This is a genomic window from Enterobacter cloacae complex sp. IR5428 (assembly GCF_049238585.1).
GTDB classification, from domain to species: Bacteria; Pseudomonadota; Gammaproteobacteria; order Enterobacterales; family Enterobacteriaceae; genus Enterobacter; species Enterobacter intestinihominis.
This window is the reverse complement of sequence record NZ_JBMKHV010000007.1, coordinates 56334-114004: the sequence shown is the minus strand read 5'-3', so window position 1 is coordinate 114004 and position 57671 is coordinate 56334. Positions and strand designations below refer to the sequence as shown.

The following is a 57671-nucleotide window of genomic DNA, read 5'->3' as shown; positions in this document are numbered from 1 at the left end:
TTACGGTGCTGGGCGATCCGCAAACCCGCTATGAAGGGGTGCTGAAAGATATCCTGCCGACGCCGGAGAAGGTCAACGACGCCATCTTCTACTATGCGCGTTTTGAGGTGCCTAACCCGCAGGGCGTGCTGCGTCTGGACATGACCGCTCAGGTGCATATCCAGCTGACCGGCGTGAAAAACGTGCTGACGGTTCCGCTCTCCGCGCTGGGCGAATCCGCCGGGGACAATCGCTACAAGGTGAAAGTGCTGCGCAACGGTGAAACCCGCGAGCGGGAAGTGGTGATTGGCGCACGTAACGACACCGACGTGGTGGTGGTAAAAGGGCTGGAAGAGGGTGAGGAAGTGGTCACCAGCGAAAGCCTGCCTGGAGCCGCGCAATGACGGCGCTGCTTGAGCTGAATGACATTCGTCGCAGCTATCCGTCCGGCGACGGGCCGGTGGAGGTGCTGAAAGGCATCTCCCTGCGCGTTGAAGCCGGTGAAATGGTGGCGATTGTCGGGGCATCGGGCTCGGGTAAATCAACGCTGATGAACATTCTCGGCTGTCTGGATAAGCCTACCAGCGGCACCTATCGCGTGGCCGGGACGGATGTTTCCACCCTGGACGGCGACGCGCTGGCGAAGCTGCGTCGCGAGCATTTTGGCTTTATCTTCCAGCGTTACCATCTGCTTTCACACCTGAGCGCGGCGCAGAATGTGGAAGTGCCAGCGGTGTATGCGGGCGTCGAGCGCAAAAAACGCCTCGAACGCGCGAAGGCGCTGTTAACGCGTCTTGGGCTGGCGGAGCGTGTTGATTATCAGCCTTCGCAGCTTTCCGGCGGTCAGCAGCAACGCGTGAGTATTGCCCGCGCGCTGATGAACGGTGGGCAGGTGATCCTCGCCGATGAGCCAACCGGTGCGCTCGACAGCCATTCCGGTGAAGAGGTGATGGCGATCCTGCATCAGCTTCGCGATCAGGGGCATACGGTGATTATCGTCACCCACGATCCGCAGGTGGCAGCGCAGGCGGAACGCATTATCGAGATCCACGACGGCGAGCTGGTCAGCAACCCGCCGCCACGTCAGTCCAGAGCGGCGGCGGCGAAAGAGGTGCTGCCGGCCGCAACTGGCTGGGGCCAGTTTTCCAGCGGTTTCCGCGAGGCGCTGACCATGGCCTGGCTGGCGATGGCGGCCAACAAAATGCGCACTCTGCTGACCATGCTTGGCATCATTATTGGTATTGCCTCAGTGGTGTCGATTGTGGTGGTGGGCGATGCGGCGAAACAGCTGGTGCTGGCAGATATTCGCGCCATCGGGACTAACACCATCGACGTTTATCCCGGCAAAGATTTTGGCGACGACGAGCCGCAGTATCAGCAGGCGCTGAAGTATGACGATCTGGCGGCTATTCAGAAGCAGCCGTGGGTGAACTCCGCCACGCCTGCCGTCTCGCAAAACCTGCGTCTGCGCTATGGCAACATCGACGTGGCGGCCAGCGCTAACGGCGTCAGCGGAGATTACTTCAACGTCTACGGCATGACCTTCAGCGAAGGGGCGACCTTCAACGCTGAACAGCTGGCGGGCAGGGCGCAGGTGGTGGTGTTAGACGCTAACTCCCGCAGGCAGCTGTTCCCGAATAAGACCAATGTGGTGGGGGAAGTGATCCTCGTAGGCAACATGCCAGCGACGGTGATCGGCGTGGCGGAAGAGAAGCAGTCGATGTTCGGCAGCAGTAAAATCCTGCGCGTCTGGCTGCCGTACACCACCATTTCCGGGCGCATCATGGGGCAGTCCTGGCTTAACTCAATTACCGTTCGAGTGAAGGAGGGCTACGACAGCGGGCTGGCGGAACAGCAGCTGGAGCGGCTGTTAACCCTGCGCCACGGGAAAAAGGATTTCTTCACCTGGAATATGGATGGCCTCTTGAAAACGGCGGAAAAGACCACACGTACTCTTCAGCTGTTCCTGACGCTGGTGGCGGTGATTTCGCTGGTCGTCGGCGGGATAGGGGTGATGAACATTATGCTGGTGTCGGTGACCGAACGTACGCGGGAGATCGGCATCCGCATGGCGGTCGGAGCCAGAGCCAGCGACGTGCTGCAGCAATTTTTGATTGAAGCGGTGCTGGTGTGTCTGGTGGGCGGTGCGATGGGGATTGCGCTCTCGATGATAATCGCCTTTGCGCTCCAGCTCGTCTTACCGGGCTGGGAGATTGGCTTCTCGCCGATGGCGATCCTGACGGCGTTTTTATGTTCCACCTTCACCGGAATTCTGTTCGGCTGGCTACCGGCGCGAAACGCGGCGCGGCTGGATCCGGTGGATGCGCTGGCGCGCGAATAACCCGAAAATAAAAATGCCAGCCGATCGGGCTGGCATTTTGCCTGCAGGGTGTACACAATGAATCAGAGAGCTATGCAACCGCTTCTGCTTCAACGGGGACGATCAGACTGGCATGATTGCCTTTTGGCCCCTGGTGTACATCGAACCGGACGGACTGCCCGGCTTTGAGCGTCCTGTAACCATCCATCTGAATGGTGGAATAGTGAGCGAAGATATCCTCGCCGCCGCCTTCGGGGCAAATGAAGCCAAACCCCTTGGCGTTGTTGAACCACTTAACAGTACCCATTTCCATGCTTCGACATCCTTCGTAAATCTTATAAATTAAGATGGAATGAACCGGTGGTGGAGTGGGGGCTGTTCAAAACCTCGCCAACTCACGCTTGTACAATTTAGAGAAACGGAAGAAGCCGTCAAGCGTTTGGCGCTGGAGTTGGGACAATAATCAACCAAAATTTGAGGCAGTTAACGCTATTGCAACAGTTTGTGACAGACATCGCGGATGACAGTAATAGATGATTGTTATCTAACATCTGAGGTAGATTCAAAGTGGTTATGCATAATGGGTAAGACCAACGATTGGCTGGATTTTGACCAGCTGGCGGAAGATAAAGTGCGCGACGCGCTAAAACCGCCATCTATGTATAAAGTTATGTTAATGAACGATGATTACACGCCGATGGAATTTGTTATTGACGTGCTACAAAAGTTCTTTTCTTATGATGTTGAACGTGCAACGCAACTGATGCTTACCGTTCATTATCGTGGCAAAGCGATCTGCGGCATCTTTACTGCCGAAGTAGCGGAAACCAAAGTAGCGATGGTGAACGACTATGCAAGGGAGAACGAGCATCCGTTGCTGTGTACGCTGGAAAAGGCCTGATAAGGCATAAAATTGGGGGAGGTGCCTATGCTCAATCAAGAACTGGAACTCAGTTTAAACATGGCTTTCGCCAGAGCGCGTGAGCACCGACATGAGTTTATGACCGTCGAGCATTTGCTGCTCGCACTGCTTAGCAACCCATCTGCCCGCGAAGCGCTGGAAGCCTGCTCCGTGGATCTGGTGGCGCTACGTCAGGAACTCGAAGCCTTCATCGAACAAACCACACCGGTGCTGCCAGCCAGTGAAGAAGAGCGCGACACACAGCCGACGCTCAGCTTCCAGCGCGTGCTGCAGCGCGCGGTTTTCCACGTCCAGTCTTCCGGACGTAGCGAAGTGACGGGCGCCAATGTGCTGGTCGCCATCTTCAGTGAGCAGGAGTCCCAGGCGGCCTACCTGCTGCGTAAACACGAAGTCAGCCGGCTCGACGTGGTCAACTTCATCTCTCACGGAACGCGAAAAGACGAGCCTAACCAGGCATCGGATCCCAGCGGACAGATCAACAGCAATGAAGAGCAAGCAGGCGGGGAGGATCGTATGGAAAACTTCACCACCAACCTTAACCAGCTTGCTCGCGTTGGCGGTATCGACCCGCTGATTGGCCGCGACAAAGAGCTGGAGCGTGCCATCCAGGTGCTGTGCCGTCGCCGCAAGAATAACCCGCTGCTGGTGGGGGAATCTGGCGTGGGTAAAACCGCGATTGCCGAAGGTCTGGCCTGGCGCATTGTGCAGGGCGACGTGCCGGAAGTGATTGCCGACTGCACCATCTACTCGCTGGATATCGGCTCGCTGCTGGCGGGCACCAAATACCGCGGTGATTTTGAAAAACGTTTCAAAGCGCTGTTAAAACAGCTGGAGCAGGACACCAACAGCATCCTGTTTATCGATGAGATCCACACTATCATCGGCGCAGGCGCGGCTTCCGGTGGTCAGGTAGATGCCGCCAACCTGATCAAACCGCTGCTCTCCAGCGGCAAGATCCGCGTGATGGGCTCTACGACGTACCAGGAGTTCAGCAACATCTTTGAGAAGGATCGTGCGCTGGCGCGTCGTTTCCAGAAAATCGACGTAACCGAGCCGTCGGTTGACGAAACGGTGCAGATCATCAACGGCCTGAAAACCAAGTATGAAGCGCACCACGACGTGCGTTACACCGCGAAAGCGGTGCGTGCGGCGGTGGAGCTGGCGGTGAAATACATCAACGATCGTCATCTGCCGGATAAAGCGATCGACGTGATTGATGAAGCGGGTGCGCGTGCGCGCCTGATGCCAGCGAGCAAGCGTAAGAAAACCGTGAACGTAGCGGATATCGAGTCCGTGGTGGCCCGTATCGCACGTATCCCTGAGAAGAGCGTCTCTCAGAGCGACCGTGATACGCTGCGCACCCTCGGCAATCGCCTGAAAATGCTGGTCTTTGGTCAGGATAAAGCTATTGATGCCTTAACCGAAGCGATCAAGATGGCCCGTGCTGGCCTGGGGCATGACCACAAGCCTGTCGGTTCCTTCCTGTTCGCCGGCCCGACCGGTGTGGGTAAAACCGAGGTAACGGTGCAGCTCTCCAAAGCGCTGGGCATTGAGCTGTTGCGCTTTGATATGTCCGAGTATATGGAGCGTCACACCGTCAGCCGTTTGATTGGTGCGCCTCCGGGCTACGTGGGCTTTGACCAGGGCGGCCTGCTCACCGACGCGGTGATCAAGCATCCGCACGCGGTCCTGCTGCTCGATGAAATCGAGAAAGCGCACCCGGACGTGTTCAACATCCTGTTGCAGGTGATGGACAACGGGACGCTGACCGATAACAACGGGCGCAAGGCCGATTTCCGCAACGTGGTGCTGGTGATGACCACCAACGCCGGGGTGCGTGAAACCGAGCGCAAATCCATCGGCCTGATCCATCAGGATAACAGCACCGATGCGATGGAGGAGATCAAGAAGATCTTCACGCCGGAGTTCCGTAACCGTCTGGACAACATTATCTGGTTCGATCACCTGTCTACCGAGGTGATTCATCAGGTGGTGGATAAGTTCATCGTCGAGCTGCAGGTTCAGCTGGATCAGAAAGGCGTGTCGCTGGAAGTGAGCCAGGAGGCCCGCAACTGGCTGGCCGAGAAAGGCTACGACCGTGCGATGGGTGCCCGTCCGATGGCGCGCGTGATTCAGGACAACCTGAAGAAACCGCTGGCGAACGAACTGCTGTTTGGATCGCTGGTTGACGGCGGCCAGGTGACCGTGGCGCTGGATCAGGCGAAGAACGAGCTGACGTACGATTTCCAAAGTGCGGCGAAGCACAAGCCGGAAGCGGCTCACTGATTTCTAACGTAGGTCTGAAAACCGGGCAATAGCCCGGTTTTTTTATGCCTGCCTTTCTCCCTCTGCCTGTGGGCTGTTTGCACTGAACAGTCCCCTCGCCCCTTTGGGGAGAGGGCTAGGGTGAGGGGAACAGGCCGCAGTGAAATTTTGCGAGGCGCTTTCCAGTTTCTTTCGAAGTCAGTTGCTGGATAAATCTACAGTAATAAAATGGTGTCGCACCTGCAAAATCGGGTGCCGGGATTGGCGTCCTGAAAGTGTGTGCACAGACAATCTTGCGTGCATAAAGGATTACATATGACTAATATTAATAGCTTCGCCCAGCTCTACACCGAACTCTCCCTCAACCCCGATCTCCCAACCCTGGCCGAGCGCTGCAAGCTGCTCACCGAAATCCTTCTCGACTGCAAATCTCTCCCGCAAACGCAGCCCGTTTGCCGCTGTCTCGGAGCTTATCTGGAAGAGGTAAAATCCGGCCTCACAGAATCCATGCGTGATTTTCAGGTGGTGGAATTTGAGGACGAAGCGGAACAGCCGCGACAAAAAGAGTGGTTGCTGGAAGATACAGAAACGAAATGTGACTACTGCCGGGCGTTAAACCACGTGCTGCTGGTTTCGCATTTTGACCGCGATATGTTGCCACACCTGACGGGACTGTTGCATGACATTACCCACGCGATAGCTGAAGATCTAATCGTACCCATGAACCCGTGCATGACAATACATCTGCCGACACAGCCACACTAAGGCCATAAATAAAAAAGGCCGGGATTGTCCCGACCTTTTAAATATTCATCTGCCATTACAGGCGAAAACAATTAGCGACTACGGAAGACAATGCGGCCTTTGCTCAGGTCGTACGGGGTCAGTTCAACAGTCACTTTGTCGCCCGTCAAAATGCGGATATAGTTTTTGCGCATTTTACCGGAGATGTGCGCAGTTACCACGTGACCGTTTTCCAGTTCTACGCGAAACATGGTATTAGGCAACGTATCAAGTACGGTACCCTGCATTTCAATATTGTCTTCTTTGGCCATCTAATCCTCTGGGGTATCACTACCAAGTTTTGAACCGGCAAGATAATGCCGAAATTCATCAATTAAGTAAAGAATTGCGCGTTTAAAACGCAGCAAAACAATTTCAGCGTATTGCCCAAGCGTCACGGTACAACCGAACGGAAAGCGCATTCGTAAAGGGGATACGACAGGATAAACGTCAGGACGTTATCTGAAGCGAGGGTCCCAAACGGCGGCGGGGCAACAGGCAGAAGCTACTCTGCGGCGTAATTATAACACCCTCATAAAAAATATGCGGAAAACATTTAGGCATTGGGCATAAAGAGCATTCTGGGAACCCAAAAATCGCGCGGAAGAGTCTCCAGTCGGCACTGTTCAAGGTGTTCGATATAGCGTCGGCGGGAAATTTCAACCGCGCCGAGCGAGGCGGTGTGCTCATTCAGCACCTGACAATCCATCAGTTGTCCGCCGCGTTGGGCAAATTCCTGGCTAAAAACCAGCAGCGCGGTTTTCGACGCATTCGTGGCGCGGGAGAACATCGACTCGCCGCAGAACAGCGTGCCCTGCGCCACCCCGTACATCCCCCCAACGAGGTTATCCTCTTTCCATACTTCGATGGAGTGCGCGTAGCCCAGCTCATGAAGCTGGTGGTAGGCGATAATGATATCGCGGGTTATCCAGGTGCCTTCATGACGATCTTCAGCGCAGCCTTCGATTACCTGCCCGAAGGCGTGATTGAGCGTGACGCGATAGGGCGAATTTGCGTGAAAACGTTTCATGCTGCGGCTCAGGTGAAACTGCCCGGGCCACAGCACGGCTCGCGGGTCCGGAGACCACCATAAAATCGGGTCGCCGGGAGAAAACCACGGGAAGATGCCGCGCTGGTAAGCCATTAAGAGACGCGCCGGGCTGAGATCGCCGCCCAAAGCCAGCAATCCGTTAGGTTCACGCAGCGCCCCCTCCGGAGAAGGGAACGCAATATTATGGCGAGAAAGCTGCACCAGGCGCATGACAACAGAACTCCAGTACGCGAGAGAGGACGCTACAAATATAGTCTACAGGCGCTGTTTAAACTGGTAGTAGCGACCCTGTTTTGCCAGCAGCTCTGCGTGATTACCTTGCTCAATTATGTGTCCGTTGTCCATCACAATTATTCGATCGAAATTCACCAGCCCGCGCAGGCGGTGAGTGACCATCAGCACGGTTTTGCCTTTCATCACCTTTGTCAGTAAATCAAGAATTTGACTCTCGGTTGTCGCATCCAGACCTTCTGTCGGTTCATCCAGCAACATCAGCGGCGCATCGTGCAGCAAGGCGCGCGCGATGGCCAGACGACGCAGTTCGCCGCCGGAAAGCTGTCGGCCCCCTTCACCCAGCCAGCTGTTCAACCCGTCGTCCTCAAGCAGCTTGTGCAGCCCAACCTGTTCCAGCATCGCCCGCAGCGTATCGTCAGAGGCGTCCGGTGCCGCCAGAAGAAGATTATCGCGCAGCGTAGCGCTGAACAGGTGCACACGCTGGGGCACGACGCTGACGGTTTTACGCAAGGCCGCTTCGCTATAATCAGACAGCGGAAGGTCGTTAAACCGAATCTCGCCCTGCTGCGGGTCCCAGGCGCGCGTGAGGAGTTGCAGAAGCGTCGATTTGCCACATCCCGTACGGCCAAGGATCGCAATGCGCTGCCCGGCATCAACAGAAAGGCTGATGTCTTCCAGCGCGTTTTGCGCCTGCTTGTCGTAGGTGAAGGTGACGTTGCTGAGCGTCAGCGCGACCTGCTCCGGCACAGCGGTTTGACCCGCGCTGAACTTCACTTCCGGCTCCTGCTCTGCAATATCCGTAATGCGCAGCGCAGAGGCAATCACCTGGCCGAGATGCTGAAAGGCGCCGGTGACCGGGGCTAAGGCTTCGAAGGCTGCCAGGGCACAGAAAACAAACAGCGCAATCAGCGGGCCAGGCTGCGGATTACCGCCCACGCCACCGGAGGCCATCCAGAGCATGGCGATAACGGCAAACCCACCGATTAACATCATCATCGCCTGAGAAAACGCGGTCAGTTCAGACTGGCGACGCTGGGCTTCATGCCAGTTCAATTCCGTATTTTCCATACGGGTGCGGTAGCGCTTGCTGGCACCAAAAATGGTGAGCTCGGCCTGACCCTGCAACCAGGAGGTGAGCTGCTGGCGGTATTCCCCGCGCAGACGCGTCAGGTTTTCCCCGGTGGTTTTACCTGCACGATAAAACAGGGGCGGCAGAATAATCAGCGTCATCAGCATGATGCCGCCGAGCGTCAGTGCGATGGGAACATCCAGGAAACTCAACCCCAGCGTGACCACGACAATCACCACAAACGCGCCCACCATGGGCGAGATGACGCGCAGATAGAGGTGATCCAGCGTATCCACATCCGCAACTACGCGGTTGAGTAATTCGCCCTGCCGAAAACGTGCCAGCCCGGCAGGGGAGAGGGGCAGCAATTTGCTGAACGTATAAATACGCAGGTGTTGCAGCACGCGGAAGGTCGCGTCGTGGCTGACCAGGCGTTCGAAGTAGCGCCCGGCAGTTCGCGTAATCGCCGTGCCGCGCACCCCGGCGGCAGGCAGCATGTAGTTAAAGCTGTATAGCCCGGCAAAGCCTGCGGCCGCAGAAGCGGAGAGGAACCAGCCAGAAAGCGTAAGCAGGCCGATGCTGGCGAGCAGAGTGATAATCGCCAGTACGATCCCGAGCGTCAGCATCCATTTGTGGCGTTTATACAAAGCAAGATAGGGAAGCAGGGCGCGCATCAGATATCCTCCTGACGGTTCGCCAGCAGGGTCGCAAAGGGCCCCTGCGCGGCAACAAGCGCGGCGTAATCGCCTTGCTCAACAATGTGTCCGTTTTCCATCACCCAGATCTGATCCCAGTCGGCAATACCTTCCAGCTGGTGGGTCACCATCAGGGTAGTTTGCTGGCGTGAGGCTGCGTTAAGCGCATCCATCACGCGCTGCTCGCTGTGAGCGTCCAGGCTGGCGGCGGGTTCGTCCAGCAGCATTAACGAACAGGGGTTCAGCAGCGCACGGGCAACCGCGACGCGCTGTGCCTGGCCCACTGACAGCCCGGCAGACTGATCGCCAATGACGGTATCGACACCCTGCGCAAGCAGCGGCAAAAACTCGCTGACCCAGGCGCGGTCGAGAACCGATTGCAGCTCATCGTCACGTGCATCCGGCCTTGCCAGCAGCACATTCTCGCGCAGCGTCGGGGCAGGCAGCTGAGGGTTTTGACCCACCCAGCTTAGCTGTTTACGCCAGGCATCAGGATCGAGCTCGCGCAGCTCCGTTTTGTTGATACGCAGCGATCCGGTGTACGCCATAAAACCTGACAGCGCATTCAACAATGAGCTTTTACCTGAGCCGCTGGTACCCACCAGCACCACACGTTGCCCGGCAGGCAGGGTAAAGTTCAGCGGGCCGGCCAGCACTTTGCCTTCAGGCGACAGAACAGAAAAATCCTGTGCTTCAATGGTCACCGGATCGTTCGTATTCAGCGTCACCTCACCACGCTCCGGATGTGCCAGCGGCGTTTCCATAAAGGTTTTCAGGCTGTCGGCAGCACCCACCGCCTGCGCTTTGGCATGGTAAAAGGTGCCGAGATCGCGAAGCGGCTGGAAAAATTCCGGGGCCAGGATCAGCGCCAGGAACCCGGCGGAAAGCGTGACCGCCGTACCGTAGTGGCCAAAGTCCAGCGCGCCGAGGTATGAGAAGCCAAAGTAAACCGCCACCAGCGCGATCGACAGGGAGGTAAAGAACTCGAGCACGCCGGAAGAAAGGAAGGCCATGCGCAACACTTCCATGGTGCGCTGACGAAAATCCTGCGACGCCAGGCGAATGTTTTCGGTTTCCGCTTCACCACGACCAAAGATCCGCAGGGTTTCCATTCCGCGCAGACGGTCCAGGAAATGACCGCTCAACCGACCCAGCGCAAGGAAGTTGCGACGGTTGGCATCTGCCGCGCCCATGCCGACCATCGCCATAAACAGCGGGATGAGCGGGGCGGTCCCCATCAGGATCAGAGCCGCTACCCAGTTAACAGGGAAGATGGCGATAACAATCATCAGAGGCACAAACACTGCCAGCGCCATCTGTGGAAGATAACGCGCATAGTAATCGTGCATATCGTCGATTTGCTCAAGGATCAGCGTCGCCCAGCTACCGGCCGGTTTGCCCTGGATCCACGCAGGCCCGGCTTCCGAAAGCCGGTCGAGCACTTTGCGGCGGATCTCATAGCGGATGTGCTGGCCGGCATGGAACCCAACCCGCTCGCGCAGCCAGACCACCCACGCACGCAGGACGAAAACCAGCACCAGAACGATAAACGGCAGCAGCAGCGCTTCGCGCGGGATGCTCTCCATGATCATATGATTGAGAATGCGGGCCAGCAGCCATGCCTGGGCAACAATCAACAGACCGCTGATAAATCCCAGAACGCGGGAGATCATCAGCCAGCGGCGGGACAGAACGCTTTGCTGTTTCAGCCAGCGCGTTAACTCTTGTTGACGGGTTTTTTCCATTGCGTACTTTGCAGGTGACGTTATAAGAAATTAGACATCTGCATGTTACACGTGAGCAAAAATAAAGGCGACCAGTGGCCGCCTTTATTTACGTTTGTTACTGACTTGTAAAGATTATTTACCTTGTTCTGCCAGTCCGTCCAGATAGCGTTCTGCGTCCAGCGCGGCCATACAGCCGGTGCCCGCAGAGGTGATCGCCTGACGATAAATATGGTCCATCACGTCGCCAGCCGCGAAGACGCCTGGGATGCTGGTCTGCGTGGCATTGCCGTGAATGCCAGACTGCACTTTGATGTAGCCGTTCTCCAGCTCAAGTTGGCCTTCGAAAATGGCCGTGTTCGGGCTGTGACCGATTGCCACAAACAGGCCTGCCACCTCCAGCGTTTCGACGGTGTCGGTGTTCTGCGTATCACGAATTCGCAGACCTGCCACACCCATCTGATCGCCGGTCACTTCTTCCAGCGTACGGTTGGTATGCAGCACAATGTTGCCGGTCGCCACTTTATCCATCAGGCGTTTGATCAGGATCTTCTCGGCGCGGAAGGTGTCGCGACGGTGGATCAGGTGTACTTCTGAGGCGATGTTCGCCAGATACAACGCTTCTTCCACAGCGGTGTTGCCGCCGCCGATCACCGCAACTTTCTGGTTGCGATAGAAGAAACCGTCGCAGGTCGCGCAGGCTGATACGCCGCGCCCTTTGAATGCTTCTTCAGACGGCAGACCGAGATAACGGGCAGAGGCACCGGTAGCGATGATCAGCGCATCGCAGGTGTATTCACCGCTGTCGCCGGTCAGACGGAACGGACGGTTCTGCAAATCCACTTTATTAATGTGGTCGAACAGGATTTCGGTTTCGAATTTAGCAGCATGCTCGTGCATGCGCTCCATCAGCAGCGGCCCGGTCAGGTCGTTCGGGTCGCCCGGCCAGTTTTCCACTTCCGTGGTGGTGGTCAGCTGACCGCCTTTTTCCATCCCGGTAATCAGTACCGGTTGCAGGTTAGCGCGTGCAGCATAGACCGCTGCGGTATATCCCGCAGGTCCAGAACCAAGGATTAGCAGCTTACTGTGTTTGGTCGTGCCCATGAGATCCCCATTGTTGTTGGCAGGCAATGGGCTGGATTGTAGGGAATTTGTTGCCGTAAAAAAAGAGCACGACAGTTTTGCTTCCGATATATGCAATAGTCACGCCCTATGGATCAGACACGGTCATATCACGTCTGCTACTGAAAATCGCGCGTTTATAAGGCAATAAAATGATGATTAATACCCCCCCGTAATGAATATCCGGCATCTTGTACTAAAAATCGATGTTTTGCTTTGACAATCCCCTGCGCTTTTGCGAAAACATTCAAGGAAGAAAAAAAGACGCATGAACTGCATGTCGAATAGACATGCACGTAAATGCCATTTTTACCGGGTCAGTGAAATCTACGCATGGTGTGGACAGACGCCATACGTGATGTCTGTGACTGCTTTCGGGCAACGGTCTTCTTACCGCAGAACCCGAATCCACATCGCATCTAATACATAACCAGGCGATGTGATGAATAACGGGTGCAGGCTCTGAACAGTGATGTGCACAGGGTCCAGGCAGGAGTAGGGAAGGAATACAGAGAGACAATAATAATGGTAGATAGCAAGAAGCGCCCTGGCAAAGATCTCGACCGTATCGATCGTAACATTCTTAATGAATTGCAAAAGGATGGGCGTATTTCCAACGTCGAGCTTTCAAAACGTGTGGGACTTTCCCCGACGCCGTGCCTTGAGCGTGTGCGTCGACTGGAAAGACAGGGTTTTATTCAGGGCTATACGGCTCTGCTAAACCCGCATTATCTGGATGCCTCACTTCTGGTATTTGTTGAGATTACTCTGAATCGTGGTGCGCCGGATGTGTTTGAGCAATTTAACGCCGCTGTACAAAAACTTGAAGAAATTCAAGAGTGTCATCTGGTTTCCGGTGATTTTGACTACCTGTTAAAAACCCGTGTACCTGATATGTCCGCCTACCGTAAGCTGCTGGGTGAAACCCTGCTGCGTCTGCCAGGCGTGAACGACACCCGTACTTATGTGGTGATGGAAGAGGTCAAACAGAGCAATCGTCTGGTTATTAAGACGCGCTAACACGGAACAGGTGCAAAATCAGTGTAGTTTGATTACACTCCTGTTAATCCATACAGCAACAGTGCCGGGGATACCCGGCGCTGTTGTCCGTTTTAGCACACAGGCAGGACATGCCTGATACCTGGAGAGCCTTTCTTGAGCCAGGAATACACTGAAGACAAAGAAGTCACATTATCTAAGCTAAGCAGCGGACGTCGTCTCCTCGAGGCGTTACTGATTGTTATTGCCCTTTTTGCCGTCTGGCTGATGGCCGCCTTACTCAGTTTCAACCCCTCAGATCCCAGCTGGTCGCAAACCGCATGGCATGAGCCTATTCATAACTTAGGTGGCGTTCCCGGTGCCTGGCTTGCGGACACGCTCTTTTTCATTTTCGGAGTGATGGCTTATACCCTTCCCGTCATCATTATTGGCGGATGCTGGTTTGCCTGGCGTCATCGACAGAACGACGACTACATCGATTATTTTGCCGTTTCGCTGCGCCTGATTGGCGCCCTGGCGCTGATCCTCACCTCCTGTGGGCTGGCGGCGATCAACGCTGATGATATCTGGTACTTCGCCTCCGGCGGGGTGATCGGCAGCCTGTTGAGCTCCGCGCTGCAACCGATGCTTCATAGCAGCGGCGGCACGCTGGCGCTGCTCTGTATCTGGGCGGCGGGCCTGACGCTGTTTACCGGCTGGTCCTGGGTGAGCATTGCTGAGAAGATCGGCAGCTTTATTCTGACGCTGCTGACGTTCGCCAGCAACCGTACCCGTCGTGACGATACGTGGGTCGATGAAGACGAGTATGAAGATGAGTACGAAGAGGAAGACGAGGCGCCTGTACAGCGGCGTGAATCTCGCCGCGCGCGTATTCTGCGCGGTGCTCTGGCGCGCCGCCAGCGCGTCGCTGAAAAATTTGCTAACCCGTTAGGCCGTAAAACGGATGCCGCGCTGTTCTCCGGCAAACGTATGGATGAAGACGAGCAGATTGAGTATCGCGGTGCGGCCGTCGACCCTGATGACGTACTGTTCTCTGGCCATCGAGCCACGCCGGGAGAGTATGACGAATACGATCCGCTGCTGAATGGCCACTCCGTGACTGAACCGGTAGCCGCTGCTGCTGCCGCAACGACGGCTGCGCAGGCCCATGTTGCGCCTGTTGAAGCCGTGATGCCGTCCTCGCCTGTTCCGGCACCGGAGTCCGCGATCCAGCAACCGCAGGTAGACTGGCAGACTGCGCCAGGCGTCCATACGCCTGAACCGACCATTGCACCTGAGCCTGAAAGTTATATTCCTGTGCAGCAGGAACAGTGGCAGCAAACGTATCAGCCGCCTGAGCCTGCCAGCGTGCCGCAACAACCGTATCAGGCTTATACGCCCGAACCCGCTGTACCTGAACAGCCATACGTTGCACCGGTGTCTGAACCCGAAGTGGTGGAGGAAGCGAAGCCATCCCGTCCGCCATTATACTATTTTGAAGAAGTGGAAGAGCGCCGCGCCCGTGAGCGCGAGCAGCTTGCCGCCTGGTATCAGCCCGTGCCCGAGCCGGTACAGGAGCCCATTGCAAAAGCGCCTACTGTAAGCGTTCCACCTGTAGAACCTACGTCAGCCGTCGCGTCGGGTGCTGAAGCCGTGAAGCAGGCAACGGCAGCCGCTGCCGCGTCCGCTCCGCTATTCAGCCCGGCAACCGACAGCGCCCCGCGTCCTCAGGTGAAAGAGGGCATTGGTCCACAGCTGCCGCGCCCTAACCGCGTGCGCGTACCGACTCGCCGGGAGCTGGCCTCTTATGGCATTAAACTGCCTTCCCAGCGTATGGCTGAAGAAAAAGCCCGTGAGTCCGAGTACGAAGATGATGCCGACGAACTGCATCAGGATGAGCTTGCGCGTCAGTTTGCTGCCCAGCAGAATCAGCGTTACGGCGAAGAGTATCAGCATGACGTGCCTTCACAGCATCACGTGCCTTCACAGCAGGACGACGATGATGCGGCCGAAGCGGAGCTGGCGCGCCAGTTTGCAGCAACGCAGCAGCAGCGTTATTCCGGTGAGCAACCTTCGGGGGCAAACCCGTTCTCGCTGTCGGATTTCGAATTCTCACCAATGAAAGATCTGGTGGATGATGGCCCAAGCGAACCGCTGTTCACGCCGAGCGTAATGCCGGAAGCGGAGCCGGTGCGTCAGCCGCCTGCACCACAGGCTTACGTGCAGCCGCAACAGCCGGCGCCGCAGGCGTATGCGCAGCCGCAGACACCTTCTCCACCGCCTCAGCCACAGTTCCAGCAGCCAGCACCACAGCCGCAGGAGAGCCTGATTCACCCGCTGCTGATGCGTAACGGAGACAGCCGACCGCTGCAACGACCAAGTACGCCGCTGCCGTCGCTGGATCTGTTAACGCCACCGCCAGCGGAAGTCGAGCCGGTGGATACCTTTGCCCTTGAGCAGATGGCCCGTCTGGTGGAAGCGCGTCTGGCTGACTTCCGCATTAAAGCGGACGTGGTGAACTACTCACCGGGCCCGGTGATCACCCGTTTCGAACTGAACCTGGCACCGGGCGTAAAAGCGGCGCGTATTTCTAACCTCTCCCGCGACCTGGCGCGTTCTCTGTCCACCGTGGCGGTACGCGTGGTGGAAGTGATCCCAGGCAAGCCTTACGTTGGCCTTGAGCTGCCAAACAAGAAACGCCAGACCGTTTATCTGCGTGAAGTTCTGGACAACACCAAATTCCGCGACAACCCGTCTCCGCTGACCGTGGTGTTGGGTAAAGATATCGCAGGCGATCCGGTGGTTGCCGATCTCGCGAAGATGCCGCACCTGCTGGTTGCGGGTACAACAGGCTCGGGTAAATCGGTCGGGGTGAACGCCATGATCCTCAGTATGCTCTACAAAGCGCAGCCTGAAGACGTGCGTTTCATCATGATCGACCCAAAAATGCTCGAACTGTCCGTCTACGAAGGCATTCCGCACCTGTTAACGGAAGTGGTTACCGACATGAAGGACGCCGCCAACGCATTACGCTGGAGCGTCAATGAAATGGAGCGTCGCTACAAGCTGATGTCGGCGCTGGGCGTGCGTAACCTGGCCGGTTATAACGAGAAAATCGCCGAGGCGGCGCGTATGGGCCGTCCGATTCCGGACCCATACTGGAAGCCGGGTGACAGCATGGATGCCCAGCATCCGGTGCTGGAAAAACTGCCTTACATCGTGGTGCTGGTGGATGAATTTGCCGACCTGATGATGACCGTTGGCAAGAAAGTGGAAGAGCTGATTGCGCGTCTGGCACAGAAAGCGCGTGCGGCGGGCATCCACCTGGTACTGGCAACGCAGCGTCCGTCCGTGGATGTAATCACCGGTCTTATTAAGGCAAACATCCCGACCCGTATCGCGTTTACCGTGTCGAGTAAAATTGACTCCCGTACTATCCTTGACCAGGGCGGAGCAGAGTCGCTGCTGGGGATGGGTGATATGCTCTATTCCGGGCCGAACTCCACCTCGCCGGTGCGTGTTCACGGTGCGTTTGTTCGCGACCAGGAAGTGCACGCGGTTGTGCAGGACTGGAAAGCGCGCGGGCGACCGCAATATGTTGACGGCATCACCTCTGACAGCGAAAACGAAGGTGGCGGCGGTGGTTTTGACGGCGGCGAAGAGCTGGATCCGTTATTCGACCAGGCGGTTAATTTCGTCACCGAAAAACGCAAAGCGTCCATCTCCGGCGTGCAGCGCCAGTTCCGTATCGGTTACAACCGCGCGGCGCGTATCATTGAGCAGATGGAAGCCCAGGGCATCGTGAGCGAACAGGGGCACAACGGTAACCGTGAGGTGCTGGCGCCACCGCCTTTTGAGTAATCTTCAGCGATTGCAAAGAAGGGTAAATCAGCAAAAATTAAGCATATTCTTCTGTCGCCTGCCTTCGGGCAGGTACAGAATAGAAACGGAACCCCCATATCGGGAAGACGTATTTTAAGGAATAACAATGAAAAAAATCGCCATCGCCTGTGCATTACTCTCCAGTTTTGTTGCCAGCAGCGTCTGGGCTGATGCAGCCAGCGACCTTAAAAGCCGACTGGATAAAGTGAGCAGTTTCCACGCCAGCTTCACGCAAAAAGTGACTGACGGCAGCGGCAACGCGGTGCAGGAAGGCCAGGGAGATTTGTGGGTAAAACGCCCAAATCTGTTCAACTGGCACATGACCCAGCCGGATGAAAGCGTTCTGGTGTCTGACGGTAAAACCCTGTGGTTCTACAATCCGTTTGTTGAGCAGGCGACCGCCACCTGGCTCAAAGACGCGACCAGCAATACGCCGTTTATGCTCATTGCCCGTAACCAGTCCAGCGACTGGCAGCATTACAACATCAAACAAAACGGTGATGAGTTCGTCCTGACGCCAAAAGGCAGCAACGGTAATCTGAAGCAGTTCACCATTAACGTGAGCAGCAACGGTACCATCAATCAGTTCGGCGCGGTTGAGCAGGACGATCAGCGCAGCAGCTATCAGTTGAAGTCTCAGCAAAACGGCGCCATTGATGCATCGAAATTCACCTTTACCCCGCCGCAGGGCGTAACGGTGGACGACCAACGCAATAAGTAAGAGGCATGAGTGAGCAACCTGTCGCTCGATTTTTCAGATAATGCGTTTCAACCTCTGGCCGCCCGTATGCGGCCAGAAAATTTAGCGCAGTACATCGGTCAGCAACATCTGCTGGCTGCGGGGAAACCCTTGCCGCGCGCTATTGAGGCGGGGCATCTGCACTCCATGATCCTCTGGGGGCCACCCGGCACCGGAAAAACCACGCTCGCTGAAGTGATCGCCCGCTATGCCAACGCGGACGTTGAGCGCATCTCGGCGGTCACGTCGGGGGTGAAAGAGATCCGCGAGGCGATCGAGCGGGCGCGACAAAACCGCAATGCCGGACGTCGCACCATTCTGTTTGTCGACGAAGTTCACCGCTTCAACAAGAGCCAGCAGGACGCCTTTCTGCCGCATATTGAAGACGGTACGATTTTCTTTATCGGCGCCACCACGGAAAACCCGTCGTTTGAACTGAATTCTGCTCTGCTCTCCCGGGCGCGCGTGTATCTGCTTAAATCGCTTACCACGGAAGATATCGAAAAAGTTCTGACGCAGGCGATGGAGGACAACGCGCGTGGTTACGGCGGACAGGATATCGTTCTGCCGGACGAGACGCGTCTTGCTATCGCCGAACTGGTTAACGGTGATGCCCGTCGTGCGTTGAACACGCTCGAAATGATGGCCGATATGGCCGAAGTGGACGATGCGGGCAAGCGCGTATTAAAGCCTGAACTGCTCACCGAAATTGCCGGTGAGCGCAGCGCGCGCTTCGATAATAAAGGCGATCGTTTTTACGACCTCATCTCTGCTTTACATAAGTCCGTGCGCGGCAGCGCTCCGGATGCGGCGCTCTACTGGTATGCGCGTATCATCACCGCCGGTGGCGATCCGTTATATGTCGCGCGTCGCTGCCTGGCGATTGCGTCAGAAGATGTCGGTAATGCCGATCCACGCGCCATGCAGGTCGCTATTTCCGCCTGGGACTGCTTTACCCGCGTCGGGCCTGCGGAGGGCGAGCGTGCCATTGCGCAGGCGATTGTGTATCTGGCTTGCGCACCGAAAAGTAACGCGGTGTATACCGCCTTCAAAGCGGCGATGTCGGATGCACGTGAACGTCCGGACTACGATGTGCCGGTTCATCTGCGCAATGCGCCAACCAAATTGATGAAAGAGATGGGTTACGGGCAGGAGTATCGCTACGCCCATGACGAACCCAACGCCTACGCCGCCGGCGAGGAGTATTTCCCGCAGGAGATGGCACAAACCCGCTATTATCACCCCACAAACAGAGGTCTTGAGGGTAAGATTGGCGAAAAGCTCGCCTGGCTTGCCGGACAGGATCAAAATAGCCCTATAAAACGCTACCGTTAGTTCAATCGTTGCGGTAATGTTGGCAATATATCTCTGTGGCCGCAGGCTGTGGTCACTTTTTCCTCTTTTAATTCGATAAGCACAGGATAAGCATGCTCGATCCCAATCTGCTGCGTAATGAGCCAGACGCAGTCGCTGAAAAACTGGCACGCCGGGGCTTTAAGCTGGATGTAGATAAGCTGCGCGCTCTTGAAGAGCGTCGTAAAGTTTTGCAGGTACAAACAGAAAATCTGCAGGCAGAGCGTAATTCTCGATCGAAATCCATTGGCCAGGCGAAAGCGCGCGGGGAAGATATTGAGCCATTACGCCTGGAAGTGAACAAACTGGGTGAAGAGCTGGATCAGGCGAAAGCTGAACTGGACGTTCTTCAGGCTGAAATTCGTGATATCGCTCTGGCGATCCCGAACATTCCTGACGACAGCGTCCCTGTCGGCAAAGACGAAAACGACAACGTTGAAGTGAAACGCTGGGGTACGCCTCGCGAGTTTGACTTCGAGGTGCGCGATCACGTGACGCTGGGCGAAATGCACGCGGGCCTGGACTTTGCGGCTGCGGTTAAGCTGACCGGTTCTCGCTTCGTGGTAATGAAAGGTCAGATTGCTCACCTGCATCGCGCGCTGGCGCAATTTATGCTGGATCTGCACACCGAGCAGCATGGCTACAGCGAAACCTACGTTCCGTATCTGGTTAACCACGATACGCTGTACGGTACAGGCCAGCTGCCGAAATTTGCCGGCGATCTGTTCCATACCCGTCCGCTGGACGAAGAAGCTGACAGCAGCAACTACGCGCTGATCCCAACCGCGGAAGTGCCGCTGACCAACCTCGTGCGTGATGAGATCATCGACGAAGACGATCTGCCAATCAAACTGACTGCGCACTCTCCATGTTTCCGTTCTGAAGCCGGTTCTTACGGTCGTGATACGCGCGGTCTGATCCGTATGCACCAGTTCGATAAAGTTGAGATGGTGCAGATCGTTCGTCCGGAAGAGTCTATGGACGCGCTGGAAGAGATGACAGGTCACGCAGAGAAAGTGCTGGAGCTGCTGGGGCTGCCATACCGCCGTATGGCGCTGTGCACCGGTGACATGGGCTTCGGCGCCTGCAAAACCTTCGACCTCGAAGTCTGGGTGCCTGCGCAAAACACCTACCGTGAAATCTCCTCTTGCTCTAACGTCTGGGATTTCCAGGCGCGTCGTATGCAGGCGCGTTGCCGCAGCAAGTCCGACAAGAAGACCCGTCTGGTTCATACCCTGAACGGTTCTGGTCTGGCGGTTGGCCGTACGCTGGTTGCCGTGCTGGAGAACTACCAGCAGGCAGATGGTCGTATTGAGATCCCTGAGGTGCTGCGTCCTTACATGAAAGGCCAGCAGTTCATCGGCTAATATTTTGCTGCAAAACAAAAAAGCGCCTCAGGGCGCTTTTTTTATATCTTTGATTTGATACGACGCAATATTCCCTCCCTCTAAAGTAGTAATACTCCTCCGAACGAAAGTTAGCATAAAACACCTGTAACGAAGGAATTCGTTATATATAAAACTACATAGCGGTATGCGCCGCCTCTCTTTTCTTTGTGAGCAACCAAAGTGAGTCTTTATGAAAATCAAAGCGCCTGAAGCGTTAATGGCTGCCGAGGTCACTCGCCGTGGGTTGATGAAAACCACGGCAATAGGTGGTCTGGCGGTTGCCAGCAGCGCCTTTACGCTTCCTTTTACCCGTCTGGCGTCGGCGGCTCTGTCTCCCGCTTCAGCCCCGGAAAAAGTGGTGTGGAGTGCCTGTACCGTTAACTGTGGTAGCCGTTGTCCCCTGCGTATGCATGTTGTGGACGGTGAAATCAAATACGTTGAAACCGACAATACCGGCGATGATAACTACGAAGGGTTACACCAGGTTCGTGCCTGTCTGCGTGGCCGCTCAATGCGCCGTCGCGTTTATAACCCGGATCGTCTGAAATATCCGATGAAGCGTGTCGGTAAGCGTGGGGAAGGGAAGTTCGAGCGCATTAGCTGGGACGAAGCCTACGATATTATCGCGACCAACATGCAGCGCCTGATCAAAGAATACGGCAACGAATCCATCTACCTGAACTATGGCACCGGGACGCTGGGCGGCACCATGACCCGCTCCTGGCCGCCGGGTAAAACGCTGGTAGCGCGCCTGATGAACTGCTGCGGCGGCTATCTCAACCATTATGGCGACTACTCTTCCGCACAGATTGCCGCGGGCCTGAACTACACCTATGGCGGCTGGGCAGACGGTAACAGCCCGTCGGATATAGAAAACAGCAAGCTGGTGGTGTTGTTCGGCAACAACCCGGGCGAAACGCGTATGAGCGGCGGTGGGGTAACCTATTATCTTGAGCAGGCGCGCGCCAAATCCAACGCACGTATGATCATCGTCGATCCGCGCTACACCGATACCGGCGCGGGGCGAGAAGACGAGTGGATCCCTATCCGCCCTGGTACCGATGCGGCGCTGGTCAATGCGCTGGCGTATGTGATGATCACTGAAAACCTCGTCGATCAGCCGTTCCTTGATAAATACTGCGTCGGCTATGACGAGAAGACGCTGCCAGCCAGCGCACCGGCTAACGGGCATTACAAAGCGTATATTCTTGGTCAGGGCAGCGACGGGGTAGCGAAAACCCCTGAGTGGGCATCCACCATCACCGGCATTCCAGTCGAACGTATTGTTCAGCTGGCCCGTGAAATTGGTTCAGCAAAACCGGCTTATATCAGCCAGGGCTGGGGACCGCAGCGTCACGCGAACGGCGAAATTGCCACCCGCGCTATTTCTATGCTCTCGATTCTGACTGGCAACGTCGGCATTCACGGCGGTAATAGCGGGGCGCGTGAAGGCTCGTATGAAGTACCGTTTGAACGTATGCCAACGCTGGATAACCCGGTTCAGACCAGCATCTCCATGTTTATGTGGACGGACGCGATCGAGCGCGGCCCGGAAATGACCGCGCTACGCGACGGTGTTCGGGGCAAAGATAAGCTGGATGTGCCGATCAAAATGATCTGGAACTATGCCGGTAACTGCCTGATCAACCAGCACTCAGAGATCAACCGCACCCACGAAATCTTGCAGGACGACAAGAAGTGCGAAATGATTGTGGTGATCGACTGCCACATGACCTCATCGGCGAAGTATGCCGATATTCTGCTCCCAGACTGCACCGCCTCTGAGCAGATGGATTTCGCGCTGGACGCCTCCTGCGGCAACATGTCCTATGTGATCTTCACAGACCAGGCCATCAAACCGCGCTTCGAGTGCAAAACTATCTATGAGATGACGTCCGAGCTGGCGAAACGCCTTGGCGTTGAGCAGCAGTTCACAGAGGGGCGTACTCAGGAAGAGTGGATGCGCCATCTGCACGAGCTCTCACGCAAAGCCATTCCAGACCTGCCGGACTTCGATACCTTCCGCAAGCAGGGCATGTACAAGCAGCGCGATCCGGAAGGGCATCACGTGGCGTATAAAGCCTTCCGCGACGATCCGCAGGCCAATCCGCTGACCACGCCGTCGGGCAAAATCGAGATCTACTCCGAAGAGCTGGCAAAAATTGCCGCAACGTGGGAATTGCCGGAAGGGGACGTTATCGATCCGCTACCGATCTATACGCCTGGCTTCGAAAACTACAACGATCCGCTGACGGAGAAATTCCCACTTCAGTTAACCGGTTTCCACTACAAAGCGCGTGTTCACTCCACCTACGGCAACGTTGACGTTCTGAAAGCGGCCTGCCGACAGGAGATGTGGATCAACCCGATGGATGCGAAAGCGCGCGGCATCAGTAATGGCGATCGCGTACGTATCTTCAACGGACGTGGCGAAGTGCATATCGAAGCTAAAGTGACTCCGCGCATGATGCCTGGCGTTGTCGCGCTGGGGGAAGGGGCCTGGTATAACCCGGATGCGAACCGTATCGATCAGGCGGGCTGCATCAACGTTCTCACTACGCAGCGTCCATCGCCGCTGGCGAAGGGCAACCCATCCCACACAAACCTCGTTCAGGTTGAAAAGGCGTAAGGAGTAACCGATGACAACCCAGTATGGATTTTTTATTGATTCCAGCCGCTGCACCGGGTGCAAAACCTGCGAGCTGGCCTGCAAGGATTATAAAGACCTGACCCCGGACGTCAGCTTCCGTCGTATTTATGAATACGCGGGCGGCGACTGGCAGGAGGATAACGGCGTCTGGCATCAGAACGTCTTCGCCTATTACCTGTCGATTGCCTGCAACCACTGCGAAGATCCGGCCTGCACCAAGGTCTGCCCGAGCGGGGCAATGCACAAGCGCGACGACGGTTTTGTGGTGGTGGACGAGGATGTCTGCATTGGCTGTCGCTACTGCCACATGGCCTGCCCGTACGGTGCGCCGCAGTATAACGCGGCTAAAGGCCACATGACCAAGTGCGACGGCTGCCACAGCCGCGTGGCGGACGGCAAAAAGCCCATCTGCGTCGAGTCCTGCCCGCTGCGCGCGCTGGACTTTGGCCCGATTGAAGAGCTGCGTAAAAAACACGGTCAGCTTGCTGCGGTCGCGCCGCTGCCGTCTGCGCACTTCACGAAGCCGAGTATTGTGATTAAACCTAACGCCAACAGCCGTCCGACGGGTGACACCACCGGCTACCTGGCAAACCCGAAGGAGGTGTGAGATGGGAAGTGGATGGCATGAATGGCCGCTTATGATCTTCACGGTCTTTGGGCAGTGTGTGGCAGGCGGGTTTATCGTCCTTGCGCTGGCGCTGTTAAAAGGGAACCTCAATGCTGAACAGCAGCAGCGTTTAGTGTTGAGCATGTTTGGCCTGTGGGTGTTGATGGGGATTGGGTTTATCGCCTCTACGCTGCACCTGGGCTCACCGATGCGCGCGTTTAACTCCCTGAACCGCGTAGGTGCCTCTTCGCTGAGTAACGAGATTGCCAGCGGCGCAATATTCTTTGCAGTTGGCGGGCTGGGGTGGTTACTGGCAGCGCTGAAAAAGCTGCCGTCAGGGTTACGTGCGTTGTGGCTCATCGTCACCATGGTACTGGGCGTTGTCTTCGTCTGGATGATGGTCCGGGTGTACAACACCATTGATACCGTTCCGACCTGGTACAGCGTCTGGACGCCGATGAGCTTCTTCCTGACCATGTTTATTGGCGGGCCGCTGCTGGGTTATCTGCTTCTGCGTGTAGCTGGCATTAATGGTTGGGCGATGCGCCTGCTGCCCGCGGTCTCGCTGCTGGCACTGGTCATCAGTACCGTTGTAGCGCTTATGCAGGGAGCGGAGCTGGCGACGATTCACAGCTCTATCCAACAGGCTTCGGCGCTGGTACCGGATTACGGTTCTCTGATGGCCTGGCGTGTGGTGCTGCTGACGGCGGCGCTGGTGTGCTGGATTGCCCCTCAGCTTAAAGGTTACGCGCCTGCGCTACCGTTGCTGTCACTGGCCTTTATGCTGGTGTTGGCAGGGGAGTTAATTGGTCGCGGCGTATTTTACGGTCTGCATATGACGGTCGGTATGGCTGTCGCCAGCTAAATTTAGATTTTGTTATAAAAAGCCGGGACATAGTGCCCGGCTTTTCTTTTTTCATTCATGAAATTTTTCGACTGATGTTTCGCTGTTAAAATTCCCGGAAATAAATAAAAACAAATAGATAATTAATATTGGTAGCAGGCTTTGCATTAGCAGGATGAGTTTTTTAAATCGACAAGGCGCATATCGTGCGTGACGCCTGAATCGGTGGATTGACTTTGTTTTTGCCAGTGGCATGATGCGCACGAAATCTGAACTTCCTCACGGTTTTTAATCCATGACCACCTATACCCGCCCGGTGCTTTTGTTGCTCTGTGGCCTGCTTTTGCTGACCCTGGCGATCGCGGTGTTGAACACACTCGTCCCGCTATGGCTCGCCCATGAAAACTTACCAACCTGGCAGGTGGGTATGGTTAGCTCGTCCTTTTTTACGGGCAATCTGCTGGGCACCTTATTAACGGGCAGCCTTATTAAGCGCTTTGGTTTTAACCGCAGTTATTATCTGGCGTCACTGATCTTTGCCGTCGGATGCGCCGGTTTAGGACTGATGGTCGGCTTCTGGAGCTGGATGGTCTGGCGCTTTATTGCGGGCGTTGGCTGCGCCATGATCTGGGTGGTGGTTGAAAGTGCGCTGATGTGCAGCGGCACGTCCCGTAATCGCGGGCGTCTGCTGGCGGCTTATATGATGGTTTACTACGTCGGTACCGTTCTGGGACAACTGATGGTCAGCAAATTCCCAACCGACCTGATGAGCGTTCTGCCATGGGTAACAGGGATGGTGCTGGCCGCAATTCTGCCGCTGCTCTTTACCCGTATCGTGAACCAGAGCAGTGAGCATCAGGAGGCCACCCACGTCTGGCCGATGCTGAGACTGCGCCATGCGCGCCTGGGGATTAACGGCTGTATTATTTCCGGGATTGTGCTGGGCTCGCTCTATGGCCTGATGCCGCTCTATCTCAACCATCAGGGCGTCAGTGATTCCGGGATCGGTTTCTGGATGGCGGTGATGGTCAGCGCAGGGATTGTCGGCCAGTGGCCGATTGGCCGCCTGGCGGACCGCTTTGGTCGTCTGCTGGTGCTGCGCGTCCAGGTTTTCGTGGTCATCATGGGCTGTCTCGCCATGCTCAGCAACGCCGCGATGGCGCCTGCGCTGTTCATTCTGGGGGCTGCGGGTTTTACGCTCTATCCGGTCGCGATGGCCTGGGCCTGTGAGAAAGTTGAGCATCACCAGCTGGTGGCGATGAACCAGGCATTGTTGCTGAGTTACACCATCGGCAGTTTACTGGGGCCGACTTTTACCGCTATGCTCATGCAAAATTACTCTGATAATCTGCTGTTTATCATGATCGCCAGCGTATCGTTTATTTATCTGTTAATGTTGCTGCGCAAAGTGGGCGAGCACCCAACGCCAGTGGCACATGCCTGATTAAATAAAAGCCTGTCGATGACAGGCTTTTTTGTCCCTGTCACATATAAGACTTTTACTTATTGTGAGTTTTTACTGCCTGGCGATAATTCAAATGAGTTCTACCACTAAAAGGCAGCAATCATGTCTACTCGTCGTTTTTCCACTACCGCACTTGCCGTAGTGTTGGCTTTAACGTTTGCAACGGCTCCGGCCATGGCTAATCCAGGAAACGGGAATGGCGGTGGTCACGGAAACGGTGGCGGACAAGGTAATAGCGGCAATCATGGTAACGGGAACGCTGGTAACCATGGTAATAAGCACAATACCGGCCAGGATAATCCAGGGAAATCGGATAAGAGCTTTAAAAACAGCAACGATATTGGTCATGATGTTGACGTCCGCGTGAGCTTCGATCATGCCCGCCATCTGGCACTGAATTACGGCTTAACGGGCTACGACTCTCTGCCTCCGGGTATTGCGAAAAACCTGGCGCGCGGTAAGCCACTACCTCCGGGTATTGCGAAGAAAACCGTGCCAGCCGATATGCTGGGTCAGCTTCCTTCTTATCCGGGCTATGAATGGCGCGTGGTGGGTGACGACCTGGTCTTAATTGCGCTGAGTACCGCGATTGTGACTTCCGTGATTAACGGCGTCTTTAAATAGAATATAAAAAGGCCCGGTTTTCACCGGGCCTTTTCGTTAATACATGACCTTGTGGCCATACTGCTCAAGAATACCTTTGACGCGCTCCATCGTCTCTTTTTTCGGCGGCTTCACGCCATCGAGCTTGTACTCTTCACCCATTGCCACCCATTTGTGTTTACCCAGCTCGTGATAGGGCAGGAGTTCAATTTTCTCCACGTTACCCATATCCCGGGTAAATTCGCCCAGACGATGTGCAGAATCATCATCATCTGACCAGCCCGGTACCACCACGTAGCGGATCCAGGTCTTGACGCCTTTGTTGGCAATGTATTTGGCAAATTCCAGCGTACGGTGGTTTGAGACGCCAACCAGATTCTGGTGGATCTCATCGTTCATCTGCTTGAGATCGAGCATCACCAGATCGGTCACTTCAAGCAGTTCATCAATAACCGGATCGTAACGGCGCACAAAGCCGTTGGTGTCGAGGCAGGTATGAATACCTTCTTTATGGCAGGCGCGGAACCAGTCGCGCACAAATTCAGCCTGAAGAATAGCTTCACCGCCGGATGCCGTCACGCCACCACCTGACGCGTTCATGAAGTGGCGATAGGTCACCACCTCTTTCATCAGATCCTCAACGGTGACTTCTTTACCGCCATGGGTGTCCCAGGTGTCACGGTTATGGCAGTACAGGCAGCGCATCAGGCAGCCCTGGAAGAAAGTGATAAAGCGGATCCCCGGGCCATCGACGGTGCCACAGGATTCAAAGGAGTGAATGCGACCAATAATTGACATTGCGGTGATATCTCCGAATTTGGCCCATCCGGGGGCCTATGTAGATGCACAGCTCAAAGGCTATGTCGAGTCTGTTTTGGCTGTTATCCATTAAGTATAGATAGCGGACAAAAGAGACTGATGAAGCGAGGGTGTTAAAAAGGCCCCACTTGCGTGGAGCCTTTATTGTACGCTTTTTAACGCGTGATTTCAGTCAATTCCACTTACATGGACTGAGTGAAAGTACGGGTGATAACGTCCTGCTGCTGTTCTTTCGTCAGGGAGTTAAAACGTACTGCGTAGCCAGATACGCGGATGGTCAGCTGAGGATATTTCTCAGGATGTTCCATCGCGTCGAGCAGCATTTCACGGTTCATCACGTTCACGTTCAGGTGCTGACCACCTTCAATGGACGCTTCGTGGTGGAAGTAACCATCCATCAGACCCGCGAGGTTAGTTTTACGCACTTCGTCGTCTTTACCCAGCGCGTTTGGCACGATAGAGAAGGTGTAAGAGATACCATCTTTCGCGTATGCAAACGGCAGTTTAGCAACGGAGGTCAGAGAGGCAACCGCACCTTTCTGGTCACGACCGTGCATTGGGTTAGCACCTGGGCCGAATGGCGCGCCAGCACGACGACCGTCTGGGGTGTTACCGGTTTTCTTACCATACACAACGTTAGAGGTAATGGTCAGAACAGACTGAGTCGGGATAGCGTTACGATAGGTAGTGAGTTTCTGAATTTTCTTCATGAAACGTTCTACCAGGTCAACCGCCATGTCATCAACGCGAGCGTCGTTGTTACCAAACTGCGGATATTCGCCTTCGATTTCGAAGTCGATAGCCAGACCATCTTCGTCACGAATTGGCTTAACTTTCGCATATTTGATTGCAGACAGGGAGTCAGCCGCAACGGACAGACCTGCGATACCACACGCCATGGTGCGAACGACGTCACGGTCGTGCAGCGCCATCAGAGAGGCTTCGTAGCTGTACTTGTCGTGCATGTAGTGGATGACGTTCAGCGCAGTGACATACTGCTTAGCCAGCCAGTCCATGAAGTGATCCATGCGCTCCATCACTTCGTCGAAGTTCAGAAGGTCGCCTTTGATCGGTTCAGACTTAGGACCAACCTGCATTTTCAGTTTTTCGTCAACGCCGCCGTTGATTGCGTACAGCATGGTTTTCGCCAGGTTTGCACGCGCACCGAAGAACTGCATTTGCTTACCAACAACCATTGGGCTTACGCAGCACGCGATAGCGTAGTCGTCGTTGTTGAAGTCCGGACGCATCAGGTCATCGTTCTCGTATTGCAGAGAAGAGGTGTCGATGGACACTTTAGCGGCGAATTTCTTGAAGTTCAGTGGCAGTTTTTCAGACCACAGAACGGTGATGTTCGGCTCCGGAGAAGGACCCATGGTGTACAGGGTGTTCAGGAAGCGGAAGCTGTTTTTGGTTACCAGCGTACGGCCATCTACGCCCATACCGCCGATAGATTCGGTTGCCCAGATTGGGTCACCAGAGAACAGCTCATCATATTCTGGAGTACGCAGGAAACGAACCATACGCAGTTTCATGACCAGGTGGTCAATCATTTCCTGAGCGTCTTGCTCGGTGATTTTGCCTGCTTTGATATCGCGTTCGATATACGCATCCAGGAAGGTGGATACGCGGCCGAAGGACATTGCTGCACCGTTCTGAGACTTAACCGCGGCCAGGTAGCCGAAGTAGGTCCACTGAATAGCTTCCTGAGCGTTGGTTGCAGGACCAGAGATATCACAGCCGTATTTAGCCGCCATCTCTTTGATCTGACCCAGCGCACGGTGCTGTTCAGCAATCTCTTCACGCAGACGGATAGTCGCTTCCAGGTTTACGCCGTTTTCCAGGTCAGACTGGAGAGAGACGAACTGCGCGTATTTGTCTTTCATCAGGAAGTCGATACCGTACAGCGCAACGCGACGGTAGTCACCGATGATACGGCCACGGCCATAGGCATCTGGCAGACCGGTCAGAACGCCAGATTTACGGCAGTTCAGAATGTCTTTGGTGTAAACATCGAATACACCCTGGTTATGGGTTTTACGGTATTCGGTGAAGATTTTTTTCAGCATTGGGTCCAGCTCGCGGTTATACGCTTTGCAGGAACCTTCAACCATTTTAATGCCACCGAACGGGATGATTGCGCGTTTCAGTGGTGCTTCAGTCTGGAGACCAACGATTTTCTCAAGGGCTTTGTTGATGTAGCCAGCATCGTGAGAAGTGATGGTAGAAGCAACGGAGGTGTCAAAATCAACTGGCGCGTGAGTGCGGTTTTCCAGTTTAACGCCTTCCATTACGCTGTCCCACAGCTTGGTGGTTGCGTCAGTTGCACCAGCCAGGAAGGATTCGTCACCTTCATACGGGGTATAGTTTTTCTGAATGAAGTCACGGACGTTGACTTCATTCTGCCAGTCACCTTTCGTAAAACCTTCCCAGGCTGTGGCTAACTTTTCATTAAGCTCGGACATGTAACACCTACCTTCTTAAGTGGATTTTTTATTTACTGCCTGAGACAACCATTAATGATGATCGCCGCCACGCAGGTAAATGACCCAGTATGTCAACCCAACTAACAGACCCCCACCGATAATGTTCCCGATAGTGACGGGGATCAGGTTATCAGTAATGAAATTCATAATAGTCAGGTGTGAAAAACTTTCCGGGGTTGAACCAACAGCAGTCCAGAACTCCGGGCTTGCAAAGTTGCGGATAACAATCCCCATCGGGATCATGAACATATTCGCAATACTGTGCTCAAAGCCGCTGGCAACAAACATCGCAACCGGCAGAACCATAATCATGGCTTTATCCATCAGGCTACGACCAGAGTAGCTCATCCAGACCGCCAGGCAGACCATCAGGTTTGCAAGGATGCCGAGAGCAACGGCTTCGATAAATGTATGGTGCATTTTGTGGTCGGCGGTTTGCAGGACGTTAAGCCCCCAGCCGCCGTTGGCGGTCATGTACTCGCCAGAAAGCCACATCAACAGAACAAAGAGCAGACAGCCAATCAGGTTGCCAACGTAGACGTTGAGCCAGTTGCGCCCCAGTTGACCCCAGGTAATTCTTCCGCTGGCTTTTGCCACAACAATCAGCACCGTTGAGGTGAAGAGGTCGGCGCCGCAGATGACGCAGAGGATCAGACCCAGTGAGAAGCAAATACCACCAATCAGTTTCGCTATGCCGAAAGGCATCCCGGCAGTGCCGGTGGTGGCTGTGATATAGAAGACGAAAGCGATGGAGATGAACACCCCAGCCGTAATGGCCAGAAAGAACGTCGTCATCGGATGTTTCGTTGCTTTGTAGACACCCGCTTCTTCGGCAACTTTCGCCATCGCAGCGGGGAGTAATAGATCAAAAGGGTTGTCAGCTTTCACACTAACTCTCTCTTTATTAAGTCGGCGACGAGATACTAACAAAGCATTATAGAAGAGAAATTGATATAGATCATATCTCGCCTGGCTTATAGGCCCGCAGTGTGTATGGTTTTACAGCAAAAGCGGAGTAAGTATTTGATTATCCGTATAAAAATAAATTTTAAAAGTTATGAAAAGAGTTGAATTTTTTCCTTCAGCCTCCCGTGGAACAGTTAATTAAAATGGAGTATTTATTAGAATTAGTAACAGTAAAGCCCAGGTAAGCGTTTTTATATTTACCCGTGGTTAACTTAATTATTACAATTAAACGTCATTGCGGAAAAATAAAAAAAAGGGGCAATGAAATTGCCCCGTAATATAGCTCAGGCGATTGAATACGCCTACAGCCATTAATGTTATATGCGCTTATTTTGACCAGTAAGCGGCTTTAGCCTTCTGCAATTTTTCATACGCATTCAGCAGTGACTGATGCGCCGGGAAGGCTTTCAGATCGCTGTCAACCGCTTGCAGGCCATAGAACGGTTCTTCACCGCTCAGCGCAGCGCTGGCAGCTTCAACGGCATCTGCACCGTACATGCGGACGAAGGCGTTCAGATACTGCAATGGCTCGCGGTCGTCTTCCTGAGAAAGCAGGAGCAGCGTTTGCAGGCAACGGTAATAGTTAGTGCGCTCGGCGGAGAAGACGGACTGGTTAAACTCCATCGTCCACTCGGTCCAGGCCAAAGCCTGATCCAGATCGCCGCCCGCCAGCGCCAGCATCGCTTTTAGCTCGCCGATGCGCAGCGTGTACCAGCCGTTATCTTTTCCGGTTGCCAGACCCAGCAGTTCGCGTACGCGGGTGAAATCATCGTGTCCTTCTTCGTCCAGTTGGGCGATCAGGTTCAGATAATCTTCTTTATCCCACTCGCTGCCCGGCAGGGCCAGCAGGGTTTCACGCAGATGCGCGCCCATGCTGTTGTTCGCCAGCCACAGATCTTCTGCCGGATAGATGTCCGACATACCCGGCACAATAATACGGCACGCATAAACGCCGAGGTGTTCATAGTCGGCAATATAGACTTCCTGATCTTCCGCGTTGAAGATCGCCATCAGGGTGGCGAACTCTTCTTCCGTCGTACCGGCAAAGCTCCAGTCCACGAACGGATAGTCTGCGTCCTGTTTGAACATATCCCAGGAGATCAAACCGCTGGAGTCGATGAAGTGCGTTTCGAGGTTGGTGTGCTCGGCGACTTCTTCATCATCAAAGGTTGGCGGGGTGAAGACGTCGAGATCTTTCAGGCTACGACCTTGCAGCAGTTCGGTCACGGTACGCTCCAGCGCCACGCCGAAGTCCGGGTGCGCGCCGAAAGAGGCGAAGCAGGTGCCATTTGCCGGGTTGAACAGTACCACGCAGATAACCGGATATTTGCCGCCCAGAGAGCCGTCATAAGCAAAGATTGGGAAACCTTCCGCTTCCAGTTTGGCGATGGATTCCACCACGCCCGGGTAGCGCGCCAGCACGTCAGCCGGGATCTCCGGCAGGCTGATGGATTCAGCAATAATACGGTTTTTGATGTGACGCTCGAAAACTTCAGACAACCCCTGTACACGCGCTTCGTTACGGGTGTTACCGGCAGACATACCGTTAGACACATACAGATTGCCAACGATGTTCATTGGAATGTAAACGGTCTGCTCGTCAGACTGACGGGTGAACGGCAGGGCGCAGATACCACGATCCTCATTGCCGGATTGCAGGTCGATCAGCATGCTGGCGGTCAGTTCGTTTTCCGGATCGTAGAACGCGCGCAGGCGGGCATCAAGAATGCCTTCCGGCAGTTCGTCGTCTTCGGGTAGCGGGAACCATTTTTCGTTCGGGTAGTGAACGAACGGGCCGTTGGCAATCGTTTCACCCAGCCAGAAGTCGGCGAAGAAATAGTTGGTGGACAGACGCTCAAAATACTCACCCAGCGCAGAGGCCAGTGCCGCTTTTTTGGTCGCGCCTTTGCCGTTGGTGAAGCACAGCGCACAGTCTTTGTCGCGAATATGCACGGACCAGACGTGAGGCACCGGATTCAGCCAGGAGGCTTCTTCGATATTAAAGCCCAGGTCGGTCAGTTTCTGCTGGAAGCGAGCGATGGAATCTTCCAGAGCGGCGTCTTTGCCGGGGATAAACGTTTGAGTCATGGCGTTCACTTTTATCGTACGTAAAGCGCGCAATGATACGGGTTTTGCGTGACGGGTGCTATCTCCGGCGAAAATAAATGGCTGGGCTATGCTTATAAGCAGTAACCTACTGTTAAGGCATAAAAAAATGAAAGCATTTGATCTCCAGCGGATGGCGTTTGATAAAGTCCCACCTGAGTTTTTAGGCGAAGTGGCGTTGCGTAGCCTGTACACCTTTGTACTCGTCTTCCTGTTTCTGAAAATCACCGGACGTCGCGGCGTGCGGCAGATGTCACTGTTTGAAGTGCTGATTATCCTGACGCTGGGTTCGGCGGCAGGGGACGTTGCCTTTTATGACGATGTGCCGATGGTGCCGGTTTTTATCGTCTTCGTGACGCTTGCGCTGCTGTACCGGCTGGTCATGTGGCTGATGTCGAAAAGTGAAAAACTGGAAGATCTGTTCGAAGGAAAACCGGTGGTGATTGTCGAAGATGGTCAACTGGCCTGGGAGAATGTGCAAAGCGCCAATATGACGGAGTTTGAGTTCTTTATGGAGCTACGTATAAGCAGCGTTGAACAACTGGGGCAGGTGCGTCTGGCGATTATGGAAACGAACGGTCAAATCAGCGTTTATTACTATCCTGACGATGAGGTCAAGCCCGGCCTGTGCATACTGCCGGATATGCTTATCGAGCGATACAAAACCGTCCCTGATGCGGGCCAGTATGCCTGCATAAAATGCAGCCACGTGGTGGTCATGCAGGCGGGCGATCATCAATTATGCCCTCGCTGTACAAATCCAGAATGGACGAAGGTTAGCCGGGCTAAACGCATTACCTGACAGCGATATTGTCGGTTTTGCGACAACGGTACGGCAGATTGTTTTGTGTGACGAGGGGCACATTTCTTCGGCCATAAGTTTTAGACATTGCGGCGCGTGTCACTGAATGATAAAACCGATATCCACAGTTATAACTTATGGCTTTTAGCGTGGTGAGGGGAAATGGCTCAAGTCTTTAATTTCAGTTCAGGTCCGGCAATGTTACCGGCAGACGTGCTCAAACAGGCTCAACAGGAGCTGTGTGACTGGAACGGTCTGGGTACGTCGGTGATGGAAGTCAGCCACCGGGGTAAAGCGTTTATTCAGGTGGCGGAAGAGGCAGAAAAGGATTTTCGCGATCTGCTGAACATTCCCTCGAACTACAAAGTATTGTTCTGTCACGGCGGTGGACGCGGTCAGTTTGCGGGTATTCCGCTCAATCTACTGGGCGACAAATCCACCGCTGATTACGTTGATGCCGGCTACTGGGCGGCCAGTGCGGTAAAAGAAGCGCACAAATATTGCACGCCGAACGTTATCGATGCCAAAGTGACCGTTGACGGTATGCGCGCCGTGAAGCCGATGAGTGAGTGGCAGCTTTCTGACAACGCCGCGTATCTTCATTACTGCCCGAACGAAACCATCGACGGTATCGCTATTCACGAAGAGCCAGACTTTGGCGAAAATGTCATTGTGACGGCGGACTTCTCCTCCACCATTCTGTCCACGCCGCTGGACGTCAGCCGCTACGGCGTCATCTACGCGGGTGCCCAGAAAAACATCGGTCCTGCGGGTCTGACTATCGTTATCGTGCGTGAAGACCTGCTGGGGAAAGCCCATAAGTCTTGCCCGTCAATTCTGGATTACACCGTCCTGAACGACAACGATTCCATGTTCAACACTCCACCAACGTTCGCCTGGTACCTCTCCGGCCTGGTCTTCAAATGGCTGAAGCAAAAAGGCGGCGTGGCGCAGATGGACAAGATCAATCAGCAAAAAGCTGAACTGCTGTACGGCGTGATCGACAAGAGCGATTTCTACCGTAACGATGTCGCCAAAACTAACCGTTCGCGCATGAACGTGCCGTTCCAGCTGGCGGACAACAACCTGGATAACGTGTTCCTGGAAGAGTCCTTCGCGGCGGGTCTGCATGCGCTGAAAGGTCACCGTGTGGTAGGCGGTATGCGTGCCTCTATCTATAACGCGATGCCGCTGGAAGGCGTTAAAGCCCTGACTGATTTCATGATCGACTTCGAACGTCGTCACGGTTAATTGGCTGTTTTTCACCCCCGCAGCGTTCCTGCGGGGTTTTTATTATGTTGAGTTGAGAGTTAAGTTTCATGGAATCCCTGACGTTACAACCTATCGCGCGGGTAGATGGCACCATTAATCTGCCTGGTTCAAAAAGTGTCTCGAACCGCGCTCTGCTGCTGGCAGCTCTGGCAAACGGCACCACCGTCCTTTCCAACCTGCTGGACAGCGATGACGTGCGCCATATGCTCAATGCACTGAAAGCGTTGGGCGTTCAGTATGCGCTGTCAGACGATCGTACCCGTTGTGAAGTCACCGGTAACGGCGGCGCATTACATTCCGCTGAAGCGCTGGAGCTTTTCCTGGGTAACGCCGGTACGGCGATGCGTCCTCTGGCCGCTGCGCTGTGTCTTGGGAGCAACGATATTGTGCTGACCGGCGAGCCGCGCATGAAAGAGCGTCCGATCGGCCACCTGGTCGATGCCCTGCGTCAGGGCGGCGCGCAGATTGATTATCTTGAGCAAGAAAATTACCCGCCACTGCGTCTGCGCGGTGGTTTCACTGGCGGTAATGTTGAGGTTGACGGTAGCGTCTCCAGCCAGTTCCTGACGGCACTGCTGATGACCGCACCGCTGGCTCCAAATGATACCGTGATTAGCATTAAAGGCGATCTGGTTTCTAAACCGTACATTGATATCACGCTGCACCTGATGAAAACCTTCGGCGTTGAGGTGGAAAACCAGTCTTATCAGCGCTTCGTGGTGCGCGGGGCACAGCAGTACCAGTCTCCGGGCAACTACCTGGTTGAAGGGGATGCGTCATCCGCGTCCTACTTCCTGGCCGCGGGTGCGATTAAAGGCGGTACGGTAAAAGTGACGGGTATTGGTCGCAACAGCGTGCAGGGCGATATTCGTTTTGCCGACGTGCTGGAAAAAATGGGCGCGGTTGTGACCTGGGGCGATGACTTCATCTCCTGTACGCACGGTGAGCTGAACGCCATCGACATGGACATGAACCATATTCCTGACGCGGCAATGACCATCGCCACCGCTGCGCTGTTTGCGAAAGGCACCACCACGCTGCGTAACATCTATAACTGGCGCGTAAAAGAGACTGACCGCCTGTTCGCAATGGCAACCGAGCTGCGTAAAGTGGGGGCGGTGGTAGAAGAGGGCGAAGACTACATTCGCGTCACGCCGCCGGCAAAACTGCAATTTGCAGAAATTGGCACCTACAACGATCACCGCATGGCGATGTGTTTCTCGCTGGTGGCGCTGTCAGATACGCCAGTCACCATCCTTGACCCGAAGTGCACGGCGAAAACCTTCCCGGACTACTTCGAACAGCTGGCGCGCATTAGCACCCTGGCCTGACGATCGTATGCCGCATCTCCTGATGCGGCATTTCCTTACGCTTTCTGACAGTCATCCTCTTTCATTTCTTCTACACTCTGCTTCAATCATTCCGTAATTTGCACGCAAAGGTAACAGTTGCGCACGTTGGCGCGTATAATGCGCGGCGTTCATGTAAACGGTATGCCTTAATTAAGGAGAAAAAGATGACGGCAATTGCCCCGGTAATCACCATTGATGGGCCAAGTGGCGCAGGGAAAGGTACTCTGTGCAAAGCGATGGCGGAAGCATTGCAATGGCATCTTTTAGATTCGGGAGCAATCTATCGCGTGCTGGCGCTGGCTGCGCTGCATCATCATGTAGATGTTGCGTCTGAAGAAGCGCTGGTACCGCTGGCTGCACATCTGGATGTGCGCTTTGTCTCTACTGATGGCAACCTTGAAGTGATCCTGGAAGGGGAAGATGTCAGCGGTGAAATCCGTACGCAGGAAGTGGCCAATGCGGCCTCTCAGGTGGCGGCTTTCCCACGCGTTCGTGAAGCGCTGTTACGTCGCCAGCGCGGTTTCCGCGAAGCGCCGGGGCTGATCGCCGACGGTCGCGACATGGGAACCGTGGTATTCCCTGATGCGCCAGTGAAAATTTTCCTTGACGCCTCTTCGGAAGAACGTGCTCAACGCCGCATGCTTCAGTTGCAGGAAAAGGGGTTTAGTGTTAACTTTGATCGCCTTTTATCCGAGATAAAAGAGCGCGATGACCGCGATCGTAACCGCGCCGTCGCACCACTTGTTCCCGCGCAAGACGCATTAGTGCTGGATTCAACCAGTTTAACTATTGAGCAAGTGATTGAAAAAGCGCTACAATATGCGCGCCAAAAACTGGCACTCGCGTAATCGCGACCGATTTAGCAGTACCCCCGCTGCAATGGATTGACGGCGGGTATGTGAAACAACCCCATCCGGCACGGAGCCAGGTGGACGTTAATATTAACCTGAAGATTAAACATGACTGAATCTTTTGCTCAACTGTTTGAAGAATCCTTAAAAGAAATCGAAACCCGTCCGGGTTCCATCGTTCGCGGTGTTGTTGTTGCTATCGACAAAGACGTAGTACTGGTTGACGCCGGTCTGAAATCTGAGTCCGCCATCCCGGCTGAGCAGTTCAAAAACGCCCAGGGCGAGCTGGAAATCCAGGTAGGTGACGAAGTTGACGTTGCTCTGGACGCAGTAGAAGACGGCTTCGGCGAAACCCTGCTGTCTCGTGAGAAAGCTAAACGTCACGAAGCATGGATCACGCTGGAAAAAGCTTACGAAGAAGCTGAAACTGTGGTCGGTGTTATCAACGGCAAAGTTAAAGGTGGCTTCACTGTTGAGCTGAATGGTATTCGTGCGTTCCTGCCAGGTTCTCTGGTAGACGTTCGTCCAGTCCGTGACACCCTGCACCTCGAAGGCAAAGAGCTTGAGTTCAAAGTAATCAAGCTGGACCAGAAGCGTAACAACGTTGTTGTTTCCCGTCGTGCCGTTATCGAATCCGAAAACAGCGCAGAACGCGATCAGCTGCTGGAAAACCTGCAGGAAGGCATGGAAGTCAAAGGTATCGTTAAGAACCTCACTGACTACGGCGCATTCGTTGACCTGGGCGGCGTTGATGGCCTGCTGCACATCACCGACATGGCGTGGAAACGCGTTAAGCACCCAAGCGAAATCGTGAACGTGGGCGACGAAATCACTGTTAAAGTGCTGAAGTTCGACCGCGAGCGTACTCGTGTATCCCTCGGCCTGAAACAGCTGGGCGAAGATCCATGGGTAGCTATCGCTAAGCGTTACCCAGAAGGTACTAAACTGACTGGTCGCGTTACCAACCTGACCGACTACGGCTGCTTCGTTGAAATCGAAGAAGGCGTTGAAGGCCTGGTGCACGTTTCCGAAATGGACTGGACCAACAAAAACATCCACCCATCCAAAGTTGTTAACGTTGGTGATGTAGTGGAAGTGATGGTTCTGGATATCGACGAAGAACGTCGTCGTATCTCCCTGGGCCTGAAGCAGTGCAAAAACAACCCATGGCAGCAGTTCGCGGAAACCCACAACAAGGGCGACCGTGTTGAAGGTAAAATCAAGTCTATCACTGACTTCGGTATCTTCATCGGCCTGGACGGCGGCATCGATGGCCTGGTTCACCTGTCTGACATCTCCTGGAACGTTGCAGGCGAAGAAGCAGTTCGTGAATACAAAAAAGGCGACGAAATCGCAGCAGTTGTTCTGCAGGTTGACGCAGAGCGTGAACGTATCTCCCTGGGCGTTAAACAGCTCGCAGAAGATCCGTTCAACAACTGGGTTGCACTGAACAAGAAAGGCGCAATCGTAAACGGTAAAGTGACTGCTGTTGACGCTAAAGGCGCAACCGTAGAACTGGCTGACGGCGTTGAAGGTTACCTGCGCGCTTCCGAAGCTTCACGTGACCGCGTTGAAGATGCAACTCTGGTTCTGAGCGTTGGTGACGACGTTGAAGCTAAGTTCACCGGTGTTGACCGTAAGAACCGTGCAATCAGCCTGTCTGTTCGTGCTAAAGACGAAGCTGATGAGAAAGATGCAATCGCAACTGTGAACAAACAGGAAGATGCAAACTTCTCTAACAACGCAATGGCTGAAGCTTTCAAAGCAGCTAAAGGCGAGTAAGTTCAGGTTCGCACCATCATTTGAGCTGTAACGCATTTACAGCGCGAAGGATGGAGAGCAGACTTGACAGATTGCAGGATTCGTCCTGTAATCAATAACAAAGGGCGGCTACGGCCGCCCTTGTTTAATAAGCTGTTCAGCTAATGGGTTTGAAAGGAACCGGAGGAATCATGACCAAGTCAGAATTGATTGAAAGACTTGCCAGTCAGCAACCGCATATCCCTGCCAAGGCTGTGGAAGATGCCGTTAAAGAGATGCTGGAGCATATGGCTACCACTCTTGCCCAGGGCGAGCGCATTGAAATCCGCGGTTTCGGTAGTTTTTCCCTGCACTATCGTGCACCACGTACCGGGCGTAACCCGAAGACTGGCGATAAAGTGGAGCTGGAAGGAAAGTATGTTCCGCACTTTAAGCCGGGTAAAGAACTGCGCGATCGCGCCAATATTTACGGTAACTGAGTTTAATCATCAGGGTTAAACTGAGTTTAAAGAAAGCACCTTAGGGTGCTTTTTTTGTATCCCGCCCTGCATTTCTGAATACGCGCCGCATTCTCATTTTCTCTTTGCTGTAAACGCTTAAAAACGTTGCAGCGCCCGCTGTAAATCACGCCTTTTCTGTCTGACGACGCATCAGTCCCGCCGCATAATCGCCTGAAACATGGAGGTGAAGATGGGGATCCACGTTATCTGTATGTGCGCCATTCTGGCCATAATCCCGCTCTATTGGTTACCCGTTTTGCCAGATTTGCATATTGTCTGGTTGCTGATTGCCGCAGGAGTTGCGTTATCCGTACAGAAGAGAAAATGGCTCAGGTTTTCAGGACTCGCATTGCTTTTTATGTGCTGGGGGATCCTGGCCGCTCAGGAAAGCGTGTGGCCGATGAACCATTTAACGAAAGCACCGCAGCAGGCCGAGGTGGTCATTACCGCAACGGACGGCGCAACGATGCATCAGGGAAGGATTATCAGCCTCAATGGAGAACGCGTGTGGGCTGCCATGGGCGTGTCACTCTACGGCAACTACCTGCCTCAAAATGTCTGCGTGGGTCAACGCTGGGCAATGACCCTGCGGCTCAGGGCGGTACACGGAGAGCTCAACGATGGCGGCTATGATTCGCAGAAAAACGCCTTTGCCCGACACCAGACGCTGAGCGGACGGTTTACCCATGCGGAGATTGTCGACGCACGCTGTAGCCTGCGTTCGCAATACCTGACATCACTACAGAATACGCTTTCAGCATATCAGTGGGGGCCCGTGATCCTGGGGCTGGGGATGGGGGAGCGGTTGTCGGTCTCGCGGGAGATAAAAAACCTGATGCGTGAGACCGGAACGATGCATCTCATGGCAATCTCGGGATTGCATATTGCGCTGGCCGCTTCTGTCATCTGGTTTCTGGCGCGGGGGATCCAATTTTTCCTGCCGGGCCGCTGGATTATCTGGCAAATCCCCTTGCTGACAGGGCTGATTTTTGCCGCGTTTTACGCATGGCTAACGGGCTTGCAGCCGCCTGCGCTGCGTACGGTTATGGCGCTTGTGGTGCTGGCCGCATTAAAAATGGGCGGTCGTCAGTGGTCGCCCTGGCAGGTATGGCTTACCTGCGTGGCGGCGATCCTGTTTTTCGATCCGCTGGCGGTACTGTCACAAAGCCTGGCGTTATCCGCGTTTGCGGTCGCCGCGCTTATTTTTTGGTATCAGTGGTTGCCTCTCCCGCACTGGCAACGTGGCCGGTGCCTGCGGCCGCTGGTTACGCTGTTGTATTTGCAGGTTGGAATGCTGCTGCTCCTGTTGCCGCTTCAGGTACTGATTTTCCATGGTTTCAGTCTCTCCTCGCTGGTGGCGAATCTGTTTGCTGTTCCTCTGGTAACGTTTATCTCAGTTCCACTGATCCTGCTCGGCATGTTTCTGCATCTGTTTCCGGTGGCGACGCTGGAAAGTATCGTCTGGCTGGCTGCCGATAAGTCTCTGGCAGGACTTTTCTGGCTATTGATGCGTTTACCGAATGGCTGGCAGGACGTGGATGAACGCTGGCAATACCTGACGTTACTGCCGTGGCTGCTGATCATTGGCTGGCGATTCAGGGCCTTCAGCGCAGTACCCGCAGTCTGTCTGGCAGGCAGCGTGGTGATGGCATTTCCCCTCTGGCACAGGATTAAAACTGACAGCTGGTCCCTGCATATGCTGGATGTAGGGCAAGGGCTGGCGATGGTCATTGAGCGTCACGGGAAGGCCATTCTGTATGACACCGGGCTGGCATGGCCCGGTGGGGACAGCGCGCAGCAGCTGATTATCCCCTGGCTACGCTGGCATCATCTGAGGCCGGAAGGGGTGATCCTGAGCCATGAACATCTCGACCACGCGGGGGGACTGGCATCGCTAAAAGCTGCCTGGCCTGCAATGTGGATCAGAAGCCCCTTAGCCTGGGCCGGACATCTTCCATGCTTTCGTGGACAGCGATGGCAGTGGCATGGGTTAACGTTCTCTGTGCATTGGCCACCCGAAAACACCCCGGCGAAAGGTAACAACCGCTCCTGTGTGGTAAAAATCGATGACGGCGAACAGAGCGTTTTACTGACCGGAGATATTGAAGCGCAGGCAGAACTGGCAATGTTGAGCCACCGCTGGCGTCAACTTGCGGCTACACTGATTCAGGTGCCGCACCATGGGAGTAACACGTCATCTTCAACACCGCTGCTACAGCGCGTGGAGGGGCAGGTTTCGCTGGCCTCGATGGCCCGCTATAACGCGTGGCGTTTCCCTTCCATCAAAGTAGTCAGGCGCTATCGAACTGAGGGATATCTCTGGCTTGATACCCCGCAGTCCGGACAGATAACTGTGACGTTTTCGCACCAAAGTCGGCAAATTCGCCGCTTACGTGAACACTATTTACCGCGTTGGTATCATCAGTGGTTTGGCGCGCCCGTAGATAACGGGTAGAATATGCGGCTATTTCAACAAATGCTGGTTTTTTGAATGCATAACGACAAAGATCTCTCCACGTGGCAAACGTTCCGCCGGCTCTGGCCGATGATTGCACCTTTCAAAGCAGGCTTGATCGTGGCGGGCGTAGCGTTAATCCTCAACGCAGCCAGCGATACGTTTATGTTATCGCTTCTCAAACCGTTACTGGATGACGGTTTTGGTAAAACGGATCGTTCAGTGCTGCTATGGATGCCGCTGGTGGTTATTGGGCTGATGATCTTACGCGGAATCTCCAGCTATGTATCCAGCTACTGCATCTCCTGGGTATCCGGTAAAGTGGTGATGACCATGCGCCGTCGGTTATTCAGCCACATGATGGGGATGCCAGTCTCATTCTTTGACAAACAGTCAACCGGTACCCTGCTGTCGCGTATTACCTACGATTCAGAGCAGGTGGCGTCGTCCTCTTCCAGCGCACTGATTACCGTTGTGCGTGAAGGCGCATCCATCATCGGTCTTTTTGCGATGATGTTCTATTACAGCTGGCAACTGTCGCTGATCCTTATTGTGCTGGCGCCGATTGTCTCCATCGCGATCCGCGTGGTATCAAAGCGTTTTCGTAACATCAGTAAAAATATGCAGAATACGATGGGGCAGGTGACTACCAGCGCCGAGCAGATGCTGAAAGGCCATAAGGAAGTGTTGATCTTCGGCGGTCAGGAAGTCGAAACCAAACGCTTTGACAAGGTCAGCAACAGAATGCGCCTGCAAGGGATGAAAATGGTATCGGCCTCGTCGATTTCCGATCCGATCATTCAGCTGATTGCCTCTTTGGCCCTGGCCTTCGTCCTGTATGCAGCAAGCTTCCCGAGCGTCATGGAAACCCTGACTGCGGGTACCATTACCGTGGTGTTCTCATCCATGATTGCGCTGATGCGTCCGCTGAAATCGCTGACTAACGTCAACGCCCAGTTCCAGCGCGGGATGGCAGCCTGTCAGACGCTGTTCAGCATCCTCGATTCCGAACAGGAAAAAGATGAAGGTACACGCGTGATCGAGCGCGCTAAAGGTGACCTGGAATTCCGCAACGTGACCTTTACCTATCCAGGCCGTGAAGTGCCGGCGCTGCGTGATATCAGCCTGTCCATCCCGGCGGGTAAAACCGTTGCACTGGTCGGTCGTTCCGGTTCGGGCAAGTCGACTATTGCCAGCCTGATTACCCGTTTCTACGATATCGACCAGGGCGAAATCCTGCTTGATGGTCACGACCTGCGGGAATATACCCTACAGTCGTTGCGTAACCAGGTCGCGCTGGTTTCGCAGAACGTGCATCTGTTCAACGATACGGTGGCAAACAACATTGCGTATGCCCGTACCGAAGAGTACAGCCGTGAAGAGATCGAGAATGCGGCGCGTATGGCCTATGCGATGGACTTCATTAACAAAATGGATAACGGTCTGGATACGATCATTGGCGAAAACGGGGTGCTGCTCTCCGGTGGTCAGCGTCAACGTATCGCGATTGCCCGAGCGCTGCTGCGCAACAGCCCGATTCTGATCCTCGATGAAGCAACGTCCGCACTGGATACGGAATCTGAACGCGCTATCCAGTCGGCTCTGGATGAATTACAGAAAAACCGTACCTCGCTGGTTATCGCGCACCGTCTGTCGACCATCGAACAGGCTGACGAAATCGTGGTGGTGGAAGACGGCGTTATCGTTGAACGCGGCAGCCATGCGGACCTGCTGGAACAACGTGGTGTATACGCGCAGCTTCATAAAATGCAGTTCGGTCAATGATTGCACGCATCTGGTCGGGTGAATCCCCTCTGTGGGTGCTGCTTCTCCCGCTCTCCTGGCTGTATGGCCTGGTGAGCGGTGCTATTCGTCTGCTTTATCGCCTCGGGATCAAGCGCGCCTGGCGCGCACCGGTACCGGTCGTGGTGGTCGGCAACCTGACGGCGGGTGGAAACGGCAAAACGCCGGTGGTGATCTGGCTGGTAGAACAGCTCCAGAAGCGCGGTATCCGCCCGGGAGTTGTTTCACGCGGTTACGGTGGTAAAGCGGCGCAGTATCCACTGGTGCTGAGCCCAGCTACGACAACCGCTGAAGCCGGTGATGAGCCGGTACTGATTTACCAACGTACTGGCGCGCCGGTTGCGGTATCGCCGATGCGCAGTGATGCCGTAAAGGCACTGCTTGCAGAGCATGGCGTACAAATCATAATTACCGATGATGGTTTGCAGCATTACGCGCTGGCGCGTGACAAAGAGATCGTGGTTATTGACGGCGTGCGGCGTTTTGGCAACGGCTGGTGGCTTCCAGCCGGTCCAATGCGTGAGCGTGCGTCGCGCCTGAAGAGCGTCGATGCCGTGATTGTAAACGGTGGTGAAGCCAGAGCGGGTGAGATCCCGATGCATCTTCGTCCCGGAAAGGCAGTGAATATGCTGACCGGCGAGCGTAAAGACGTCGCGTTACTGGATCATCTGATTGCGATGGCCGGGATTGGTCATCCGCCGCGTTTCTTCGCGACGCTGGAGCAGTGCGGCGCGCGGCTGGAGAAACGGGTACCGCTGGCCGATCACCAGGCGCTGGTTGCCGAAGAGATTGAGAGGCTGGCCGCAACGGGCCAGACGCTGATCATGACGGAAAAAGACGCGGTAAAATGCCGGGCCTTTGCGAAAGAAAACTGGTGGTATCTGCCGGTTGATGCTGAACTCAGCGGCGAACAGCCGGAACATTTGCTCAAGGAACTGCTCGCGTTAGTGCAGTAACTTCTACGCGGTTCCGGTGGCGCTTTGACTGACAGGAAAACGCATGTCTCTACCGCAACTCTCACTTGCAGCCGCACGAAACCTGCATCTTGCCGCCCAGGGGCTTCTGAAAAAGCCCCGCCGCCGCGCGCAGCCAGCGGATATCCTCTCTACCGTGCAACGCATGTCGTTGCTGCAAATCGACACCATTAACATCGTGGCGCGTAGCCCGTATCTGGTCCTGTTTAGCCGCCTGGGAAACTATCCTCCGCAGTGGCTGGATAATGCGCTAAGTCAGGGCGAACTGATGGAATACTGGGCGCATGAAGCCTGTTTTCTCCCGCGCAGCGATTTTGCACTGGTGCGTCACCGAATGCTCGCCCCGGACAAAATGGGCTGGAAATACCGCCAGGAGTGGATGGCGGAACACGCGGATGAAATAGAACAACTGATTGCCCATATTCAGGAAAACGGTCCGGTACGCTCTGCGGATTTTGAACACCCGCGAAAAGGCGCAAGCGGATGGTGGGAGTGGAAACCGCACAAACGCCATCTTGAAGGGCTGTTTACGTCGGGCAAAGTGATGGTGGTCGAGCGCCGCAACTTTCAGCGCGTCTATGACCTCACGCACCGCGTTATGCCTCACTGGGACGATACGCGTGACCTGCTGTCTCAGGACGCAGCCGAAGCCATCATGCTCGGGAACAGCGCCCGCAGCCTGGGCATATTCCGCCCACAGTGGCTGGCGGATTATTATCGCCTGCGTCAGCCGCAGCTAAAACCGCTGCTGGAAACGTGGCAGCGTGAACAGCGCGTGATGCCGGTCTCGGTTGAGTCGTTAGGTGAAATGTGGCTGCATGCGGATTTGTTCCCTCTGCTGGCGCAGGCGCAAGAGGGCAAACTCCAGGCGACCCACAGTGCCGTACTCTCGCCGTTCGACCCCGTTGTCTGGGATAGAAAGCGGGCCGAACAGCTGTTTGATTTCAGCTACCGTCTGGAATGCTACACCCCGGCGCAAAAACGTCAGTACGGTTATTTTGTTTTGCCGTTGCTTCATAAAGGGCAGCTTGTCGGGCGCATGGACGCTAAAATGCACCGTAAAACCGGCACGCTTGAAATTATCGCGCTCTGGCTGGAAGAGGGCATAAAAGTCACGGCTGGCCTGGAAAAAGGGCTAACGTCTGCGCTCAGTGAATTTGCGCGCTGGCAGGGGGCGTATGAAATTGTACTCGGTCGCGTGCCTGCGGGGCTGTTTACGACCTGTCGAGGTGGCTGGGAAACAGGCACTCCCTGAAAAAAGAATGTGGTAAGCTTTAGCAATTACCCATACGGAGGAACTATGGATCACCGTTTACTTGAAATTATTGCCTGCCCGGTGTGCAACGGCAAACTATATTACAGCCAGGATAAACAAGAGCTGATTTGCAAACTGGACAGCCTAGCGTTCCCGCTGCGTGACGGTATTCCGGTCCTGCTGGAAAATGAAGCCCGTTCCCTGGTGGCAGAAGAGATCAAACCATGAGTTTTGTTGTCATTATCCCTGCGCGTTATGCTTCAACGCGCCTGCCAGGTAAACCGCTGGTGGATATCAACGGTAAACCGATGATTGTGCATGTCCTTGAACGGGCACGCGAATCGGGCGCCGGACGCGTCATCGTCGCCACCGATCACCCGGATGTCGCGCGAGCGGTTGAGGCCGCGGGTGGGGAAGTGTGCATGACCCGTGCCGACCACCAGTCAGGCACCGAGCGCCTGGCGGAAGTCGTCGAAAAATGCGGTTTCAGTGACGAGACGGTGATTGTGAACGTGCAGGGCGATGAGCCGATGATCCCGGCGGCTATTATCCGTCAGGTGGCCGACAACCTGGCCCAGCGTAAGGTTGGCATGGCGACCCTTGCGGTGCCGATTCACCACGCTGAAGAGGCGTTCAATCCGAATGCGGTGAAAGTGGTCATGGACGCAGAGGGCTACGCGCTCTATTTCTCCCGCGCCACCATTCCGTGGGATCGCGATCGTTTCGCGCAATCGAAAGAGACGATCGGCGAAACCTTCCTGCGCCACATCGGTATTTACGGCTACCGCGCCGGCTTTATTCGTCGCTATGTCGCCTGGGCACCAAGCCCGCTTGAGCATATCGAAATGCTCGAACAGCTTCGCGTGCTGTGGTACGGCGAGAAAATTCACGTTGCGGTTGCCCAGGAAGTCCCTGGCACCGGCGTGGATACGCCTGAAGATCTCGATCGCGTACGCGTCGAATTGCGTTAATTCGCTGCCATCCCCTCGTTCTGGGGGGATGTTCTCTTCCTTTTCTTTTTCATTATTGATCTCGACCGGGTGACATCCGGGGTTCGCGCGCTCATTATAAAAGCAGTAGTCTTAATGGGGGTAATCTCATATGGAACAGCTGCGTGCTGAACTCAGCCATCTCCTTGGCGAAAAGCTAAGCCGGGTGGAATGCGTGAATGAAAAGGCCGATACCGCACTCTGGTCGTTGTACGACAGTCAGGGAAACCCCATGCCGCTGATGGCCAGAAGTTTTACCTCGCCGGGCGTCGCCAGACAGCTGGCCTGGAAAATGTCGATGCTGGCGCGGGAAGGGACTGTCCGTATGCCGACGGTCTACGGCGTGATGACCCATGAGGAGCATCCCGGCCCGGATGTTCTGCTTATTGAACGTTTACGCGGGGTTTCTGTTGAAGCTCCGACGCGTACACCGGAGCGCTGGGAACAGCTGAAAGATCAGATTGTCGAGGCCCTGCTAGCCTGGCATCGGCAGGACAGCCGGGGTCTTGTTGGCGCGGTAGACAGCACTCAGGAAAACCTGTGGCCGCTATGGTATCGCCAGCGTGTCGAAGTGCTCTGGGGCACGCTGAACCAGTTCAACAACACCGGTTTAACGATGCAGGACAAACGTATTCTGTTCCGCACCCGGGAATGTCTTCCGACGCTGTTTGAGGGTTTTAACGACAACTGCGTGCTGGTTCACGGCAACTTCACGCTGCGCAGTATGCTTAAAGACTCGCGCAGCGATCAGCTTCTGGCAATGGTCGGGCCGGGGATCATGCTCTGGGCGCCGCGCGAGTACGAACTGTTCAGGCTGAGCGAGGGCGGGGCGGCGGAAGATTTGCTCTGGCACTATCTTCAGCGCGCCCCCGTTGCGGAGGCCTTTCTCTGGCGACGCTGGCTCTATCTTCTCTGGGATGAGGTGGCGCAACTGGTCAACACCGGGCGCTTTAATCGAGCCAGTTTCGATCTGGCCGCAAAATCACTCCTGCCCTGGCTTGCCTGACGAACCCTTAAGCCACTGCCACAGGCGGCCAAGCGTCTCGTAACCGACGCGGTCGCTGTGCATCAGCCATACCGGGGACGGGATTATCCGTTCCCACGGGTTGAGCGGGGCGTCAATGGCCAGCTGGTTTGCCGGAGCAGGAAGCGGATGCAGGCCCTGATTCTCAAAGAAAATCATTGCGCGCGGCAGGTGTGAAGCAGAGGTCACCAGCAGGAACGGCACATCACCGATGGCTTGTTTCACCGCAGCAGCTTCTTCTTCGGTATCTTTTGGGCTATCCAGCGTGATGATGGCGGAACGTGGTACGCCAAGCGATTCAGCCACTCTTGCCCCTGCTTCAGCGGTACTTACCGGGTTGGTTTTTGCCGCAGCGCCCGTGAAGATCATCTTCGATCCCGGATTGGCCAGCCACAGGCGGATCCCCTCGTTCAGACGCGGCAGACTGTTGTTGATCAGGTTCGAGCTGGGCGCCCAGTTCGGATCCCAGGTATACCCGCCGCCCAGCACCACGATATAGCTCACCTTCTGTTTTCCCTGCCATGTAGGGTAGGTGTTTTCAATCGGGCGTAACAAACCGTCAGCGACCGGTTGCAGGCTGAGTAACAGCAGCGCTAGCCAGCCCACGGTGACGAGGGATTTACCGCTTTTCTGAAAGCGGCTAAACCATATCAATGCCAGCCCCAGCGCGATGAGAAGCAACAGCAGGGGAAGGGGAAGCATCATGCCTCCGATATATTTTTTTAGGGTAAAAAGCATCCTTTTTGGTTCCTTTTTTAACCATACAGCAGGCGATTGTCGGTGATATTACACCAGAGTGGTTCATTCTCCGCGCGGGTGTGACAAAATAGCGGTTTTGCAGTGAGTGGAACCCTCCCAATGCGGGATCGCAATTTTGATGACATCGCGGAAAAGTTTTCGCGCAACATTTATGGCACCACCAAAGGTCAGCTTCGTCAGACGATCCTCTGGCAGGATCTGGACAAGCTGCTGGCTGAATTCGGTGACCGACCGTTGCGCGTGCTGGATGCCGGCGGTGGGGAAGGGCAGACTGCAATTCTGATGGCGCAGCGGGGACATCACGTCACGCTTTGCGATCTTTCTGCCGAGATGGTTGCGCGCGCCGGGCGAGCGGCAGAAGAGAAAGGTGTGAGCGACAACATGCATTTTATACATTGCGCCGCTCAGGACATTCCGCAGCATTTGGAAACGCAGGTTGATCTGATATTGTTTCATGCTGTGCTCGAATGGGTCGCCGAACCACAAGCGATGTTAAAAACGCTGTGGTCGATGTTGCGCCCGGGCGGTGCGTTATCGCTGATGTTTTACAATGCCAACGGCCTGCTGATGCGAAACGTGCTGGTCGGCAATTTTGGCTATGTACAGCAGGGCATGTATAAAAAGAAACGACGCACGCTTTCACCGGATTTCCCCCGTGAACCGCAGCAGGTCTATGGCTGGCTGGAGGAGATCGGTTGGGAAATTACCGGCAAAACCGGCGTGAGGGTGTTTCATGATTATCTGCGTGATAAACAAAAACAGGATGACTGTTTAGACGCCTTAACAGAAATAGAGACGCGGTACTGCCGCCAGGAGCCTTATCTGAGCCTTGGCCGCTATATCCACGTCACCGCGCGCAAGCCGCAGATGCAAGGATAATCTATGAGTGAATTTTCCCAGACAGTCCCCGAACTGGTTGCCTGGGCCAGGAAAAACGATTTCTCCATCTCGCTGCCGGTAGACAGACTCTCATTCCTGCTGGCGGTTGCGACGCTAAACGGCGAACGCCTGGATGGCGAAATGAGTGAAGGCGAACTGGTGGATGCGTTCCGCCACGTCAGTGATGCGTTTGAGCAAACCAGCGAAACCATTAGCGTGCGTGCCAACAACGCAATCAATGATATGGTGCGTCAACGTCTGCTGAACCGCTTTACCAGCGAGCAGGCGGAAGGAAACGCCATCTATCGTCTTACGCCACTGGGCATTGGCATTACCGACTATTACATCCGCCAGCGCGAATTTTCCACGCTGCGTCTCTCCATGCAGCTCTCCATTGTTGCAGGCGAGCTGAAGCGTGCCGCCGACGCGGCTGATGAAAACGGTGACGAATTCCACTGGCATCGCAACGTTTACGCGCCGCTAAAATACTCGGTCGCCGAGATTTTCGACAGTATCGATCTGACTCAACGTCTGATGGACGAACAGCAGCAGCAGGTCAAAGACGATATCGCTCAACTGCTGAATAAAGACTGGCGTGCGGCCATCTCCAGCTGTGAACTTTTGCTGTCAGAAACGTCCGGTACGCTACGTGAGTTGCAGGATACGCTGGAGGCGGCTGGGGATAAGCTACAGGCCAACCTGCTGCGCATCCAGGACGCGACGATGGCGCACGACGATCTGCATTTTATCGACCGTCTGGTGTTTGATTTGCAGAGTAAGCTTGACCGCATTATCAGTTGGGGCCAGCAGTCGATCGACCTGTGGATCGGTTACGACCGCCACGTGCATAAATTTATCCGTACCGCCATCGATATGGATAAGAACCGCGTCTTTGCTCAGCGTCTGCGCCAGTCGGTACAGACCTACTTTGATGCGCCGTGGGCGCTGACCTACGCCAACGCCGATCGTCTTCTGGATATGCGCGACGAAGAGATGGCGCTGCGTGATGAAGAGGTTACCGGGGAACTGCCGCCGGATCTGGAATACGAAGAATTTAACGAAATTCGCGAGCAGCTTGCGGCGATGATCGAAGAACAGCTCGCTGTCTATAAAGCCAGACAAGCACCGCTGGATCTTGGCCTCGTGGTACGCGACTATCTGGCGCAGTATCCGCGAGCGCGCCACTTCGATGTAGCCCGCATTGTTGTAGACCAGGCGGTGCGCCTGGGCATCGCACAAGCCGATTTCACCGGACTGCCGCCGAAGTGGCAGCCGATTAACGATTACGGAGCCAAGGTACAGGCGCATGTCATTGACAAATATTGAACAAGTGATGCCAGTTAAGCTGGCACAGGCGCTGGCGAATCCGTTGTTTCCGGCGCTGGACAGCCAGCTGCGTGCCGGTCGTCACATTGGCCTTGACGAGCTGGATAATCACGCCTTTTTGATGGACTTTCAGGAGTATCTGGAAGAGTTTTACGCTCGCTATAACGTTGAGCTGATCCGCGCGCCGGAAGGGTTTTTCTACCTGCGTCCGCGCTCTACTACGCTTATTCCGCGCTCGGTGCTTTCCGAACTGGATATGATGGTCGGCAAAATTCTCTGTTACCTCTACCTCAGCCCGGAACGTCTGGCGAATGAAGGGATCTTCACCCAGCAGGAGCTTTACGATGAGCTGCTGTCGCTGGCGGATGAAAGCAAGCTGCTCAAGCTGGTAAATAACCGCTCGACGGGGTCCGATCTGGACCGTCAGAAATTACAGGAAAAAGTTCGCTCTTCCCTGAACCGTCTGCGCCGTCTGGGAATGGTCTGGTTCATGGGTCACGACAGCAGCAAGTTCCGCATTACCGAATCGGTCTTCCGCTTTGGTGCCGATGTGCGTGCGGGTGACGATGCGCGTGAAGCACAGCTGCGCATGATCCGTGACGGTGAAGCGATGCCGGTGGAAAACCATTTGCAGCTCAATGACGAGCACGAAGAGAATCAGCCGGATAGCGGGGAGGAAGAGTAATGATTGAACGCGGTAAATTTCGCTCACTAACGCTGATTAACTGGAACGGCTTCTTTGCCCGAACCTTCGATCTGGATGAGCTGGTGACAACGCTCTCCGGCGGTAACGGGGCAGGTAAATCCACCACCATGGCGGCCTTCGTGACGGCGCTGATCCCTGACCTGACCCTGCTGCACTTCCGTAACACCACTGAAGCGGGTGCAACGAGCGGCTCCCGAGATAAAGGGCTGCACGGTAAGCTGAAAGCGGGCGTCTGTTATTCGGTGCTGGACGTGATCAACTCCCGTCATCAGCGCGTGGTTGTAGGCGTGCGCCTGCAGCAGGTTGCCGGCCGCGACCGTAAAGTAGATATCAAACCGTTTGCGATCCAGGGGCTGCCAACCTCCGTGCAGCCGACCGCGCTGCTGACGGAAACCCTGAATGAACGACAGGCGCGCGTTCTGACGCTCCAGGAGCTGAAAGACAAGCTGGAAGCCATCGAAGGCGTGCAGTTTAAGCAGTTTAACTCCATTACCGACTACCACTCTCTGATGTTCGATCTCGGCGTGGTGGCCCGTCGTCTGCGCAGCGCGTCAGATCGTAGTAAATACTACCGTCTGATTGAAGCCTCCCTGTACGGCGGTATCTCAAGCGCCATTACCCGCTCCCTGCGCGACTACCTGCTGCCGGAAAACAGCGGCGTGCGTAAGGCCTTCCAGGATATGGAAGCCGCGCTGCGTGAAAACCGCATGACGCTGGAAGCGATTCGCGTTACGCAATCTGACCGCGATCTGTTTAAGCACCTGATCAGCGAAGCCACCAACTACGTGGCGGCAGACTATATGCGTCACGCCAACGAGCGCCGTATTCATCTCGATCAGGCGCTGGAATACCGCCGCGAGCTGTTTACCTCCCGCAAACAGCTGGTCGCCGAGCAGTATAAGCATGTCGAAATGGCGCGCGAACTGGGCGAGCACAACGGTGCCGAAGGGGATCTGGAAGCCGATTACCAGGCGGCCAGCGATCATCTGAACCTGGTGCAAACCGCGCTGCGTCAGCAGGAAAAAATCGAGCGTTATGAAGCCGATCTCGATGAGCTGCAAATTCGTCTTGAAGAGCAAAATGAAGTGGTGGCAGAAGCCGCCGATTTGCAGGAAGAGAACGAAGCCCGCGCGGAAGCCGCCGAGCTGGAAGTGGATGAGCTGAAAAGCCAGCTCGCAGACTACCAGCAGGCGCTGGACGTGCAGCAGACCCGCGCGATCCAATACAACCAGGCGCTGCAGGCGTTGCAGCGTGCCAAAGAGCTGTGCCACCTGCCGGACCTGACCCCTGAAAGCGCTGACGAATGGCTGGATACCTTCCAGGCCAAAGAGCAGGAAGCCACTGAGAAACTGCTTTCTCTCGATCAGAAAATGAGCGTGGCGCAAACGGCACACAGCCAGTTTGAGCAGGCGTACCAGCTGGTGGTGGCGATCAACGGTCCGCTGGCGCGTAACGAAGCATGGGACGTTGCCCGTGAGCTACTGCGCGACGGCGTTAATCAGCGCCATCTGGCCGAGCAGGTGCAGCCGCTGCGCATGCGCCTGAACGAGCTGGAACAGCGTCTGCGTGAACAGCAGGAAGCTGAGCGTCTGCTGGCGGAATTCTGCAAACGTCAGGGTAAAAATTACGATTTCGACGAGCTTGAGGCTCTGCATCAGGAGCTGGAAGCGCGTATTGCGGCCCTGTCCGATACCGTATCGAACGCCAGCGAACAGCGCATGACGCTGCGTCAGGAGCTGGAACAGCTTCAGTCCCGTTCGAAGACGCTCTTACAGCGTGCGCCGATCTGGCTGGCCGCACAAAGCAGCCTGAACCAGCTCAGCGAGCAGTGTGGTCAGGAGTTTGCCTCCAGCCAGGACGTCACCGAATACATGCAACAGCTGCTGGAGCGCGAACGCGAAGCGATTGTTGAGCGTGACGAAGTGGGCGCGCGTAAGCGTGACGTCGATGAAGAAATCGAGCGTTTAAGCCAGCCAGGCGGCTCAGAAGATCCGCGCCTGAATGCGTTAGCCGAGCGTTTCGGCGGCGTGCTGCTGTCTGAAATTTACGACGACGTCGGCCTGGACGATGCGCCGTACTTCTCCGCGCTGTACGGTCCGTCCCGTAACGCGATTGTAGTGCCGGATCTGTCGCTGATTTCTGACCAGCTTGCAGGGCTGGAAGACTGCCCGGAAGATCTCTACCTCATCGAAGGGGATCCGCAGTCGTTTGATGACAGCGTATTCAGCGTCGACGAGCTGGAAAAAGCGGTGGTGGTGAAAATCGCCGATCGCCAGTGGCGCTATTCGCGCTTCCCGGAACTGCCGCTGTTTGGCCGCGCCGCGCGTGAAAACCGTATTGAAAGCCTGCACGCCGAGCGTGAAACGCTTTCAGAGCGTTTTGCGACCCTGTCGTTTGACGTGCAGAAAACCCAGCGTCTGCATCAGGCGTTCAGCCGCTTTATCGGCAGCCATCTGGGCGTTGCCTTCCAGCCCGATCCGGAAGCCGAAATTCGTAAGCTCAACACCCGCCGCGGTGAGCTGGAGCGTGCGCTTGCCAGCCATGAAAATGACAACCAGCAAAGCCGCGTGCAGTTTGAGCAGGCGAAAGAAGGCGTTGCGGCCCTTAACCGCATCCTGCCGCGCCTGAACCTGCTGGCGGACGATACGCTCACCGACCGCGTGGATGAGATTCAGGAACGTCTGGACGAAGCGCAGGAAGCGGCGCGCTTTGTGCAGCAACACGGCAATCAGCTGGCAAAACTGGAGCCGATGGTTTCCGTTCTCCAGAGCGACCCGGAACAGTTTGAGCAGTTAAAAGAAGATTACGCCTGGTCACAGCAGGTGCAGCGCGAAGCGCGTCAGCAGGCGTTTGCCCTCACGGAAGTGGTGCAACGTCGCGCACACTTCGGCTACTCCGATTCAGCAGAAATGCTGAGCGGGAACAGCGATCTGAATGAAAAGCTGCGCCAGCGTCTTGAGCAGGCCGAAGCGGAACGAACGCGCGCCCGTGAAGCGATGCGTACTCACGCTGCACAGCTGAGCCAGTACAGCCAGGTCATGGCATCGCTGAAAAGCTCCTTCGACACCAAGAAAGAGCTGTTAAATGACCTGCATAAAGAGTTGCAGGACATTGGCGTGCGCGCCGACAGCGGCGCAGAAGAGCGGGCGCGTATTCGCCGTGATGAGCTGCATGCTCAGCTCAGCAACAACCGTGCGCGTCGTAATCAGCTCGAAAAAGCGCTGACCTTCTGTGAAGCGGAGATGGACAACCTGACGCGTCGTCTGCGCAAGCTGGAGCGCGACTATTTTGAGATGCGTGAACAGGTTGTGACCGCGAAGGCGGGCTGGTGCGCGGTGATGCGCATGGTGAAGGACAACAACGTGGAGCGTCGTCTGCACCGTCGCGAGCTGGCGTACCTGTCAGCCGATGAACTGCGCTCTATGTCGGATAAGGCGCTGGGTGCGCTGCGTCTGGCCGTGGCGGACAATGAACACCTGCGCGACGTGCTGCGCATGTCCGAAGATCCGAAGCGTCCTGAGCGCAAAATTCAGTTCTTCGTGGCGGTTTATCAGCACTTACGCGAGCGTATTCGTCAGGACATCATCCGTACCGACGATCCGGTTGAAGCGATCGAACAGATGGAGATCGAGCTGGGCCGTCTGACGGAGGAGCTGACCTCCCGCGAGCAGAAGCTGGCAATCAGCTCCCGCAGCGTGGCGAATATTATTCGTAAAACCATTCAGCGCGAGCAGAACCGTATCCGTCAGCTGAACCAGGGCCTGCAAAGCGTGTCGTTTGGCCAGGTCAACAGCGTGCGGCTGAACGTGAACGTGCGTGAGGCACACTCCACGCTGCTGGACGTGTTGTCTGAACAGCATGAGCAGCATCAGGATCTGTTCAACAGTAACCGCCTGACCTTCTCCGAAGCGCTGGCGAAGCTGTATCAGCGTCTGAATCCGCAGATTGACATGGGCCAGCGTACGCCGCAAACCATCGGCGAGGAGTTGCTGGACTACCGCAACTATCTGGAAATGGAAGTTGAGGTTAACCGTGGCTCAGACGGCTGGCTGCGCGCGGAATCCGGTGCGCTCTCTACCGGTGAAGCCATCGGTACCGGTATGTCGATTCTGGTGATGGTGGTGCAGAGCTGGGAAGATGAAGCGCGTCGTCTGCGCGGCAAGGACATCTCTCCATGCCGTCTGCTATTCCTCGATGAAGCCGCGCGTCTCGACGCCCGCTCCATCGCCACGCTGTTTGAGCTTTGCGAGCGACTCGATATGCAGCTCATCATCGCGGCGCCGGAAAACATCAGTCCGGAAAAAGGGACAACCTATAAGCTGGTGCGTAAAGTGTTCCAGAACAGTGAACATGTACACGTCGTAGGTCTGCGTGGCTTTGCGCCGCAGCCTCCGGAGTCTTTACCGGGCACGGCTGACGCCTCTTAACCCCGGGTATGATAAAAGGCGGCGCTCAGGCGTCGCTTTTTTTATTCACTTAACTTGTGTTCAGGGCTGCGTTATCTTTAAACTTCTTTACATAAGGTAAGGCAGCAGCGTGTATGCCTTTCTATACTGAAGGAAAGCTCCATAATACTGGGCATGTCGTGAAAAACAGGGGGCAAGGGATGTTGCTTAAGAAAGATCGTGGTCGTCAGCTGTCTGCGCTGAGTTTGTGCCTGACAGTGATGTTTGCTCCACTGTTTACCGCTCAGGCCGATGAGCCTGAAATTGTACCGACTGACAGCTCCGCGACGATGGGCGCGCAGCCGACGTCGCTGTCACAACCGCTGGATCAGTCTCCGGCGACGGCCATCATGGCCGGCATTAAACCGCTGCCGGAAGGCATCGATACTGAATCATTACGCCAGCAGCTTATGACCGGGCTGCCCTCGGGCTATACTCCCGCTTATATTAACCAGCTCACGCTGCTTTACGCTGCGCGCGATATGAAACCGATGTGGGAAAATCGCGATGCGGTACGAGCCTTCCAGCAGCAGCTGGCTGAAGTGGCGATTGCAGGTTTTCAGCCACAGTTCACGACCTGGGTTGAACTCCTGACCGACCCTGCCGTTACCGGACAGGCGCGTGATGTGGTGCTGTCTGATGCCATGATGGGCTACTTGCAGTTTGTGGCGGGGATTTCGGTGAACGGCAACCGCTGGTTATACAGCAGTAAACCGTACAAGCTGGCGACGCCCGCGCTGTCCGTCATTAATCAGTGGCAGCTGTCGCTGGACAACGGTGAACTGCCGCGCTTTATCGCAAGCCTTGCGCCCGCCCACCCGCAGTATGCCACGATGCATCAGTCGCTTCTTGAGCTGGTCGCGGATTCCCGCCCGTGGCCTCAGTTGCGTGGAACAGCAACGCTGCGTCCGGGACAATGGAGCAGCGATGTGCCTGCGATTCGCGAAATTATGAAACGGTCTGGCATGCTTGACAGCGGCCCTAAAATTGCGCTGCCCGGCGACGATACGCAAAACGCAGTCGTCAGCCCGTCGGCGCCGGTAAAAGAGAAAACCGCCGTTGCGCTGAGCAATAAGCCCGCCGCTTACGATCGCGAGCTGGTCGCTGCAGTGAAGCAGTTCCAGGCCGCGCAGGGGCTGGGCGCCGACGGCGTGATTGGTCCATCGACTCGCGACTGGCTGAACGTCTCTCCGGCCCAGCGGGCAGGGGTGCTGGCGTTGAATATCCAGCGCTTGCGCTTGCTGCCGGGCACGTTATCCACCGGCATTATGGTCAACATTCCGGCGTACTCTCTGGTCTACTTTCAGGACGGTAGCGAAGTGCTGGCGTCCCGCGTGATTGTGGGTCGACCTGACCGCAAAACGCCGATGATGAGCAGCGCGCTGAATAACGTGGTGGTTAACCCGCCGTGGAACGTGCCGCCGACGCTGGCGCGCAAAGATATCCTGCCTAAGGTCTGGAATGACCC

The 57671-nt window shown here is 55.3% G+C and carries 44 protein-coding genes (2 of these 44 cut by a window edge); 33 read left to right on the top strand and 11 right to left on the bottom strand.

Features of this window, described 5'->3' with window-relative positions; translation table 11 throughout:
- Both macA and macB read left to right on the top strand, forming a co-directional pair.
- Positions 1-383: the 3' portion of a macrolide transporter subunit MacA gene (macA, locus tag ACOTXC_RS12475; RefSeq protein ID WP_022647609.1), read on the top strand. The gene continues 733 nt to the left of window position 1, outside the view; only the last 383 of its 1116 coding nucleotides appear in the window; its start codon lies beyond the left edge, outside the window; the stop codon is at positions 381-383.
- Positions 380-2320, top strand: a complete 1941-nt coding sequence (gene macB, locus ACOTXC_RS12470) for a macrolide ABC transporter ATP-binding protein/permease MacB (RefSeq protein ID WP_421767719.1) — start codon at positions 380-382, stop codon at positions 2318-2320. The genes macA and macB overlap by 4 nt, the downstream gene beginning before the upstream one ends.
- Before the next feature lie 70 nt (positions 2321-2390).
- Here the strand turns inward: macB and cspD are convergent, their stop codons facing one another.
- Positions 2391-2612 carry a cold shock-like protein CspD gene (gene cspD, locus ACOTXC_RS12465; RefSeq protein ID WP_006174390.1) on the bottom strand — a complete coding sequence of 74 codons (222 nt, stop codon included), beginning with the start codon at positions 2610-2612 and terminating at the stop codon, positions 2391-2393.
- Between the two features lie 267 nt (positions 2613-2879).
- Between cspD and clpS the strand changes: the two genes are divergently transcribed.
- The 3 genes from clpS (at position 2880) to ACOTXC_RS12450 (ending at position 6251) form a co-directional block, all read left to right on the top strand.
- Positions 2880-3200, top strand: a complete 321-nt coding sequence (gene clpS / locus ACOTXC_RS12460) for an ATP-dependent Clp protease adapter ClpS (protein WP_006174393.1) — start codon at positions 2880-2882, stop codon at positions 3198-3200.
- Positions 3201-3227: 27 nt separating this feature from the next.
- The gene (gene clpA, locus ACOTXC_RS12455) at positions 3228-5507 is read left to right on the top strand and encodes an ATP-dependent Clp protease ATP-binding subunit ClpA (protein ID WP_032624545.1); all 2280 of its coding nucleotides are present in this window, start codon (positions 3228-3230) and stop codon (positions 5505-5507) included.
- Between the two features lie 294 nt (positions 5508-5801).
- Complete coding sequence (locus tag ACOTXC_RS12450) at positions 5802-6251, top strand: hypothetical protein (RefSeq protein ID WP_045309092.1); 450 nt, start codon at positions 5802-5804, stop codon at positions 6249-6251.
- Between the two features lie 71 nt (positions 6252-6322).
- On the opposite strand, the gene infA is transcribed toward ACOTXC_RS12450, so the two are convergent.
- From infA to trxB, 5 genes are all read right to left on the bottom strand, one after another.
- On the bottom strand, positions 6323-6541 hold the full coding sequence (gene infA, locus ACOTXC_RS12445) for a translation initiation factor IF-1 (protein ID WP_002211347.1): 219 nt from the start codon (positions 6539-6541) through the stop codon (positions 6323-6325).
- A 284-nt stretch (positions 6542-6825) separates the two neighbouring features.
- A complete protein-coding gene (gene aat, locus ACOTXC_RS12440; RefSeq protein WP_058676868.1) occupies positions 6826-7530 on the bottom strand; it encodes a leucyl/phenylalanyl-tRNA--protein transferase in 705 nt (234 codons plus the stop codon).
- 45 nt (positions 7531-7575) lie between these two features.
- Positions 7576-9297 (bottom strand): heme ABC transporter ATP-binding protein/permease CydC, encoded by a 1722-nt coding sequence (gene cydC / locus ACOTXC_RS12435; RefSeq protein WP_421767718.1) that lies wholly within the window; start codon positions 9295-9297, stop codon positions 7576-7578.
- Positions 9297-11063: a heme ABC transporter permease/ATP-binding protein CydD gene (gene cydD, locus ACOTXC_RS12430; RefSeq protein WP_032624541.1), complete on the bottom strand. Its 1767-nt coding sequence runs from the start codon at positions 11061-11063 to the stop codon at positions 9297-9299. The genes cydC and cydD overlap by 1 nt, the downstream gene beginning before the upstream one ends.
- Positions 11064-11177: 114 nt before the next feature.
- Positions 11178-12146, bottom strand: coding sequence for a thioredoxin-disulfide reductase (trxB, locus tag ACOTXC_RS12425; protein WP_421767717.1), 969 nt, complete (start codon positions 12144-12146; stop codon positions 11178-11180).
- 543 nt (positions 12147-12689) lie between these two features.
- Between trxB and lrp the strand changes: the two genes are divergently transcribed.
- The 10 genes from lrp (at position 12690) to ACOTXC_RS12375 (ending at position 26694) form a co-directional block, all read left to right on the top strand.
- A complete protein-coding gene (gene lrp, locus ACOTXC_RS12420; protein WP_000228469.1) occupies positions 12690-13184 on the top strand; it encodes a leucine-responsive transcriptional regulator Lrp in 495 nt (164 codons plus the stop codon).
- Between the two features lie 135 nt (positions 13185-13319).
- Positions 13320-17003 carry a DNA translocase FtsK 4TM domain-containing protein gene (locus tag ACOTXC_RS12415; protein ID WP_108367355.1) on the top strand — a complete coding sequence of 1228 codons (3684 nt, stop codon included), beginning with the start codon at positions 13320-13322 and terminating at the stop codon, positions 17001-17003.
- Positions 17004-17130: 127 nt separating this feature from the next.
- A complete protein-coding gene (gene lolA / locus ACOTXC_RS12410) occupies positions 17131-17745 on the top strand; it encodes an outer membrane lipoprotein chaperone LolA (RefSeq protein WP_108367356.1) in 615 nt (204 codons plus the stop codon).
- A 9-nt stretch (positions 17746-17754) separates the two neighbouring features.
- The gene (rarA, locus tag ACOTXC_RS12405; RefSeq protein WP_022647619.1) at positions 17755-19098 is read left to right on the top strand and encodes a replication-associated recombination protein RarA; all 1344 of its coding nucleotides are present in this window, start codon (positions 17755-17757) and stop codon (positions 19096-19098) included.
- A 92-nt stretch (positions 19099-19190) separates the two neighbouring features.
- Positions 19191-20483, top strand: coding sequence for a serine--tRNA ligase (gene serS, locus ACOTXC_RS12400; protein ID WP_003858266.1), 1293 nt, complete (start codon positions 19191-19193; stop codon positions 20481-20483).
- 211 nt (positions 20484-20694) lie between these two features.
- Positions 20695-23133: a dimethylsulfoxide reductase subunit A gene (gene dmsA, locus ACOTXC_RS12395; RefSeq protein WP_421767716.1), complete on the top strand. Its 2439-nt coding sequence runs from the start codon at positions 20695-20697 to the stop codon at positions 23131-23133.
- A 10-nt stretch (positions 23134-23143) separates the two neighbouring features.
- The gene (locus ACOTXC_RS12390; RefSeq protein ID WP_017384545.1) at positions 23144-23761 is read left to right on the top strand and encodes a DMSO/selenate family reductase complex B subunit; all 618 of its coding nucleotides are present in this window, start codon (positions 23144-23146) and stop codon (positions 23759-23761) included.
- A 1-nt stretch (position 23762) separates the two neighbouring features.
- Positions 23763-24626: a dimethyl sulfoxide reductase anchor subunit family protein gene (locus ACOTXC_RS12385; RefSeq protein WP_048966414.1), complete on the top strand. Its 864-nt coding sequence runs from the start codon at positions 23763-23765 to the stop codon at positions 24624-24626.
- A gap of 274 nt (positions 24627-24900) precedes the next feature.
- Positions 24901-26049, top strand: coding sequence for an MFS transporter (locus ACOTXC_RS12380; protein ID WP_023305804.1), 1149 nt, complete (start codon positions 24901-24903; stop codon positions 26047-26049).
- A gap of 123 nt (positions 26050-26172) precedes the next feature.
- On the top strand, positions 26173-26694 hold the full coding sequence (locus tag ACOTXC_RS12375; RefSeq protein WP_048966413.1) for an anti-virulence regulator CigR family protein: 522 nt from the start codon (positions 26173-26175) through the stop codon (positions 26692-26694).
- Positions 26695-26730: 36 nt separating this feature from the next.
- Here the strand turns inward: ACOTXC_RS12375 and pflA are convergent, their stop codons facing one another.
- The 4 genes from pflA to ycaO form a co-directional block, all read right to left on the bottom strand.
- Positions 26731-27471 carry a pyruvate formate lyase 1-activating protein gene (pflA, locus tag ACOTXC_RS12370; protein WP_003858250.1) on the bottom strand — a complete coding sequence of 247 codons (741 nt, stop codon included), beginning with the start codon at positions 27469-27471 and terminating at the stop codon, positions 26731-26733.
- A 203-nt stretch (positions 27472-27674) separates the two neighbouring features.
- Positions 27675-29957, bottom strand: a complete 2283-nt coding sequence (gene pflB, locus ACOTXC_RS12365; protein WP_022647624.1) for a formate C-acetyltransferase — start codon at positions 29955-29957, stop codon at positions 27675-27677.
- Positions 29958-30008: 51 nt separating this feature from the next.
- Positions 30009-30866 carry a formate transporter FocA gene (gene focA / locus ACOTXC_RS12360; RefSeq protein WP_017384832.1) on the bottom strand — a complete coding sequence of 286 codons (858 nt, stop codon included), beginning with the start codon at positions 30864-30866 and terminating at the stop codon, positions 30009-30011.
- Between the two features lie 405 nt (positions 30867-31271).
- Positions 31272-33032: a 30S ribosomal protein S12 methylthiotransferase accessory factor YcaO gene (gene ycaO / locus ACOTXC_RS12355; RefSeq protein ID WP_022647625.1), complete on the bottom strand. Its 1761-nt coding sequence runs from the start codon at positions 33030-33032 to the stop codon at positions 31272-31274.
- A 127-nt stretch (positions 33033-33159) separates the two neighbouring features.
- Here ycaO and ACOTXC_RS12350 point away from each other — a divergent pair, with 127 nt between their 5' ends.
- From ACOTXC_RS12350 to ACOTXC_RS12290, 13 genes are all read left to right on the top strand, one after another.
- Positions 33160-33852: a DUF421 domain-containing protein gene (locus ACOTXC_RS12350; protein WP_023299721.1), complete on the top strand. Its 693-nt coding sequence runs from the start codon at positions 33160-33162 to the stop codon at positions 33850-33852.
- A gap of 162 nt (positions 33853-34014) precedes the next feature.
- On the top strand, positions 34015-35103 hold the full coding sequence (gene serC / locus ACOTXC_RS12345; RefSeq protein WP_022647627.1) for a 3-phosphoserine/phosphohydroxythreonine transaminase: 1089 nt from the start codon (positions 34015-34017) through the stop codon (positions 35101-35103).
- A gap of 68 nt (positions 35104-35171) precedes the next feature.
- Entirely contained in the window at positions 35172-36455 is a 1284-nt protein-coding gene (gene aroA / locus ACOTXC_RS12340; RefSeq protein WP_032624533.1) for a 3-phosphoshikimate 1-carboxyvinyltransferase, read from the top strand.
- Between the two features lie 185 nt (positions 36456-36640).
- Entirely contained in the window at positions 36641-37324 is a 684-nt protein-coding gene (gene cmk, locus ACOTXC_RS12335) for a (d)CMP kinase (protein ID WP_015570968.1), read from the top strand.
- Between the two features lie 111 nt (positions 37325-37435).
- Entirely contained in the window at positions 37436-39109 is a 1674-nt protein-coding gene (gene rpsA / locus ACOTXC_RS12330; protein WP_003858235.1) for a 30S ribosomal protein S1, read from the top strand.
- Positions 39110-39279: 170 nt separating this feature from the next.
- Complete coding sequence (ihfB, locus tag ACOTXC_RS12325; protein ID WP_003858233.1) at positions 39280-39567, top strand: integration host factor subunit beta; 288 nt, start codon at positions 39280-39282, stop codon at positions 39565-39567.
- 211 nt (positions 39568-39778) lie between these two features.
- Complete coding sequence (locus ACOTXC_RS12320) at positions 39779-42043, top strand: ComEC family protein (RefSeq protein ID WP_421767715.1); 2265 nt, start codon at positions 39779-39781, stop codon at positions 42041-42043.
- Between the two features lie 36 nt (positions 42044-42079).
- Positions 42080-43828, top strand: coding sequence for a lipid A ABC transporter ATP-binding protein/permease MsbA (msbA, locus tag ACOTXC_RS12315; protein WP_003858227.1), 1749 nt, complete (start codon positions 42080-42082; stop codon positions 43826-43828).
- The gene (lpxK, locus tag ACOTXC_RS12310) at positions 43825-44802 is read left to right on the top strand and encodes a tetraacyldisaccharide 4'-kinase (protein WP_421767714.1); all 978 of its coding nucleotides are present in this window, start codon (positions 43825-43827) and stop codon (positions 44800-44802) included. Before msbA ends, lpxK begins: the two co-directional genes overlap by 4 nt.
- A 43-nt stretch (positions 44803-44845) precedes the next feature.
- Positions 44846-46075: a winged helix-turn-helix domain-containing protein gene (locus ACOTXC_RS12305; protein WP_058646085.1), complete on the top strand. Its 1230-nt coding sequence runs from the start codon at positions 44846-44848 to the stop codon at positions 46073-46075.
- A 45-nt stretch (positions 46076-46120) separates the two neighbouring features.
- Positions 46121-46303, top strand: coding sequence for a protein YcaR (gene ycaR / locus ACOTXC_RS12300; protein ID WP_003858220.1), 183 nt, complete (start codon positions 46121-46123; stop codon positions 46301-46303).
- Positions 46300-47046 carry a 3-deoxy-manno-octulosonate cytidylyltransferase gene (gene kdsB, locus ACOTXC_RS12295; RefSeq protein WP_023299728.1) on the top strand — a complete coding sequence of 249 codons (747 nt, stop codon included), beginning with the start codon at positions 46300-46302 and terminating at the stop codon, positions 47044-47046. Before ycaR ends, kdsB begins: the two co-directional genes overlap by 4 nt.
- Before the next feature lie 130 nt (positions 47047-47176).
- A complete protein-coding gene (locus ACOTXC_RS12290) occupies positions 47177-48070 on the top strand; it encodes a YcbJ family phosphotransferase (protein ID WP_003858216.1) in 894 nt (297 codons plus the stop codon).
- Here ACOTXC_RS12290 and elyC read toward each other — a convergent pair.
- Positions 48047-48826 carry an envelope biogenesis factor ElyC gene (gene elyC / locus ACOTXC_RS12285; protein ID WP_421767713.1) on the bottom strand — a complete coding sequence of 260 codons (780 nt, stop codon included), beginning with the start codon at positions 48824-48826 and terminating at the stop codon, positions 48047-48049. The genes ACOTXC_RS12290 and elyC overlap by 24 nt on opposite strands.
- Positions 48827-48946: 120 nt before the next feature.
- On the opposite strand from elyC, the gene cmoM reads away from it, so the two are divergent.
- The 5 genes from cmoM to ldtD form a co-directional block, all read left to right on the top strand.
- Positions 48947-49726: a tRNA uridine 5-oxyacetic acid(34) methyltransferase CmoM gene (cmoM, locus tag ACOTXC_RS12280; RefSeq protein ID WP_006809373.1), complete on the top strand. Its 780-nt coding sequence runs from the start codon at positions 48947-48949 to the stop codon at positions 49724-49726.
- Positions 49727-49729: 3 nt separating this feature from the next.
- The gene (gene mukF / locus ACOTXC_RS12275) at positions 49730-51052 is read left to right on the top strand and encodes a chromosome partition protein MukF (RefSeq protein WP_022647635.1); all 1323 of its coding nucleotides are present in this window, start codon (positions 49730-49732) and stop codon (positions 51050-51052) included.
- Positions 51033-51737, top strand: coding sequence for a chromosome partition protein MukE (mukE, locus tag ACOTXC_RS12270; RefSeq protein ID WP_003858208.1), 705 nt, complete (start codon positions 51033-51035; stop codon positions 51735-51737). The genes mukF and mukE overlap by 20 nt, the downstream gene beginning before the upstream one ends.
- Positions 51737-56185 carry a chromosome partition protein MukB gene (mukB, locus tag ACOTXC_RS12265; protein ID WP_421767712.1) on the top strand — a complete coding sequence of 1483 codons (4449 nt, stop codon included), beginning with the start codon at positions 51737-51739 and terminating at the stop codon, positions 56183-56185. Before mukE ends, mukB begins: the two co-directional genes overlap by 1 nt.
- Before the next feature lie 179 nt (positions 56186-56364).
- Positions 56365-57671, top strand: partial view of a L,D-transpeptidase gene (gene ldtD / locus ACOTXC_RS12260; RefSeq protein WP_421767711.1) — the 5' portion only. 517 nt of this gene lie beyond the right edge of the window; the window shows 1307 of its 1824 coding nt (coding positions 1-1307); its start codon is at positions 56365-56367; its stop codon lies beyond the right edge, outside the window.

Excerpts from the sequence above, each read along its gene's own strand:
- macB (WP_421767719.1), top strand. The coding sequence starts at position 380 with ATGACGGCGCTGCTTGAGCTGAATGACATTCGTCGCAGCTATCCGTCC.
- cspD (WP_006174390.1), bottom strand. The coding sequence starts at position 2,612 with ATGGAAATGGGTACTGTTAAGTGGTTCAACAACGCCAAGGGGTTTGGC.
- clpS (WP_006174393.1), top strand. The coding sequence starts at position 2,880 with ATGGGTAAGACCAACGATTGGCTGGATTTTGACCAGCTGGCGGAAGAT.
- clpA (WP_032624545.1), top strand. The coding sequence starts at position 3,228 with ATGCTCAATCAAGAACTGGAACTCAGTTTAAACATGGCTTTCGCCAGA.
- ACOTXC_RS12450 (WP_045309092.1), top strand. The coding sequence starts at position 5,802 with ATGACTAATATTAATAGCTTCGCCCAGCTCTACACCGAACTCTCCCTC.
- infA (WP_002211347.1), bottom strand. The coding sequence starts at position 6,541 with ATGGCCAAAGAAGACAATATTGAAATGCAGGGTACCGTACTTGATACG.
- aat (WP_058676868.1), bottom strand. The coding sequence starts at position 7,530 with ATGCGCCTGGTGCAGCTTTCTCGCCATAATATTGCGTTCCCTTCTCCG.
- cydC (WP_421767718.1), bottom strand. The coding sequence starts at position 9,297 with ATGCGCGCCCTGCTTCCCTATCTTGCTTTGTATAAACGCCACAAATGG.
- cydD (WP_032624541.1), bottom strand. The coding sequence starts at position 11,063 with ATGGAAAAAACCCGTCAACAAGAGTTAACGCGCTGGCTGAAACAGCAA.
- trxB (WP_421767717.1), bottom strand. The coding sequence starts at position 12,146 with ATGGGCACGACCAAACACAGTAAGCTGCTAATCCTTGGTTCTGGACCT.
- lrp (WP_000228469.1), top strand. The coding sequence starts at position 12,690 with ATGGTAGATAGCAAGAAGCGCCCTGGCAAAGATCTCGACCGTATCGAT.
- lolA (WP_108367356.1), top strand. The coding sequence starts at position 17,131 with ATGAAAAAAATCGCCATCGCCTGTGCATTACTCTCCAGTTTTGTTGCC.
- serS (WP_003858266.1), top strand. The coding sequence starts at position 19,191 with ATGCTCGATCCCAATCTGCTGCGTAATGAGCCAGACGCAGTCGCTGAA.
- dmsA (WP_421767716.1), top strand. The coding sequence starts at position 20,695 with ATGAAAATCAAAGCGCCTGAAGCGTTAATGGCTGCCGAGGTCACTCGC.
- ACOTXC_RS12390 (WP_017384545.1), top strand. The coding sequence starts at position 23,144 with ATGACAACCCAGTATGGATTTTTTATTGATTCCAGCCGCTGCACCGGG.
- ACOTXC_RS12385 (WP_048966414.1), top strand. The coding sequence starts at position 23,763 with ATGGGAAGTGGATGGCATGAATGGCCGCTTATGATCTTCACGGTCTTT.
- ACOTXC_RS12380 (WP_023305804.1), top strand. The coding sequence starts at position 24,901 with ATGACCACCTATACCCGCCCGGTGCTTTTGTTGCTCTGTGGCCTGCTT.
- ACOTXC_RS12375 (WP_048966413.1), top strand. The coding sequence starts at position 26,173 with ATGTCTACTCGTCGTTTTTCCACTACCGCACTTGCCGTAGTGTTGGCT.
- pflA (WP_003858250.1), bottom strand. The coding sequence starts at position 27,471 with ATGTCAATTATTGGTCGCATTCACTCCTTTGAATCCTGTGGCACCGTC.
- pflB (WP_022647624.1), bottom strand. The coding sequence starts at position 29,957 with ATGTCCGAGCTTAATGAAAAGTTAGCCACAGCCTGGGAAGGTTTTACG.
- ycaO (WP_022647625.1), bottom strand. The coding sequence starts at position 33,032 with ATGACTCAAACGTTTATCCCCGGCAAAGACGCCGCTCTGGAAGATTCC.
- ACOTXC_RS12350 (WP_023299721.1), top strand. The coding sequence starts at position 33,160 with ATGAAAGCATTTGATCTCCAGCGGATGGCGTTTGATAAAGTCCCACCT.
- serC (WP_022647627.1), top strand. The coding sequence starts at position 34,015 with ATGGCTCAAGTCTTTAATTTCAGTTCAGGTCCGGCAATGTTACCGGCA.
- aroA (WP_032624533.1), top strand. The coding sequence starts at position 35,172 with ATGGAATCCCTGACGTTACAACCTATCGCGCGGGTAGATGGCACCATT.
- cmk (WP_015570968.1), top strand. The coding sequence starts at position 36,641 with ATGACGGCAATTGCCCCGGTAATCACCATTGATGGGCCAAGTGGCGCA.
- rpsA (WP_003858235.1), top strand. The coding sequence starts at position 37,436 with ATGACTGAATCTTTTGCTCAACTGTTTGAAGAATCCTTAAAAGAAATC.
- ihfB (WP_003858233.1), top strand. The coding sequence starts at position 39,280 with ATGACCAAGTCAGAATTGATTGAAAGACTTGCCAGTCAGCAACCGCAT.
- ACOTXC_RS12320 (WP_421767715.1), top strand. The coding sequence starts at position 39,779 with ATGGGGATCCACGTTATCTGTATGTGCGCCATTCTGGCCATAATCCCG.
- msbA (WP_003858227.1), top strand. The coding sequence starts at position 42,080 with ATGCATAACGACAAAGATCTCTCCACGTGGCAAACGTTCCGCCGGCTC.
- lpxK (WP_421767714.1), top strand. The coding sequence starts at position 43,825 with ATGATTGCACGCATCTGGTCGGGTGAATCCCCTCTGTGGGTGCTGCTT.
- ACOTXC_RS12305 (WP_058646085.1), top strand. The coding sequence starts at position 44,846 with ATGTCTCTACCGCAACTCTCACTTGCAGCCGCACGAAACCTGCATCTT.
- ycaR (WP_003858220.1), top strand. The coding sequence starts at position 46,121 with ATGGATCACCGTTTACTTGAAATTATTGCCTGCCCGGTGTGCAACGGC.
- kdsB (WP_023299728.1), top strand. The coding sequence starts at position 46,300 with ATGAGTTTTGTTGTCATTATCCCTGCGCGTTATGCTTCAACGCGCCTG.
- ACOTXC_RS12290 (WP_003858216.1), top strand. The coding sequence starts at position 47,177 with ATGGAACAGCTGCGTGCTGAACTCAGCCATCTCCTTGGCGAAAAGCTA.
- elyC (WP_421767713.1), bottom strand. The coding sequence starts at position 48,826 with ATGCTTTTTACCCTAAAAAAATATATCGGAGGCATGATGCTTCCCCTT.
- cmoM (WP_006809373.1), top strand. The coding sequence starts at position 48,947 with ATGCGGGATCGCAATTTTGATGACATCGCGGAAAAGTTTTCGCGCAAC.
- mukF (WP_022647635.1), top strand. The coding sequence starts at position 49,730 with ATGAGTGAATTTTCCCAGACAGTCCCCGAACTGGTTGCCTGGGCCAGG.
- mukE (WP_003858208.1), top strand. The coding sequence starts at position 51,033 with ATGTCATTGACAAATATTGAACAAGTGATGCCAGTTAAGCTGGCACAG.
- mukB (WP_421767712.1), top strand. The coding sequence starts at position 51,737 with ATGATTGAACGCGGTAAATTTCGCTCACTAACGCTGATTAACTGGAAC.